This is a genomic window from Bacillus sp. ISL-35 (assembly GCF_018613355.1).
In the GTDB taxonomy this organism is placed as follows: Bacteria; Bacillota; Bacilli; order Bacillales; family Cytobacillaceae; genus Mesobacillus.
On the sequence record NZ_JAGGQK010000014.1, the window covers coordinates 1 to 57,671 of the forward strand.

Annotated in this window: 48 protein-coding genes and 1 pseudogene; 18 read left to right on the forward strand and 31 right to left on the reverse strand. The window is 41.6% G+C overall.

The window, feature by feature from the left end:
* The first annotated feature begins 643 nt into the window (after window positions 1-643).
* Window positions 644-1,399 carry a C39 family peptidase gene (locus J7E38_RS17695; protein ID WP_214708361.1) on the forward strand — a complete coding sequence of 252 codons (756 nt, stop codon included), beginning with the start codon at window positions 644-646 and terminating at the stop codon, window positions 1,397-1,399.
* 392 nt (window positions 1,400-1,791) lie between these two features.
* Here J7E38_RS17695 and J7E38_RS17700 read toward each other — a convergent pair whose 3' ends face one another.
* Window positions 1,792-3,300 carry a multicopper oxidase family protein gene (locus J7E38_RS17700; protein ID WP_251030383.1) on the reverse strand — a complete coding sequence of 503 codons (1,509 nt, stop codon included), beginning with the start codon at window positions 3,298-3,300 and terminating at the stop codon, window positions 1,792-1,794.
* Between the two features lie 206 nt (window positions 3,301-3,506).
* Between J7E38_RS17700 and J7E38_RS17705 the strand changes: the two genes are divergently transcribed.
* The 6 genes from J7E38_RS17705 (at window position 3,507) to xerS (ending at window position 10,695) form a co-directional block, all read left to right on the forward strand.
* Entirely contained in the window at window positions 3,507-4,025 is a 519-nt protein-coding gene (locus J7E38_RS17705) for a hypothetical protein (RefSeq protein WP_214708366.1), read from the forward strand.
* A gap of 21 nt (window positions 4,026-4,046) precedes the next feature.
* A complete protein-coding gene (locus J7E38_RS17710; RefSeq protein WP_214708368.1) occupies window positions 4,047-4,904 on the forward strand; it encodes a hypothetical protein in 858 nt (285 codons plus the stop codon).
* A gap of 99 nt (window positions 4,905-5,003) precedes the next feature.
* On the forward strand, window positions 5,004-6,410 hold the full coding sequence (locus tag J7E38_RS17715; RefSeq protein ID WP_215038799.1) for an MATE family efflux transporter: 1,407 nt from the start codon (window positions 5,004-5,006) through the stop codon (window positions 6,408-6,410).
* A 784-nt stretch (window positions 6,411-7,194) separates the two neighbouring features.
* Window positions 7,195-7,623 carry a YdhK family protein gene (locus J7E38_RS17720; RefSeq protein ID WP_483297185.1) on the forward strand — a complete coding sequence of 143 codons (429 nt, stop codon included), beginning with the start codon at window positions 7,195-7,197 and terminating at the stop codon, window positions 7,621-7,623.
* A 205-nt stretch (window positions 7,624-7,828) separates the two neighbouring features.
* Window positions 7,829-9,100: an ATP-binding protein gene (locus tag J7E38_RS17725; protein ID WP_214708374.1), complete on the forward strand. Its 1,272-nt coding sequence runs from the start codon at window positions 7,829-7,831 to the stop codon at window positions 9,098-9,100.
* Between the two features lie 512 nt (window positions 9,101-9,612).
* On the forward strand, window positions 9,613-10,695 hold the full coding sequence (gene xerS, locus J7E38_RS17730; RefSeq protein ID WP_214708376.1) for a tyrosine recombinase XerS: 1,083 nt from the start codon (window positions 9,613-9,615) through the stop codon (window positions 10,693-10,695).
* Between the two features lie 708 nt (window positions 10,696-11,403).
* Here the strand turns inward: xerS and J7E38_RS17735 are convergent.
* The 5 genes from J7E38_RS17735 to parE all read right to left on the reverse strand — a co-directional run bounded on the left by J7E38_RS17735 (window position 11,404) and on the right by parE (window position 18,856).
* Window positions 11,404-11,895, reverse strand: coding sequence for a staygreen family protein (locus J7E38_RS17735; protein ID WP_214708377.1), 492 nt, complete (start codon window positions 11,893-11,895; stop codon window positions 11,404-11,406).
* Between the two features lie 81 nt (window positions 11,896-11,976).
* Window positions 11,977-12,744 (reverse strand): hypothetical protein, encoded by a 768-nt coding sequence (locus tag J7E38_RS17740; RefSeq protein WP_214708379.1) that lies wholly within the window; start codon window positions 12,742-12,744, stop codon window positions 11,977-11,979.
* Window positions 12,745-12,833: 89 nt separating this feature from the next.
* A complete protein-coding gene (locus J7E38_RS17745; RefSeq protein ID WP_214708381.1) occupies window positions 12,834-14,258 on the reverse strand; it encodes an alanine/glycine:cation symporter family protein in 1,425 nt (474 codons plus the stop codon).
* 189 nt (window positions 14,259-14,447) lie between these two features.
* Entirely contained in the window at window positions 14,448-16,880 is a 2,433-nt protein-coding gene (gene parC / locus J7E38_RS17750; protein WP_214708383.1) for a DNA topoisomerase IV subunit A, read from the reverse strand.
* Window positions 16,877-18,856: a DNA topoisomerase IV subunit B gene (gene parE / locus J7E38_RS17755; protein ID WP_215038777.1), complete on the reverse strand. Its 1,980-nt coding sequence runs from the start codon at window positions 18,854-18,856 to the stop codon at window positions 16,877-16,879. Before parE ends, parC begins: the two co-directional genes overlap by 4 nt.
* A gap of 420 nt (window positions 18,857-19,276) precedes the next feature.
* Here parE and J7E38_RS17760 point away from each other — a divergent pair, with 420 nt between their 5' ends.
* Window positions 19,277-20,674, forward strand: a complete 1,398-nt coding sequence (locus tag J7E38_RS17760; RefSeq protein ID WP_214708387.1) for a S8 family peptidase — start codon at window positions 19,277-19,279, stop codon at window positions 20,672-20,674.
* A 42-nt stretch (window positions 20,675-20,716) separates the two neighbouring features.
* Here J7E38_RS17760 and helD read toward each other — a convergent pair whose 3' ends face one another.
* The 7 genes from helD to J7E38_RS17795 all read right to left on the reverse strand — a co-directional run bounded on the left by helD (window position 20,717) and on the right by J7E38_RS17795 (window position 31,067).
* Window positions 20,717-23,044: an RNA polymerase recycling motor HelD gene (gene helD / locus J7E38_RS17765; protein WP_214708389.1), complete on the reverse strand. Its 2,328-nt coding sequence runs from the start codon at window positions 23,042-23,044 to the stop codon at window positions 20,717-20,719.
* Window positions 23,045-23,322: 278 nt separating this feature from the next.
* Window positions 23,323-24,456, reverse strand: a complete 1,134-nt coding sequence (locus tag J7E38_RS17770; protein ID WP_214708391.1) for a glycerate kinase — start codon at window positions 24,454-24,456, stop codon at window positions 23,323-23,325.
* Window positions 24,457-24,578: 122 nt separating this feature from the next.
* Window positions 24,579-25,847: a GntP family permease gene (locus J7E38_RS17775; protein ID WP_214708393.1), complete on the reverse strand. Its 1,269-nt coding sequence runs from the start codon at window positions 25,845-25,847 to the stop codon at window positions 24,579-24,581.
* A gap of 120 nt (window positions 25,848-25,967) precedes the next feature.
* The gene (locus tag J7E38_RS17780; protein WP_214708395.1) at window positions 25,968-27,080 is read right to left on the reverse strand and encodes a sugar diacid recognition domain-containing protein; all 1,113 of its coding nucleotides are present in this window, start codon (window positions 27,078-27,080) and stop codon (window positions 25,968-25,970) included.
* A gap of 578 nt (window positions 27,081-27,658) precedes the next feature.
* The gene (locus J7E38_RS17785) at window positions 27,659-28,072 is read right to left on the reverse strand and encodes a CoA-binding protein (RefSeq protein WP_215038779.1); all 414 of its coding nucleotides are present in this window, start codon (window positions 28,070-28,072) and stop codon (window positions 27,659-27,661) included.
* Window positions 28,073-28,154: 82 nt separating this feature from the next.
* Window positions 28,155-29,462 carry a purine/pyrimidine permease gene (locus tag J7E38_RS17790; protein WP_214708399.1) on the reverse strand — a complete coding sequence of 436 codons (1,308 nt, stop codon included), beginning with the start codon at window positions 29,460-29,462 and terminating at the stop codon, window positions 28,155-28,157.
* A gap of 168 nt (window positions 29,463-29,630) precedes the next feature.
* Window positions 29,631-31,067 carry a phospholipase D family protein gene (locus J7E38_RS17795; RefSeq protein WP_214708401.1) on the reverse strand — a complete coding sequence of 479 codons (1,437 nt, stop codon included), beginning with the start codon at window positions 31,065-31,067 and terminating at the stop codon, window positions 29,631-29,633.
* Window positions 31,068-31,252: 185 nt separating this feature from the next.
* Between J7E38_RS17795 and plsY the strand changes: the two genes are divergently transcribed.
* Window positions 31,253-31,837 carry a glycerol-3-phosphate 1-O-acyltransferase PlsY gene (plsY, locus tag J7E38_RS17800; protein WP_214708403.1) on the forward strand — a complete coding sequence of 195 codons (585 nt, stop codon included), beginning with the start codon at window positions 31,253-31,255 and terminating at the stop codon, window positions 31,835-31,837.
* A 46-nt stretch (window positions 31,838-31,883) separates the two neighbouring features.
* Here plsY and J7E38_RS17805 read toward each other — a convergent pair whose 3' ends face one another.
* On the reverse strand, window positions 31,884-32,714 hold the full coding sequence (locus J7E38_RS17805; protein ID WP_214708405.1) for an STAS domain-containing protein: 831 nt from the start codon (window positions 32,712-32,714) through the stop codon (window positions 31,884-31,886).
* Window positions 32,715-32,943: 229 nt separating this feature from the next.
* On the opposite strand from J7E38_RS17805, the gene J7E38_RS17810 reads away from it, so the two are divergent.
* The 4 genes from J7E38_RS17810 to J7E38_RS17825 all read left to right on the forward strand — a co-directional run bounded on the left by J7E38_RS17810 (window position 32,944) and on the right by J7E38_RS17825 (window position 36,226).
* Window positions 32,944-33,912 carry a two-component system sensor histidine kinase NtrB gene (locus tag J7E38_RS17810; RefSeq protein ID WP_214708407.1) on the forward strand — a complete coding sequence of 323 codons (969 nt, stop codon included), beginning with the start codon at window positions 32,944-32,946 and terminating at the stop codon, window positions 33,910-33,912.
* 102 nt (window positions 33,913-34,014) lie between these two features.
* On the forward strand, window positions 34,015-34,200 hold the full coding sequence (locus J7E38_RS17815; RefSeq protein WP_214708409.1) for a hypothetical protein: 186 nt from the start codon (window positions 34,015-34,017) through the stop codon (window positions 34,198-34,200).
* A 490-nt stretch (window positions 34,201-34,690) separates the two neighbouring features.
* Window positions 34,691-35,854, forward strand: a complete 1,164-nt coding sequence (locus J7E38_RS17820; RefSeq protein ID WP_214708411.1) for a CapA family protein — start codon at window positions 34,691-34,693, stop codon at window positions 35,852-35,854.
* Between the two features lie 78 nt (window positions 35,855-35,932).
* The gene (locus tag J7E38_RS17825) at window positions 35,933-36,226 is read left to right on the forward strand and encodes a HesB/YadR/YfhF family protein (RefSeq protein ID WP_214708413.1); all 294 of its coding nucleotides are present in this window, start codon (window positions 35,933-35,935) and stop codon (window positions 36,224-36,226) included.
* 22 nt (window positions 36,227-36,248) lie between these two features.
* Here J7E38_RS17825 and J7E38_RS17830 read toward each other — a convergent pair whose 3' ends face one another.
* From J7E38_RS17830 to J7E38_RS17870, 9 genes are all read right to left on the reverse strand, one after another.
* On the reverse strand, window positions 36,249-36,545 hold the full coding sequence (locus tag J7E38_RS17830) for a hypothetical protein (protein WP_214708415.1): 297 nt from the start codon (window positions 36,543-36,545) through the stop codon (window positions 36,249-36,251).
* On the reverse strand, window positions 36,546-36,989 hold the full coding sequence (locus J7E38_RS17835; RefSeq protein WP_214708417.1) for an acyl-CoA thioesterase: 444 nt from the start codon (window positions 36,987-36,989) through the stop codon (window positions 36,546-36,548). It lies immediately after the preceding gene.
* A 55-nt stretch (window positions 36,990-37,044) separates the two neighbouring features.
* A complete protein-coding gene (locus tag J7E38_RS17840; protein WP_214708419.1) occupies window positions 37,045-39,369 on the reverse strand; it encodes an AAA family ATPase in 2,325 nt (774 codons plus the stop codon).
* Window positions 39,370-39,484: 115 nt separating this feature from the next.
* Window positions 39,485-39,706 carry a small acid-soluble spore protein Tlp gene (gene tlp / locus J7E38_RS17845; protein WP_214708421.1) on the reverse strand — a complete coding sequence of 74 codons (222 nt, stop codon included), beginning with the start codon at window positions 39,704-39,706 and terminating at the stop codon, window positions 39,485-39,487.
* 203 nt (window positions 39,707-39,909) lie between these two features.
* Window positions 39,910-40,053: an acid-soluble spore protein N gene (locus J7E38_RS17850; RefSeq protein WP_144480842.1), complete on the reverse strand. Its 144-nt coding sequence runs from the start codon at window positions 40,051-40,053 to the stop codon at window positions 39,910-39,912.
* A 67-nt stretch (window positions 40,054-40,120) separates the two neighbouring features.
* Complete coding sequence (locus J7E38_RS17855; RefSeq protein WP_214708423.1) at window positions 40,121-40,252, reverse strand: FbpB family small basic protein; 132 nt, start codon at window positions 40,250-40,252, stop codon at window positions 40,121-40,123.
* 168 nt (window positions 40,253-40,420) lie between these two features.
* Window positions 40,421-40,942: a peroxiredoxin family protein gene (locus J7E38_RS17860; protein WP_214708425.1), complete on the reverse strand. Its 522-nt coding sequence runs from the start codon at window positions 40,940-40,942 to the stop codon at window positions 40,421-40,423.
* 363 nt (window positions 40,943-41,305) lie between these two features.
* A complete protein-coding gene (gene mtnA / locus J7E38_RS17865) occupies window positions 41,306-42,355 on the reverse strand; it encodes an S-methyl-5-thioribose-1-phosphate isomerase (RefSeq protein WP_214708427.1) in 1,050 nt (349 codons plus the stop codon).
* 120 nt (window positions 42,356-42,475) lie between these two features.
* Complete coding sequence (locus J7E38_RS17870) at window positions 42,476-43,366, reverse strand: LysR family transcriptional regulator (protein WP_214708429.1); 891 nt, start codon at window positions 43,364-43,366, stop codon at window positions 42,476-42,478.
* A gap of 133 nt (window positions 43,367-43,499) precedes the next feature.
* Here J7E38_RS17870 and J7E38_RS17875 point away from each other — a divergent pair, with 133 nt between their 5' ends.
* Window positions 43,500-44,786, forward strand: coding sequence for an NCS2 family permease (locus J7E38_RS17875; RefSeq protein WP_214708431.1), 1,287 nt, complete (start codon window positions 43,500-43,502; stop codon window positions 44,784-44,786).
* 35 nt (window positions 44,787-44,821) lie between these two features.
* Here J7E38_RS17875 and J7E38_RS17880 read toward each other — a convergent pair whose 3' ends face one another.
* Both J7E38_RS17880 and acnA read right to left on the reverse strand, forming a co-directional pair.
* Window positions 44,822-45,370 (reverse strand): hypothetical protein, encoded by a 549-nt coding sequence (locus J7E38_RS17880; protein ID WP_214708433.1) that lies wholly within the window; start codon window positions 45,368-45,370, stop codon window positions 44,822-44,824.
* Between the two features lie 1,096 nt (window positions 45,371-46,466).
* Window positions 46,467-49,175, reverse strand: a complete 2,709-nt coding sequence (acnA, locus tag J7E38_RS17885; RefSeq protein ID WP_214708435.1) for an aconitate hydratase AcnA — start codon at window positions 49,173-49,175, stop codon at window positions 46,467-46,469.
* Window positions 49,176-49,507: 332 nt separating this feature from the next.
* Between acnA and sspO the strand changes: the two genes are divergently transcribed.
* Complete coding sequence (sspO, locus tag J7E38_RS17890; RefSeq protein ID WP_144480826.1) at window positions 49,508-49,657, forward strand: small acid-soluble spore protein O; 150 nt, start codon at window positions 49,508-49,510, stop codon at window positions 49,655-49,657.
* A gap of 69 nt (window positions 49,658-49,726) precedes the next feature.
* On the opposite strand, the gene J7E38_RS17895 is transcribed toward sspO, so the two are convergent.
* Window positions 49,727-49,984, reverse strand: coding sequence for a DUF2524 family protein (locus tag J7E38_RS17895; RefSeq protein ID WP_214708437.1), 258 nt, complete (start codon window positions 49,982-49,984; stop codon window positions 49,727-49,729).
* A 115-nt stretch (window positions 49,985-50,099) separates the two neighbouring features.
* On the opposite strand from J7E38_RS17895, the gene J7E38_RS17900 reads away from it, so the two are divergent.
* On the forward strand, window positions 50,100-50,243 hold the full coding sequence (locus J7E38_RS17900; RefSeq protein ID WP_079509097.1) for a small acid-soluble spore protein P: 144 nt from the start codon (window positions 50,100-50,102) through the stop codon (window positions 50,241-50,243).
* A gap of 38 nt (window positions 50,244-50,281) precedes the next feature.
* Here J7E38_RS17900 and selA read toward each other — a convergent pair whose 3' ends face one another.
* Window positions 50,282-51,688, reverse strand: a complete 1,407-nt coding sequence (gene selA / locus J7E38_RS17905) for an L-seryl-tRNA(Sec) selenium transferase (protein ID WP_214708439.1) — start codon at window positions 51,686-51,688, stop codon at window positions 50,282-50,284.
* 152 nt (window positions 51,689-51,840) lie between these two features.
* Window positions 51,841-52,023: pseudogene (locus J7E38_RS24365) on the reverse strand (Rdx family protein); the annotation flags it as partial.
* Window positions 52,024-52,165: 142 nt separating this feature from the next.
* On the opposite strand from J7E38_RS24365, the gene selD reads away from it, so the two are divergent.
* Complete coding sequence (gene selD, locus J7E38_RS17915) at window positions 52,166-53,266, forward strand: selenide, water dikinase SelD (RefSeq protein WP_251030385.1); 1,101 nt, start codon at window positions 52,166-52,168, stop codon at window positions 53,264-53,266.
* Window positions 53,267-53,485: 219 nt separating this feature from the next.
* On the opposite strand, the gene J7E38_RS17920 is transcribed toward selD, so the two are convergent.
* Both J7E38_RS17920 and J7E38_RS17925 read right to left on the reverse strand, forming a co-directional pair.
* The gene (locus tag J7E38_RS17920; RefSeq protein ID WP_214708443.1) at window positions 53,486-54,430 is read right to left on the reverse strand and encodes an L-threonine 3-dehydrogenase; all 945 of its coding nucleotides are present in this window, start codon (window positions 54,428-54,430) and stop codon (window positions 53,486-53,488) included.
* A gap of 66 nt (window positions 54,431-54,496) precedes the next feature.
* Window positions 54,497-55,687: a glycine C-acetyltransferase gene (locus J7E38_RS17925; RefSeq protein WP_214708445.1), complete on the reverse strand. Its 1,191-nt coding sequence runs from the start codon at window positions 55,685-55,687 to the stop codon at window positions 54,497-54,499.
* A 368-nt stretch (window positions 55,688-56,055) separates the two neighbouring features.
* Between J7E38_RS17925 and arcA the strand changes: the two genes are divergently transcribed.
* Window positions 56,056-57,288: an arginine deiminase gene (gene arcA / locus J7E38_RS17930; protein WP_214708447.1), complete on the forward strand. Its 1,233-nt coding sequence runs from the start codon at window positions 56,056-56,058 to the stop codon at window positions 57,286-57,288.
* Window positions 57,289-57,344: 56 nt separating this feature from the next.
* Here arcA and J7E38_RS17935 read toward each other — a convergent pair whose 3' ends face one another.
* Window positions 57,345-57,626 carry an AbrB/MazE/SpoVT family DNA-binding domain-containing protein gene (locus J7E38_RS17935; protein WP_214708449.1) on the reverse strand — a complete coding sequence of 94 codons (282 nt, stop codon included), beginning with the start codon at window positions 57,624-57,626 and terminating at the stop codon, window positions 57,345-57,347.
* Window positions 57,627-57,671: the final 45 nt, after the last annotated feature.

Genomic DNA, 57,671 nt, shown 5'->3' on the forward strand with positions numbered 1-57,671 from the left:
ACTCCTATTAGCTGGTTTAGCACAATAAGGTAATATGAAAAAAGGCTTAGAGATGAAAATTCCTCTAAGCCTTTTAGTATTGTGAATAGTGTTGTGAAATTGGCGTGAATTAATATGTGATTATGTCTGTGAAATACCGTTTTGCACCTCACAAGTAAACCCGTTTTTTTTTTATTTAGTGTGTTTTTGCATTGATTGTTACTTTTCATACATGCCATGCCAGATTATGAAATGATCAGGTCACTTTTTTTCAAAATGTGTGAGCAGTAATGAAAAATTAAAAACCTGATTTTTTCTTTTGGCTGAGAAAACAACAGAGTTTGAGAAGATTATATTAATGACCACTAACTTTATAGTTGGTCTTTTTTAATTGGAAATTTTTTCTGACTTAAATTTAGTGGTATAGATACTGCTTACCATCCGATACCGCTAGTTATTCTTAAGAACTATAAATATAAGAACACTAACACCTCAAAAAAGGGGGATAAATGTATATGACACCTGCATAATTTCTCCTAAATTAAATGATAACATGGTTAAAAAATTTACAGGCAGGGGGAGTACTAAGATTAAGACCGTTATATTGAGCCATGCAATCATTATGATAACTCTCATATCTGCTTTCCTAATAGGTGCGATTTTTATGTTTTATGACAGAGGTGAATCACTTGATAAGGTGTTGGCAATGGGGGGGAATGTTGTAGGCCAAGCAACTTTAATAAAGGAATCGGATGAAAACGAGGGACCAATAAAGGAAAACGTAATTGTAAGAATAAAGGACAAAGTGCTTCTTGACGCACCGGTGGTTAAACAATTTCCGGAACTTCCACGAGGATGTGAAGTAACTAGTCTTGCAATGTTGCTTCAATACAATGATATTGATGTGGATAAAATGGAATTAGCTTCAGGCATTAAGAAGAATCCAGTGTTGCTCAAAAAAAGAGAGGGTGTAACTTACTGGGGACATCCAAACGATGGCTATATTGGGGATATGTATACCTATAAGAAACCCGGATTTGGTGTTTACCACAGACCAATAACTGAGCTAGCAGAAAAATACTTACCTGGTAAAGTAAAGGATATAACGGGGGCTGACTTTTCCGAAATTAAAACCTATTTATCCTTGGACCTTCCGATATGGGTGATCATAAATACAACCTATAAGAAGTTGCCGGCCTCTTCTTTTGAGGAATGGATAACACCCTCTGGACCGGTATCAATCACATACAAAGAACATTCAGTGCTAATTACTGGTTACGACGATAAATATATATACTTTAACGATCCTATCACGGGATTAAAAAACAGGAAAGAACCATACAACAGTTTTGAAGAGGCCTGGGAGCAAATGGGCAAGCAAGCCATAATCATTTTACCTGATTCTCAGATTTCTGAATAAAGGTGTTAATTAGGTTAGCACGAATTTAATTAATACCTACTAGCTAACCATCCATACACATTTTGTGATTTTTGGATAATGTAAATCTTTCTTTCTAACAAATGTAAAAATGCGAACTTCTATGACAAGAAAGTTTTCATCAATTTTAATAAAGAGAAATGTAATGCATATGTAATATTAATTGCACACTAAATGCACGTTGATTCGTTATATTTAATTACTAGGACCCCCCTTTTTTAATATAATCTTTCCCATGCATGAAAGGCTGTCGTTTAAAATGCGACAGCCTTTCTGCTATAGTTGCGTTATTTGCATAGGTGCGAATCTGAGATGCATAAACCCTAAAACAGTGGTCAACCAAAAGGCTCCGGTAAATCACCGGAGCCTTCAGCCTATTCCACATTAAATTGCCCCATCATCCCTGCGTCTTCATGCTCGAGAATATGGCAATGGTACATGAATAACCCTTTATGATCAAATGTTGCAATTGCTCGGACTTTTTCACCAGGTGCAACCAAAATAGTATCCTTCCATCCGCGTTCATTTGGCGGCGGGGGATTCCCATCACGATCAAGGATCAGGAATTGGGTTCCATGGCCGTGGAACGGATGAGCCATGCCCATATTATTACCCATCATGCCCATTCCTTCATTCGAAATTTCCCAAATCTCGGTATCATGAAGCTTAAGCTGCTCGTCAATGCGATCCATGTCCATCTGTTTGCCGTTGATGCTGACATTACGGCCCATTCCTGACATGACGAATTTCCGAGTACGTGCAGCCATGGTTTCATCTGGATCTGGAATGTCAACCAATTTTGATGGAACATTATTTGGCCCTTTTTCCTCGCCAGTGACGATGAATTTCATAAATGAAGTTCCCTTATCGGTCAATTCCACGGTTTCTCCCTCTTCATATTCTGAAAAATCAACAATCAACTCAGCACGTTCTGCAGAACTTAAAATAAGCTTGTCCATTTCTACGGGTTTTTCCAGGAGTCCACCATCTGTCCCGATCTGGTAAAATTTCTGATTGTTGCTCAGTTGGAATTGATAAATCCGTGCATTAGAGCCATTCAGCAGCCGGAAACGGACCTTGCCTTTAGGAACTTCAACATAAGGATTAATGGCTCCATTCACCATAATCGTATCTCCCTGCAGTCCCATCATGACATCGTGCATGCTCAAATCATAGGTAAACTGACCGTTTTCATCGAGCTGTTTATCCTGGACAATTAATGGTATATCATTCACCCCATATTCGTTAGGCAGATCCAGGTTGTCACTGTCTTCATCATCAATTATAAACAGACCAGCAAGTCCTTTATATACGTGTTCGCCAGTTTCATGGAGTAGATGGGGATGGTACCATAAAGTAGCAGCGTTTTGTTCAATTTTGAATTGCGGATTCCACGTGGTTCCAGGCTGGATGCCGGAATGAGGGCCGCCATCCTGGTCGCCGTCAACTTCTAGTCCATGCCAATGGACCGTGGTTGCTTCATCAATCTCATTTTTTACTTTTATTGAAACATCATCTCCAGTTTTTACACGAATCACGGGTCCTAGGTAATCGCCATTATATCCAAACGTATCTGTTGGTTTGCCTTCTATAAACTCCATGGATCCTTTTTGGGCAACAAGAGTGAACTCTGCTTTTCCTGGGTCAGGATTCTCGTCTTTTAGGATGGGGGGAATGGGAAGAGAGGTTCCTCCATCAGCGAGTGAGTCATTCTTCATGTCTTCAACCTCTCCGTTATCGTTACCCATCATACCACCATCCATCATTCCTCCCCCTTGTCCAGGCATGTTACCGTTCATGCCGCCAAAACCTCTCATAAAAAACCAGCCGCCCACAATGAGCAGAATCAATAAGATAAGTGCGGCCATAACTATTTTTTTCATCATTTTTACCTCCTTTAGTACTTATCTAGCTTTTACATGACTTTATTTTTGAATACACAATACCTCGCTGTGTATTTTATAAGCGCCGGTTTATAATTGCAAACAATAATGCTAACTGTAGTCAAATATGCATTTTCTATGGAGTTTAATTCGAGAAACCTGTGGTAGAAACTATAAAGTAAATAAAATTAAGGAGGAATAAAAATATGCTATTACCTGCATCTGACTTAGGGTTAATTTCAACTCACCTACCTGCCCATGACGGCATGATCATGAAAGTAAAGCTTATGGCAAGAGAAGCAAAAGAGGAAAAATTACTTGAATTGCTAAATACTAAGGTAGGGATTTTACGAAGCCATGTGCGTATCATGATGGATATGCTTGATCCTGACAGTAGTGATTTTGAGAAGCTTCCGGATTTCAATGAGCTTCCGGAGGGTCAGCTCGAAACTACATCTAGAGGGTCACAGCTGATGGACAAGCACATCGCAATGGAAATTAAGGCTTCTACAGAGGCAATGGCGAAGGATAACTTCGTCTCAGCTCTTAAAATGAAGGACCCGCAGGTCAAACAGACTCATATTGAAATGGCACTTCAGCAAGTAAAGCTGCTTAATATGGTTACTGAATTCCTGAAGGAGATTGAAGCAGATGTAACGCCTATGGGTACGCCAGATGAACAAAAGAAAGTCATGAATCATTTCAGTCATATGATGGAAGAATAGATTTTGATTGGAGGTCGAGAGATGAATACTGAAAATGAACATAGTACTGTAAACAATCATGACCACAGTCAGACCAGCAGTATGACTAAAGATAGTAGCCAGTCCAGTCGAACACCACATGACAGTCATGAACATCATCAAGAACATAGCATGATGGACTCCCATCAGGGACACACCGACCATAAGGAGAACATAGCAAAAGTACAGGTTGATTGGACCTCAAACCCTCATACGGTCAAAGTGGATCAAGAAACAGAAATTTTTATTGACATAAAAGATTTCTCCGGGAAGGTTATCGAGACTTTTCAAGCTGTGCATGAAAAAGAAATGCACCTACTGGCAATTAAAAAGGATTTATCTGTATTCCAGCATCTTCATCCGCATTATCGTGGGAAAGGCAGATTTCAGGTGAAGACAACCTTCCCAAAGGCAGGGGAATATAAATTTTATGCAGATTTCCTGCCGGAGGGGGCAAATCAGCAGCTTGCTTCTCATGAGCTTGTCGTAAAGGGCTCAGAAACCAAGGAAGAGGTTGTTCCCGACAAGCTTTTGAAAAAGGAGATGGACGACCTGACAATCGAGCTCATTCTCCCAGAAGCGAAAGTGGATGAGCATATAAGTTTGATTTTCACCCTAAAGGATAAGAATGGAAACCCAATTACTGAACTTGAACCTTATCTTGGTTCTGCAGGACATGTCGTGATTGTCAGTGAGGATATGAATGAATTTCTCCATGTCCATCCAGTAGATGAAAACACAAAAGGACCAGATGTTGAGTATATGACCAGCTTTCCTCGTAGTGGATTGTATAAAATTTGGGGACAGTTCAAGTACAAACAAAAACTTTATACGGTGCCTTTTGTGATTGAAGTTAAGTAATAGGTAGCAGTACAGCAATGGCACACAGAATTGTGTGCTATTGTTCAATTTTCTAGTAAAGGAGGTGGAACTGTGAAGGATATTGAGGGGAAAATCGACATGCCGCAAACGAACAAAGGACGATTGAAAATTATCACGGTGCTTGCTATTCCCGCAGTCATTGAAAATTTTTTCCAGACGATCCTCGGCTTTGTCGATACATACTTTGTATCTAAAATCGGTCTGGCAGAAGTTTCGGCGGTAGGGGTCACCAATGCAGTCCTTGCGATATATTTTGCATTATTTATGGCAATTGGGGTAGCAGCCAATGTAAGGATTGCAAACTTCCTTGGTGCTAACCTTCCGGAAAAAGCAAGGCATATATCACAGCAATCAATCGTCCTTGCTGCCATATTTGGTATCTTAACAGGGATTATTACCTGGATTTTCGCTGAACCACTGCTGAAACTAATGGGAATAGAGGCAGAGGTCCTCGAGGCCGGTGCTCTGTATTTCCGGATTGTTGGAATCCCTTCGATTGTGATGAGCTTCATGTTTGTGTTAAGCGCTATCCTGCGGGGAGCAGGCGATACAAAATCGCCGATGAAGGTGAGTATTGTCATCAATATTGTCAATGCAGTTTTGGATTATGTCCTTATCTTCGGTTTTTTGTTCATACCCGAAATGGGCATCGTAGGAGCAGGGATTGCAACGGTAATTTCAAGATTGATTGGAAGCATTGCGTTGTTTTACTATGTCAATAAAACAGAAACTCTTACTTTCAGAAGAGATTACTGGAGTATTGACAGGACACATCTTATGGAACTGACTACTCTTGGAGCCCCAGCTGCAGGCGAGAGATTAGTCATGCGTGCTGGCCAAATCGTCTATTTCGGTTTCGTTGTTGCCCTTGGTACCAATGCATTTGCCGCTCATCAGATTGCCGGAAATGTCGAAGTATTTTCCTATATGATTGGATATGGATTTGCTACAGCCGCCACAATCTTGGTTGGCCAGCAAATCGGTGCGGGCAATCTTGAAGAAGCCAAGCATTATGCCAAACTATCCACCTACCTCACAGTAGGAGCGATGACCCTGCTCGGTGCCTTGCTCTTCTTCCTCGGTGATTGGGCTGGCAGCTTTTTTACCGACGAACAGCAAGTTATCGATGATATAGGAACCGCATTGAAAATATCCGGTATTTTCCAGCCGTTTCTCGCTGTATTAATGGTGCTTACAGGAGCTTTCCAGGGGGCAAATAACACGAAATTCCCGATGTACCTGACCGGATTCGGGATGTGGGCGGTACGAACCGTACTTGTCTATCTTCTTGGAATCAAGCTGGGCTGGGGACTCGCGGGAGTATGGATAGCAATCGGAGCCGATATCGCATTTCGTGCAATAGTATTGGTAATCCAATTCAAACGTGGAAAATGGATGGCACTTGAAAAAGCACCAGAGCCAGAATCTCACTGCCATCCGCAAACAACCAAAGAAAACATGTCAGCTTGCGCTAATAACTATTAATAAGGAGCATACAGTTATCAATCTGTATGCTTTTTTTTAGGTAACAATATTATTAAAGTGAATCTAACCTTATCATAAGGGGATTCCTACTTAAAAAGGTGTCTAGTAAAAATAATAAGTCGTTAGACCAAGTTGTATCAAACACATTAATAGCAAAAAAAACAGAATTATACCGTATAACTAGAGATGTCTTAGCAGTAATCTTCTTTCCGGCTACCAAATCAAACTCCCTGTTCTGTTAAAATTATGAAATTCACTCTTATTGGTTTTTTGGTGTTTTACCAAGTGTCCAAGAGGTAAAGGACATAAGAATCTTTTTTAAGGAGGAAAATTAATGACCAATAACAAACTGTTGAGAAATTCAGGCTTAGGCTTAGCGGCTTTAGGACTCGTTTTTTCAGCTGCAGGTGTATCGGCAGAAGCTCATAATCCCGGAGCTAAATTCCAACCCAATAATCAGATTGTAGTTGAATTGAACGATGAGAAAAAACTAGCTATTGTAGAAAAAAAAGTGATAGCTGTTGAAACTAAAATCGAGGATATCGAAACTTCACTGGGGGAAGCTCCTCTAACAGCTGCAGAGGTAGAAATGTATGAAAAGTACCTAGAGGATATAAATCCCTTACTTAATCGTTTAAACGCTGCAGAAAACCAGTTAGATGCCAAGGTGAAAAATCAAAGCAATCCTGAACCAATTGCTGAAGAGATTTATGGATGGATAAACGAGGTACGCTCTAAAATTATTGTGGTCAAGGAAACAATGGAATCTCAACTGGCTGAAACAATGTCCAGTTCAGGTGAAGTTCCTGAAGAACTTGCAACAGCAGAGAATCCGAAGTTTGAAATCGGAAGCCAGGCTATTATTGAAGCAGATCATATGCCAGGCATGAAAGGTGCTCTAGCAACCATCAAAGGAGCATATGACACCACTGCATACTCTATTACTTATTACCCTACAACTGGCGGAGAGCCTGTGAAAGATCATAAATGGGTAATTCATGAAGAGTTAGAAAACCCAGGGGAAGAACCTCTTGAACCTGGTACAGAAGTAACCCTTAACGCAGATCACATGGAAGGCATGGATGGTGCTACGGCTATCATCGAATCAGCTGTAGATACCACTGTCTATATGCTTGACTTTACAACAACATATGGAGAAAAAGTAGAGAATCATAAATGGATCACTGAAAGTGAATTAAAATCCATTGAGTAAAAAAACAGAATAATAAAGTATAACATCGAAAAAACAAAGTATACAGGTACTAATGTGCTTGTATACTTTGTTTTTTTTAATACTTAATGAAACTACCTAGAATTTTGTCCCCCGATTCTATAAAATGGTATATTTCATAGTCATTTCTATCCAATAAATAGTAAAATATCACTATTGATAATAAAATTTATTAGGAGCTGATTTAATGTTTGAAAAAATATTAGAATTATTAGAGGCTGGGGGAGAAACGAGGAATATCGAATTTAAGAAAACTTACGATTGGGGTAATCCACAACATAAAGCAAAAATCGTAAAATGTATTTTAGCTATGAGTAACACTAAAGATGGTGGAAATCTTATCCTTGGCATTGACGATGAAAAACAAGGCTTAGAGAAGTTAACGGGTATGGAACAGGAGCATTACGAAAAATTAAACTATGATCATGTAGTAGTTGAGGTTAATAAATTTGCAGATCCTCCTATATCGTTCCATATATATCCAATTAAAAAGGATAATAAGTACTTTATTTTAATGAGGATCCCTGAGTTTGATGAATTGCCCATAATTTGTAAAAGAAGTGGAGAACAAGGACTAAAAGAAGGAGCGGTATTTTCAAGATCAAAAAATAAACCCGAATCCGCTCTTATTAGGTCTCAATCCGAAATGAGAGAATTAATGGATCTTGCAATAAATAAGGGAATTAGACAATTCTATATGAGGGTAAGAGATTCTGGATTACACCTAGCTGACGACGATACATCCCAGGAGAGTTATACGAAAGAGTTAGTTGGAATTGAAGATGATGAAATAGTCAATCTGATTAAGAAAAAAGGCTATTGGAAAATTACAATAAGACCTACTTTTTATGAAGAAGATAGAATTGAAACGTTGGTAAATTGTAAAAAGATTTTACAAGACAACAAGTTGAGTTTGAGAGGGTGGGATTTTCCACACTTGAACGGTTTTGCGAATGGAAATAATTATGTCCAATCTAAAGAAAACTTTGGTCAATTCAAAGAGCTATTAAGATTTTATAAGAGTGGTCAATTCATTTATTATAATTCCATGTACGAAGAGTATATGGATGATAGATATCAAAAAAGAGTGAATGGGAAGGGATTAGAGATTATTAGTTCGCTCTATTTATTTACAGAAATATTTGAATTTGCAACTAGGTTAGCACAAAGAAAAATACTAGGCGATGAAATTACAATAAGAATAGAGTGTTATGGAATTAAAGGAAGACAACTTTTCTTCTATGAAGCTACAAGAGCGCTTTTCCGTGACTATATTTCAACTATAGAGGACGAAGCACACTTAGAAATAAACCTTGGGGTTGAAGAATTAATATCTAATGGTAGTACAATCGCAATTGAGGTATTAAATAATTTATTTGAAAAGTTTAATTGGGACATTCATGCAATTAAAGGCGTATTTATAGAAGAGCAACAAAAACTGTTAAAAGGATTATTATAATTGCAGATTTGGTGGCCAGCAGAATAGCTCTTTTCATAGGAAAAAGGCTTATTTTAAAGTAATAAGATTCAGGTAATAGTTAAAGATAAGGGTGGAAGTATTTCAATGGAGGTCCTTAAATCATTAGCGATAAAGTGTCGGAATCCCTTTTCCTAAACTAAACAATAATTTAGATAAATTTATTCATAGAATAATAATATTATATACCTATATAACTTGTGTAGCTAAGAACCAAGCAGAGAAATAAATGATAAGTGTCTATTGATGCACCGGAGGAGATCATTAGTTGGTTATTTAGCTAAATAGAATCAATCAGGTTTGGAGAAGTTCCTTAGAACAAAGTAATTTAAAAAATACGAAATATTTATGGTTGCCTAGTTTAGTCATATCAAAGAATAGGGGTATACATTTTTTTGCACAGTTACCCCAAGGATTTAAAAATATTATTACGTAAAATATGAATTTGATGTAATATTATAATGAATATTATTTTTTTCCTTAGGAGTAATTTGATGAAAAATAACTCGCAGTCACAAAATTACAAAAAACTTGATTTTATACTTAAAGATCTCCCGTGGTATGTAGAAGAATATATTGATAAGAAAAAAAGAAAACTATCACCAGGAACTTTGCTTAATTACTGTCATGATTTTAAGATCTTTTTTAATTGGTTGGTGTCTGAGGGTTTTTATAATGGAGAAATAAAAGAAATTCCGCTCTCACTGTTTGAGACTCTTACTACTCAACAAATTGAGGACTTTCTAAGCTTCTTAAAGTTCCAGTTAGACAACAGAGAAATAACCATTAATAGAAAGTTATCATCTTTAAAATCACTGTTCAATTATTTGCAAAATATAGCTGAAACCGAGAAATTAGAACCATATTTAATCCGCAATGTAATGGCGAAAATTGAATTTAATGATGTGTCCGAGGATCCTGAAACAATCGCAAACCGAATGGAAGGAAAAATTTTAATTGGAGACGAATATGAAGACTTTAGAGTATTTGTTGCTAAGAATTACGGTGAAATAAATAAATCAAATAAACGCATTACTACATTTCATGAAATGAATAAAGAACGTGATACAGCAATTGTATCATTATTCTTAGGATCAGGTTTAAGGTTATCTGAATTAGTATGGTTAAATATAGAGGATATCGATTTTAATAAAAACTGTGTGAGAGTAATAAGAAAAGGAAACAAAGAACAATACGTATACTTTAGTGAGCAAGCAATGACTGATTTAAAAGCATATCTGAGTATTAGGAGTAATAAATACAATATTCCGAGAGAAAATAAAGCTGTATTTGTTGCAGCTCCTATGGGTCCTAAAGGAACGACCAGAAGACTGTCAGGAAGAGCTATCGAGAAATTGATTGAAAAATATGCGATAGCGTTTGGGAAACCATCCTTATCAGTACACAAATTAAGACATTCTTTCGCAACCAGGTACCATTCTGAAATAAACGATGTACCCAAATTAAGAAGACAATTAGGCCATTCCTCAATTGAAACTACGATGATATATACACATTTAAAAAATGAGGATTTAAAAAATGCTATCAATAAACTTAATATGCCAAAAGAACAATAATGCTAATGTAGGTAAGTTCTCTTCAATAATTTTGTATGTAGGTGAATTCACTTCAAGATTTATCTATGTAGGCAAGTTCTTTTTAAAAAAAATTTACTGGTTTTGGAGCAGAAACTTAGGTTATTGCTCCAAAACACTAAAAAGGAAAGAATGTAGGCAGATTCTCTTCATTTATGTAGGTAGATTCTCTTCAACGGACAGGTGAGAGGAGAAGTGTTATTAATACTTCACTAAAAATTTATTATCTAGTTTACATAACATAAATTCTCGGAAGTTATACCAAAAATCAAGCATCTCATCTCAATATCTAAGTATACTCAAATCAGTGAGACAGAAACAGAAAATTCATTAAACTTTCTCTATAAAATCTCATTGTATTAAATTAACAATATTTTGTTTGCTAATAGATTTTATATTAGATTAACAATTCTCATATTTAATTTACAGATCAACAATTTACATGTAATTCATTATGTTTCACTTATCTTTCCGCAATTGCAGCTAAATTCATTTGTTTTGATATTTTAAGCTGATTCAATTGGATTCTGATTTGCAATCATTAGATTCTTAATTTATCAAACCTAATCCTTCTTTTAATCCAGCCCTCTTAAGAATCCCTAGATTACAAAAGTCATGTTTACATAATATTATTATGTTATTTAAAACGCACTTCTACTCCCTTTCGGAATAAAACATAAAAACACAGGCCTAAACCTGTGTTTCTGTTACTCTTTTGCTATTCACCTTGTTTAAATAGAATCTTGGTGTTCCGTAATAAGCGATTTCATTGAATTCGGGATAATTGGATGCAAACTGTACGTAGATTGGTGCATCCAGCAGCCATGGATGATAGGTAAAAAAGCTCTTGTCTCCATAAATCATCGCTGTCAATGCTAAATCCAATTCTCGTTTGAAAATCATATATCGGATCCGCGACATATTCAGGTCATATTCCCCATTGCTGACGTATACATTTGCATACAAAATATATTCACCGTTAATCGTTACCCAGTCTGCCAATACTTCATCCCGCATTTTATAGTTGATGGCCTGGTAATCATAAACATTCCCGATTGCTAAAAACAACTCACCGGTCAAATCTGAGTGCGTCAATGTATATTTCCTGCTGTCAATAGGCATGTAGGCTGTTGCTGGCGGAATAAAAGTGACGGTTAATTTCTCTGGCTTGAATTTGCTCATGGCAGAAGGCTCCTTCCTGAAAAAAGAATCCTTTTCCAATAGCGTATGCCAAATAGCATTCATTCGTGACATTTGCCTATTTTACTGTGCGGTAAGATTGATTACCTCTGCTTTCAGCAGTTTCCATTTTCCCTGTTCGTATAACCAGGTTGATTCCAGGTTTGCAATTCCGTCTGCGTTATAGGCTCCATTTATTCGCTGGCTGCCGATTAATCCGTATTGTCCAGCCTTGACTTTGATTGGCTTTAAAGTTCCAAATGGCAGAACCATCAATTCAGTCGGTTCATTTAGCTTCCCGTCATGATAAAGACCAAGCCTGTCATAATCCGCTTTCCTGTCACTTAAATCAAAGCTGTAAGACTGGCCTGTTTGCTCGATGCGGACAGACGCTTTATAGCCGTCTTCAAATTGACTGCTGACTGACAAAGGTTCCGGTACGGTCAGATTGACAACCTGAAAATCTTTTAATGTATATAAATAAAAATTCGACAGACCTCCACTTCCACCAGTTGGTACACTGATGAAAATATCTTTAACAGAATCGTCATTAAGGTCTTTATATTCAGTAGAGGGATCATATCCCCCTTCGAGATCAATCTTGTATGTTTTGCCATTAGACGCTTTGATTTTTAAATAAATCTCCTTAAGGAACTGTGTACCTTCTTCAAATGGCACACCTTTTACATAAATTATATCCTTCTTTCCATCACCTGTGATGTCGACCTTTTCTTCCGATACTGACACTGACACCGTCGCCTTCTCCCTGGAATCACCTGCATACGCGCCGGTCAGAGCAGTCAACGACATAAAAAAGAATGCGGTGAATGTAATCAATAGTTCCTTTTTCATTGTGCATCCCTCCAATATAGTTAATATCTCTAAATATGGAAAAAAGATACACAAAAAAACCCTCTGATCAATCCAGAGGGTTTAGAAGGTTAATTCTTATTCTGTGCTTTCTCTCGGTAATCCCATGATTCAATGCCACTCAGACCTTCAATAGAGTCAGCATAGAAAACAGGGTCCTTCCCTTGTTTCCGCTGTTCCCTGTAATCCTTTAGGGCTGCCATGGCAATTTTTGCGAGCAAGGTAATGGCTGCAAGGTTAATTAGTGCCATGATTCCCATGAATAAATCCGCAAGATTCCAGACAATCGCTAAATCGACAATTGAACCGAATAAGACCATTGCGATGACAGCAAGTCGATATACCAATAATGCTGTCTTGCTTTCTTTGATGAACTCAATATTCGTTTCACCATAATAATAGTTCCCGATGATCGAAGTGAATGCAAATAGGAAAATCGCTCCTCCAACAAACGCTGGTGCCCATGAACCGACGTGTGTTGTCAAGGCCGCCTGGGTTAACTGAATACCATCTAAATCAGCATTCATATACTCTCCAGACATAATGATGATGAAGGCAGTTGCTGAACAAATTAAAATTGTATCCGTAAAAACGCCAAGTGTTTGGATTAATCCTTGTTTTACAGGATGAGTCACTGCAGCCGTAGCGGCTGCATTTGGTGCACTGCCCATACCAGCTTCGTTTGAGAATAGCCCTCGTTTGATTCCCATCATGACAGCTGCTCCCATACCTCCGCCAACGGCTTCCTGAAGTCCAAAAGCGTTTTTGAAGATTAGTGAGAACATCGCGGGAACTTCGCTGAGATTTGTGAAAACGATATACAATGCCAAGATCAAATACAAAACTGCCATAATTGGGACAATGATCTGGGATACAAACGCTATTCTTTTGATCCCGCCAAAAATGATAGCGGCTGTCATAATGGACAGAATGATTCCCATCCAAAATCGATCAAATCCAAATGCCTGGTCAAATGCCAGAGAAATGGTGTTGGATTGAACAGAACTGAATACCAATCCAAAGGTAAAAACAATGATGACTGCAAATAGTATTCCTAGCCATCTTTTATTCAGCCCGCGTTCCATATAGTAAGCCGGACCGCCGCGGTATTCATCCTTGTCTTTTACTTTATAAATCTGGGCCAATGTACTTTCGATAAAGCTTGAAGCTGCTCCAATAAACGCAATAAGCCACATCCAGAAGACAGCCCCCGGACCACCGGCAGAAATAGCCGTCGCTACACCTGCAAGATTCCCTGTACCGACCCTTGAAGCAAGACTTACCGTGAACGCCTGAAACGAAGACCGGCCCCTTTTTCCTTCAGATGAGACAGTTGCTGGATCCTTTAGTACCCTTATCATTTCAGGAAAGTACTTAAACTGGACAAATCTTGTTCTAAAAGTGAAATATGTACCTAATATGACTAGAACAGCAATTAAGATATAGCTCCACATATAGTTGTTTAATTCCGATATGATATTGTTGAAAAGCTCCATATAAAACTCCTTATCTACAGTAAAGTTATTTTGATATAGTTCTAAATGTACCAAAAGGGCGCCCTCATTACAATGGTACATGACTACCATGTACCTTTAATGGGTACATGAACCTCTAAGCATTTACCCCTAAATTCGTAATTAAAAACAAAAAACACAGCTCAATTGCTGTGTTTTTTAAGTTATTTATTATTTTTCCTGTTCGGTTTCACTTTTCCAAATGGTTAAAAGCTTACCTGTTTCGCTTTCATCAACAATGAATGACCCATTTGTGTAGCGGTCACTATTCCTCAAATCTGCTGCTTTTAGCGAAACAATCTGCTGCTTTTCGGAAAGGAAGAAGATTTCATCCTCACCACGGACAGCTTCAACACCGATAATGCGATGTGGATTTGCTTTCAATTCACGAAGCATCACGACTCCGCGTTTTGCACGTGAAGTTTTTTCGAATTCAGAAAGCTTCATTTTCTTCACTGCACCGCGCTGGGTTGCAATGACAATGGATGGATTTTCGTTGGCATCAATGATTTTACCACCCACAACATAGTCTCCATCCTTAAGGTTCATTCCCTTAACTCCGGCTGCCCGGATTCCTATTGGACTGATGTCTTCTTCGCTAAACCACAAGCCATAGCCATAGTGAGAGGCAAGGAATAAATCCTTTTCTCCGTTTGATAGATGGACATCGATAACTCGATCATCACCTTTGACATTGATGGCGGTTAATGGCTTAGAATAGCGCTGAGCTTTATAGAGGCTCAATTCGGATTTTTTCACCATGCCATTCTTCGTGACAAACACAAAGAACAGTTTCTGTTCGAAATCGGTAACAGGTACTGCTCTGATGATTTCTTCATCACGGTCGAGCGGGACGATATTGGCCACATGCTGACCAAGGTCCTTCCAGCGGATGTCTGGGAGCTCATGGACAGGTAAATGAAGGTAGCTTCCCTTATTGGTGAACAACAGCAGGACATCCTTTGTGTTCATATTCAATTGGGATAATAGCCTGTCAGTATCCTTCATGGCAAAATCCTGTCCATTGGAAGCCGCAAAGGACCTTTGGCTAGTACGTTTTACATAGCCATCCTTCGTTACCGTGACAATCACATCTTCACTCGCGATCAGCACCTCAAGGTTGATTTTGATTTCCTCAATCTCTTCCTCGATTTTCGTCCGGCGTTCATCTGAGAAGCGCTTCTTGACATCCTTCAATTCCTTCTTGATGACTGCCAAAAGCTTTTTCTCGCTGCCAAGAATGGCGGTTAGTTCTTCTACCTTCTTGGCAAGCTCCTCTGCTTCGGCCTGGAGGGCAGTAATATCAGTATTCGTCAGGCGATAAAGCTGGAGGGAAACAATCGCTTCGGCCTGGACTTCAGTAAATTCGAACTTCTGGATCAAATTATCTTTTGCATTTCGTTTATCCTTTGAAGCACGGATCGTCGCAATCACCTGATCCAGGATGGACAATGCCTTCATTAAGCCTTCGACGATATGCTGGCGGTCACGGGCTTTTTGAAGGTCATACTGTGATCTTTTTGTAACGACATCCTTCTGATGGCCGATGTAGGCATCAAGAAGTTCAGCAAGCCCCATCAATACCGGACGTTTCTTGTTGATGGCAACCATATTGAAGTTATAGGTAATCTGCAAATCGCTGTTCTTGTAAAGATAGTGCAAAACACCGTTTGCATCGGCTTCCTTCTTCAGTTCGATCACAACACGAAGGCCTGTGCGGTCAGTTTCATCACGAACCTCTGAAATCCCTTCAACTTTCCGGTCTAAACGGAATTCATCAATTCTCTTGACGAGGTTGGCCTTATTGATTTCATATGGAACTTCCGTGATGACGATCTGCTGTTTGCCGCCACGGATATCCTCGATTTCAGCTTTGCCGCGAACAATAATCTTTCCCTTGCCAGTCTTGTAAGCTTTGGCGATTCCTTCAACACCCTGGATAATTCCTCCCGTTGGGAAGTCCGGTCCTTTGATCACATTCATCAAATCTTCGACCGTACAGGCAGGGTTGTCCATCCTCATGATAACCCCATCAATCACTTCCGCTAAATTATGAGGCGGAATATCTGTGGCGTATCCAGCTGATATCCCTGTCGAACCATTCACGAGCAGGTTTGGGAACATCGCCGGAAGCACAGTAGGCTCACTGGACGTGTCATCAAAGTTCGGGATGAACTCAACCGTCCTCTTTTCGATATCCCTTAACAGTTCACCGGCAATCGCTGATAATCGTGCTTCGGTATAACGCATTGCCGCCGGAGGGTCACCATCGATGCTTCCGTTATTCCCGTGCATGTCAACCAGGTAATTCCGCACTTTCCAGTCCTGGCTCATACGGACCATAGCTTCATATACAGAAGAATCACCGTGCGGGTGGTAGTTACCAATGACGTTACCGACTGTCTTGGCTGATTTTCGGAATCCTTTTTCACTTGTGTTGCCTTCAACATGCATAGCGTACAAAATTCTGCGCTGTACAGGCTTCAGTCCGTCACGGGCATCCGGGAGGGCACGTTCTTGGATTATATATTTACTATAGCGGCCAAATCGGTCGCCCAATACGTCTTCTAGTGGGAGGTCACGAAATTTTTCTACTGAACTCATTCGCCTGCAACCTCCTCTGCAACTGAGATGTTTTCATTTTCCAGAATATTGCCGTCTTCCTCAAGACCGAAAGCGACATTGGATTCAATCCATTTCCTGCGGGGTTCTACCTTATCACCCATAAGTGTAGTGACCCTCCGCTCCGCTCTTGCGGCATCATCTATCCGGACACGAATCAATGTCCTTGTTTCAGGGTCCATTGTTGTTTCCCAAAGCTGATCAGCATTCATCTCGCCAAGACCTTTGTAACGCTGGATGATGTAGCCTTTGCCAATCTTCTTGATTGCGCCTTTCAGTTCATCATCACTCCAGGCATATTCAATGATTTCCTTTTTGCCTGTCCCTTTGCTGACTTTATACAGCGGAGGAAGGGCAATGAATACCTTGCCAGCTTCGATAAGCGGCTTCATGTACCGGTAGAAGAATGTCAGCAACAGCACCTGGATATGGGCACCGTCAGTATCGGCATCTGTCATGATGACAATCTTGTCATAGTTGATGTCATCTATGTTGAAATCCGATCCCACTCCCGCACCAATGGCATGAATGATCGTATTGATTTCCTCGTTTTTAAAAATATCCTGGAGCTTGGCTTTTTCCGTGTTGATGACTTTACCGCGCAATGGCAGTACGGCCTGGAATTTTCTGTCCCGGCCCTGCTTGGCAGAACCGCCGGCAGAATCTCCCTCGACAAGGTATAATTCATTTTTTGCCGGATTCTTTGATTGAGCCGGAGTCAATTTGCCTGATAGCATTGCATCCGATTTTTTCCTCTTTTTCCCGCTGCGCGCATCTTCTCGTGCTTTACGGGCAGCTTCACGGGCCTGGTAAGCCTTGATCGATTTTCGGATCAGCAAGGTACTTACATCCGGATTCTCCTCAAGGAAATATGACAGATGTTCCGATACGACCGAATCAACCGCTGACCTGGCTTCACTTGTTCCGAGCTTACCCTTGGTCTGTCCCTCAAACTGAAGCAGTTCCTCTGGAATTCGGACAGATACGATCCCTGCCAGTCCTTCGCGGATATCCGCTCCATCCAGGTTTTTGTCCTTTTCCTTGAGCAGTCCAACCTTACGGGCGTACTCATTGAATACCCTGGTCATCGCAGTCTTTGCACCTGCTTCATGTGTTCCGCCATCTTTCGTCCTGACATTGTTGACGAATGAGAGAACGTTCTCCGAGTATCCATCATTGAATTGAAAGGCAAACTCAACTTCTATTTTGCTGTATTCTCCTTCAAAGCTGACCACTGGATGCAGAACATCTTTTTCTTCGTTCAAATATTCAACAAATGCCTGGATGCCTGTTTCGAAATGGAAGACATCTTTCTCGTTATTCCGGTCATCGATCAGCTCAATTTTCAAGCCTTTCAGCAAAAATGCTGACTCGCGAAGCCTTTCAGATAATGTGTCATAGTTATATGTCAAAGTAGAGAAAATTTCGGCATCTGGTTTGAAATGGATCGTTGTTCCTGTCTGGTTTGTCTTGCCGATTTTCTCAAGAGTTGTCACCGGCTTTCCGCCGTTTTCGAAACGCTGCTCATAAACAAAGCCATCGCGTTTTATGGTGACTACAAGCCATTCAGATAGCGCATTTACGACTGACGCGCCGACACCATGCAGACCGCCGCTTGTTTTATAACCGCCTTGTCCAAACTTACCGCCTGCGTGGAGGACAGTTAGGATGACTTCCGGTGTGGGCTTTCCTAGCTTATGCATCCCTGTAGGCATACCACGACCTTTATCCTGGACACTGATCGAATTATCTTTATGGATTTTGACGATGATGTGATTTCCGTAGCCGCCAAGTGCTTCGTCAACGGAGTTATCAACGATTTCATACACGAGGTGATGAAGTCCCCGGGTATCTGTGCTGCCAATATACATACCAGGCCTTTTACGGACCGCTTCAAGGCCTTCTAGTACTTGAATGGCATCATCATTATAATCAAAAGCTTGCTGATTTCTTGCCACGAACATACCCCTTTCATTTCTTGCAAACAACATTGACGGTTTTTATGTATAGTGTCAATGAATTCCTTAAGTATTCCTCTTTTTTGTCAAAATGATATTAAATAATATGCCTTTTATCAATATCAGAACAATTGTTCTCTTTGTTTATTTTACCATAATAATGGCGTCTATGCTTAATTGTAGCGATTAATTGGGATTTGGCAAACGGATTTAAAGAATTAATTTGGAAATTTGTCATAAAAAACAGGATTTTGGGTTACTTACGATCATGAAAAACAAAACTTTAAGCCTATAAAATTGCTCCATACACTTTACATGTTCCTATTTTGAATTGAAAGGAACTGCCATTGATTACCGCCGTTAATTTTACCGTTTGTTCTGCAATATAAGAACAAATCTTTTTTTTGGAGGGCTCATATCATGAAAAGCACGAAGGTTTTCATCCTGGGGGCATCATTAATTCTCGTTCTTGCCCTTACGGCGGCCGGTGTGTTCAGGAATGATCCTGTTCACAGCAATAAACTTGGTGCGAAAACTCATTCTACTGGCCAAAGAATCATGATGATACAATCGATGGCAAACGTAAACAATGTAGAAATGGGAGAGAAAATCAAGAGGCAGCTCAATACACAAGAAGAAATCACGCTTATTTTCCATAACAAGAAGGATACGAGTCATTATTATGATCATGAGGCTGCAGTTGATTTCGTAACAGAGCCAAGTGCTGATGAAATAGATGAAATTACCCGCGACATCAAGGGCTGGGTCATAAAGCACCTGAATTCGGTTTATATCTTCAGGTCCACATCCTTGGAAACACCGCAAATGATAGAATATTTTAACCAGAGGCAGAACATTGAGTATGCCGAGCCTAATTTTATCCTGATGCAAAACGAAGCAAACGGGCCAAATGATTTGCTTTACCAGGAGAATTATCAATGGAATTTGCCAGCAATCGGAACAGAGCAAGGCTGGAATATTACACGGGGAAAAGAACAAATTGAAATAGCCGTTGTCGATACAGGTGTTGACCTGGATCACCCCGAGTTAAAGAACCGGATTGTGTCAGGCTATAATGTGATAGACGAAAAACGGGAGCCGGATGATGACAATGGCCACGGAACACATGTGGCCGGGATCATTGCATCAGAAACAAATAATGGTGAAGGTGTTGCCGGCATGACATGGTTCAGTAAGATTATGCCTGTAAAAGCAATGGGTGCGAAAGGTTATGGTACTACATTCGATATCGCCAAAGGTATCATCTGGGCTGTCGACCATGGCGCGGATGTCATCAATATGAGCCTTGGCAATTACCAGCCATCCAAGGTCTTAGAAGAAGCTGTCCGTTATGCCTATGACAAAAATGTCGTCATGGTATCTGCAGCCGGTAATGACGGATCCAATCAGCCTACTTACCCTTCGGCATATCCCGAGGTTCTGAGCGTGGCTGCAGTTGATTATAACGGCAATAGAGCGAACTTTTCTAATTATGGGGATTATATAGACATCGCTGCTCCTGGGGTGAATATACCGAGCACCTTTTTCAATGCACAGTATGCAGCTCTGTCTGGAACATCCATGGCTGCTCCCCATGTCGCAGGTTTGGCTGCATTAATTAAATCAGCTAACCCGGACTTAAAAAGCTCCCAGGTCATCAACATCATAAAGACCTCTGCGATAGATCTTGGTGAGCAGGGAAAAGACACAGATTACGGAAATGGCTTGATCGACGTGAATTCAGCCTTGCAGGAGGCGAACAAAGAACAGCCTGCCAGAGGCAATACACAAAAGTCTTTATTAAAATGGCTAAAATGAATCAAAAAAAACAAGCCGCCAGAAATTTTGGCGGCTTGTTTTTTAAATGACTTGATATAGTTTCTCATCGACATTCTCTAAAAGCGGACTGAGTTCACTTCTGGAAAGAATATAAAGCTCATGCATTGCCCTCGTACAAGCCGTATATAATAATTTCCTTTCCTCATCTCTTGTGTAGGAAGATGAATCGAAAATGATGACCGCATCAAACTCTATACCTTTTGCCAGGTATGTTGGTACGACATTGACGCCGTTTTCAAAGGTCAAAGTGCCTTTTTCAATCAATCTTGCATCATGTGCTTTCTTAATGGACTCGAAAGCCTCTTTGCTTTCCGCTGCTGTTTTGCAGATGATGGCGATGTTTTTATGACCCTTGTTCTCAAGATCTGAAATGAGCTCATTTGTCCTTCCAATATGGTCAGCATGGTCTCTGTGATTCACGATTACCGGCTTGGGACCTATACGGTTGAAGGGTTCAATCAGATTTCCGCCTTCAATCAGCTGCCTGGTGAATTCCACAATCTGCTTTGTCGACCTGTAGGTTTTTGAAAGCTTGTAGGTTTCTTTTTGCCCGAAATCAAGCGTTGCCTCGGCAAAGATGGTCGGAGCCCCGGTCGGACCAGAGTAGATTGCCTGGTTGATATCGCCGAGCAGTGTCATTTTACTGTACGGGAACAGATTTTTAATATAGGCAAATTGGAAAGGCGTATAGTCCTGCGCTTCATCAATGAAGACATGGCGAATCGATGTGTTCGACTTCCTTCCTTCAATCAGATCCTGAAGATAGAGCAAGGGCGTTGCATCCTCATAACGGATAGCCTTTCTTTCGAGAGACTGAATTGTCTGGTCACAAATGGAAGACCAATTAGCAGGAGTCGCCTCTGACTGAAGACTTTCATCCTTGAAAAAGTTCAAAAAAATGACTCTGTTATTTATGAATTTCAGTTTTTTCACTGCATTGAACAATGGTTTGAAACGTCTTTTTACGACTAGCTCAGATAACCACTTTTCTTCACGGTCATAATCGTGGAATGTATCTTCTGCTTCGCCTTGCTTTTTCTGGCTCTGTTTAAAAGCCTCGAGATAATCTTCTTTTTCAAGGAATTGAATTTCTTTTTCAACCCACTCCTGGGATTTTTCTGTCCTGGCTTTTTTCTTCAGTTCCTTGATCAGCCATTCCTTTACCAACTGAATCCTGTTCGGGATTGAAATAGCCTTGTCGAGTGAATCATAAAATTGGGAAATCTCCTGCCTTGAAATAATCGTTGTTTTCTTTAACCTCAAGCTTTTAAAGACGAGTGTTTCCATTGATAACTTCTCTGCATACTGGTCCAGTAATTCTTTAAATTCAAGACTGGCTTTGAAACGGATGCCTTCAACCCTTTCCCGGTGGCTCTCATCCCTTTTTGCTGCAAGCAGGTACTCCATCTGTTCAAATGGATCCTCCAACTCATATTCAGCACCAAAACGTGACAGTAGATACTCCTGGAATGTGGCCTGCTGCATGTTTTCTTCCCCAAGTTCAGGCAGGACGGTCGCCACATAGCTATTGAATAGCGGATTCGGAGAGAACAGCATGATATTCTCTGAAGAAATGATATTCCTGTACCTGTAGAGTAAATATGCTACACGCTGCATCGCAGCAGACGTTTTACCGCTCCCTGCTACCCCTTGGACAACAACAAGACTGCTTGAGCCATTGCGGATGATCTGGTTTTGTTCCTTCTGAATGGTCGCAACAATGGTTTTCATCTGAGTGTCTGCATTATTGCCGAGAACTTCCTGAAGCATCTCATCACCGATTGTAACACCGGTCTCGAACATCGCCTTGATCTTTCCCGATTTGATGACAAATTGGCGCTTGAGCTCCATATCTCCTTGAATGGTCTCTGTTTCTGTTTCATATTGGGCAGGGCCCGGGGAGTAGTCATAATAAAGGCCTGAAATCGGCGCTCTCCAATCATAGATCAGAAAGTTTTCTTCCTGCTCGTCCATTAACGAGGCGATACCCAGGTAGATTTCCTCTGCTTCGTTTTCGCCTTCTTCTTTAAAATCAACTCTGCCAAAATAAGGGGAGAACCTTAGCTGGGAAAGCGTCTTCAGCTGTTTGACCATTTGAGTTTGTGTACGCTCGCGCTCTGATAAAAGCGCAGCCTGCTGTTTGATGCTTGTGAAGGTTTCCGCTACATCATCTGCTTCATCAAAGTTGACGGTTACATCCTCCCAAAACGTCTTCCTGATCTGAAGGGCATCTGAGCCGACATCACTTGAACTCGCTTTCCATTTTGCGGCCTTCCTATCAATTTCCTCAATGATGGAATGTACACGATCCTGTTCCAGTTTTAAGGCTTTTAGCTGCTTTTCTTCCATGAATTTCACTCCCCAAATCAATCCTCTTTTACTTGACAGCGCCTTGTATTTGTGTTATTGTTATAATAGATTTATTGTGCATGCTAAAATATAATTTACTGCATCAACTTTCATTTTACTATTTGCATATTTCGAATTCAAATACATTCTCAGCAAAATCACCTTTAATGGTGTTTTTTTATTTTTTACACGTTCCTTTTTTATATTTATTCGATTTCCACCTATTTTAAACATCAAAAAACCGCGAGCTGCAGACTTCAGCATCGCGGTTTTTCTTTTCACTTGCTTAATTTGATCAGAGAAGCTATATTCGCAGCAGTATTACTGACATACGTACTGGCATTTTCAAATGCATCTTCAAGAGATATCGCTCCTGGTACCACACTGAATAAAACATCAATACCGTGTTCGTGGACAATCTCACTATCCTGTGCTACATGGCCAGCGATTGCGATTACCGGGACGCTGTGCCGTTTTGCCGTCTTTGCTACCCCGATTGGTGTTTTGCCAAAAATCGTTTGTCCGTCAATTTTTCCTTCTCCGGTAATGACAAAATCAGCATCCAACAGCTGCTCTTCTAGTTTTGTTGCCTCAAGAACGATATCAACGCCTCTTTTCAATTCTGCAGACAGGAATGCCAGCAGTCCTCCGCCAAGTCCACCTGCGGCTCCTGCACCAGCAATATGTTCGATATCTTTACCAAGATCCTTGCGAATAATTTCTGCGTAATGATGAAGGTTATTATCCAGTATTTCAATCATTTCTGCAGTTGCGCCTTTTTGCGGACCAAAAATATGGGAAGCGCCTTTAAGACCGGTTAATGGGTTATCCACATCACAGGCCACTTCGATATTCACCGCTGCCAAACGGCTATCTGCTTGGGTCATATCGATGGAAGCCAATTCACCAAGAGATCCTCCGCCTTCGCCGATCTCCTTTCCATCAGCATTGAGGAACTTGATTCCAAGGGCTCTCGCCATTCCTGCTCCCCCATCATTCGTGGCACTGCCGCCAATCCCGATGATAATCTGTTCCACACCAGAATCAAGAGCTGCAGCAATCAATTCTCCAGTGCCGCGCGTTGTAGTGACAAGTGGATTGCGTTTTTCCCTGGGAACCAGATGAAGTCCTGAAGCTGCAGCCATCTCGATGATCGCGGTCTTTTCATCACCTGATAAACCGAAAAATGCCTCAACTGGCTCGCCAAGCGGACCTGTCACTGTTTTTGAAATGATCTTTCCCTGAGTTGCATCAACAAGAGATTGAACAGTGCCTTCACCGCCATCCGCCATTGGAACTTTTACAAAGCTTGCTTCTGGCAAAATCTTTTTCATGCCTGCCTCAATTGCAGTCGCTGCTTCAAGTGCCGTCAGACTTTCCTTAAAGGAATCTGGAGCAATTACGATTTTCATACTCTGTTTCTCCTCTCATTAACTAACGGAGTAATGTGGAAAGAAGGGTCTGGATTTACTAATAATCCAGACCGTATATTGTTCTTTGTAGTTTTATAGAAAGCTTTTAAAGAGATTTAAATCTATCCAAAGAACTTAAAGATTCCAAAAATCAGGGTTGAAACGATGGCAAGTGTCAAACCTATAGCTGTTTCATACGGAATCAATTTCAAGCGCTCTTTGATCTCCATATTGACACTTCCGCCAGTTGCGTGGAAGAAGCTTCCGTGCGGGAGGTGGTCAAGCACAGTTGCACCAGCATGTACCATCGCCGCACCCGCCAATGCAGTTACGCCCATTTCCAAAATGGTTGTTCCAAATACCTGTGAAGCAACAGCTGTACCAGCAGTAGTCGAAGCCGTAGCAGCAGACATGAAGATACCCGATACAGGTGCTAGAACGAAGGCCGGAAGTCCAAGGGCATCCAGACTGTTGATAAGAACATCCTTTAAGCCCGAATTTGCGATGATTCCCGCCAAAGTACCTGTACCAAGCAACATGATCGCTACACCGGACATTTTCCCAAGTCCTGATACAGCATAGTCATTGATATGCCTGATCCGTCCCATTGCTAGTGCTCCTGCAATCCCGCCAACTGGCAGGGCGATCATCGGATCGATGTTAATGTCAAACAATGGTCGAAGGGCTAGCAGAATAATCGTCACTAATGGTGCGACAATCGCAGGTACCACAAGTGGGAGCTCCCCATTAACTTTCGTTTCGCTCTCCTCAGCTGAAACGCTTGAACCTTTACGAACCAATTTTTTAGCTAAAATATATGTTACTGTAAGTCCAAATGCAGCTGGGATAATTCCTGCTGCCATGATAGAAGTCAATGGAACACCGAATGCATCGGCTGCCGCAATCGCATTGGGATTTGGTGACATGATGTTGCCGGCTTTACCTCCGCCAATCATCGCAAGCAAAATCGCTGTTTTCGAGATGCCTGCTCTGCTGGCGATAGCCAGTGCGATTGGAGCGACCGTGATAACAGCCACATCAATGAATACACCAACTGTCGTAAGGATCATCGTCGCAATCGCCAAAGCAAGAAGCGCCCGCGTTTCCCCGACTTTTTTAACAATCGTTTCCGCAATGACTGCTGCAGCGCCTGATTCAATCAAGACCCCAGCCAGCACACCTGCAGCCAGGATGCGCAATACTGCAGGAATAATTCCTTTGGCTCCCTCCATCATCAAGGTAACCGTATTTGTAACATCAACGCCGCCAACGAGACCGCCAATCAATGCCCCAGCGATCATTCCGTAAGCAGGTGAGACTTTCTTCAGAATTAAGAATATAGCTACGATAAGGGCTACTAATGCGCCGAAAGCGCTTACTTGAATATCCATGATGTATTCCTCCTACAATCTTTGATTACCTTAATTGTAAGCGCTGTCTTATATTATTTCATTGGTCAAACCATCAAAAAAAGACCTGTATTAATACAGATCTTTCGTGCATTTGCACAATCATTCAAGTTCATTATTGAGAAAAGACAAGTAAAGATGGAGCAAATCCGTGGTTTTGCGAGGATCTTTACCGGTTATTTCTGTTATTTTGTCTAATCTGTACCTCAGTGTGTTCCGATGAATAAAAAGCATTTTAGCTGCACTGTTCATATCACCATTCGTATCAATCAGCGCTTTTAAAGACTCAGTCAATTCCCCTTTAGGATCCCTGGATTTTAACCTTGTATAGTAAGGCTCTAAACCAACAGTCAATCCCACATTCGAAGCAGTTAACAGGAATACAGGCAGATAATAATCTTCATACACGAAGATATCTTTGTCAGCCGCTAATTTCAAGCCTGCTTTCAAGGTGTGATCAGCCTGTTGATAGGATTTTGACAATCCTGTCAAACCAGGGTGATGTTGTCCAATGCCTATTTTTATGTACAGAGCATTGCTTGATTTATAACCGCTAATCCACCCTTCTGCAAGTTTTCGAATCTGATTGGCATTTTGGGCAGAAGGCCTACTTTTTAAAATAACAATCCTGTCATGCTGCATTAACAAAAGGTCATCCTTTTCCAGTCGGCTTTTAAGAAAGGTGTAGGTTTTCTTCCTGTCACGGGTCAAAATAACCATTGCTGTCCGAGGCAGATCAAGATTAATGCCCAAGCGCATGGCCCTTTCAAGGAAAAGCGGATCCATCTTCCCTTCAGAATGGATGATTTGACTGACAAGCTCTTCCTTCAGCCTATCGTCCCACTGGATTTCATTCATTAGCACTGCCTGCTGCAGACTTAGTTCAGCCGCCATCCGTACAAGTTCCCCAAAACTTCTGATTTCCTCAGGAGCACCCGTGATCCCGATAACACCAACAATTTGTCCATCAAAGTGAATGGGAAGATTGATGCCTGCCTTCACCCCATGTAGATTCTTTGCCTCTTTTTCGGTTATTTCGTAGCCTGATCCCTGTTTGATGACATTGACTGCACCTTCATGTATATCATCGATGCGATTCAGGTCGCCTGATCCAATGATGACACCCCGGTTATCCATCACATTGATATTTTTCCCGATGATGCCCATCGTTCTGTCAACAATCTCCTGGGCCAGCTGCTTGTCTAAAAAATCCATCCTATTATCCCGCCTTGCAAAACATATGTATCTACTTTATCACCATTATATAAGAAATATAATAAAACAAAGATGAACTATTGAGATTTTATCAGAGGTCGACACTAGGCAGCGGCGATTCTACCAGGTTTTGTCCGAAGTTGACCTTAGTTCAGACAAAAAGACCGATTTCTCCAGCATTTGTCCGAAGGCGACCATGGTTCAGACAAATCAGTGGCGCTTCGGCCTGATTTTGTCCGAAGTTGACCATGCTTCAGACAAATCAGCGACGTTTTCTCCTGATTTTGTCCGAAGTTAACCCTGGTTCAGACAAATCAACGGCGATATCACCAGCTTTTGTCCGAAGGTGACCATGCTTCAGACAAATCAACGGCGATATCACCAGCTTTTGTCCGAAGTTGATCTTAGTTCAGACAAAACGACTACGATTTCTCCAGCTTTTGTCCGAAGTTCGCCCTGGTTCAGACAAAACAACGACGATTTCTCCTGGTTTTTTCTGAAGGCGACCCTAACCGAACTCATAAGATAACTATTAAAAAATAAAACGTGAGGAGGCTGTTCCCCCTCACGAAATGATATTATCTTGTTAAAGCATGCTCTACCTTTATACAACGATCCATAATCACTGTGTACCCTTTTTCTTTCAAGAAGCGGTAAGCTTCTTCATTTTCGAGACCCAGCTGTGCCCAGAAAATATCAGCATCAATCTCTGCAAATTCCTGTGCGACTTCCATCAAGTATTCCGATCTGCGGAAGACATTCACGATATCAACATGACCGTCTATCTCCTTAAGTGAATTAACCGCTTTTACGCCAAGCACTTCATCCACTGTAGGATTCACGGGGATGATTTCATATCCTGCATTCTGCATGGCTTCAGATACCATGTATGAAGTTCGCTGCGGATTATCGCTCAAGCCCACCACCGCGATCCTTTTTGACTTTTTTAAAATCTTGCCGATTTCCTCTCGACTTGGATACTTCATTTCCATCCTCCATCACTCCAATGTTTAGTATCTTTATTTTTATCCTACCCTCAAAAAGAATGTATTTAACTTACTAATGAACTGTATACTAGGAAGCCTCTTTAAAAGTCTGTATTTTCCTTTTCCTGGCTTTGGTGAATTGATCAGTTATAACCGATATTAACGTCCCCAGAATCAAGCAGTTATTCAAGATTGAAACCAGGATAGGCGGAACATGTGTGAAAGCTTCTGCTGGTACAAACATGGCCCCTACGCCAGCAAACAGAGAGGTTCCAATAACCATCCGGGTTCTATGTTTGTCATTTTCCCGATCGAATTCAGTGAAAGCAATTCCAATCATATTGGCAAAAATTACAAATGTGACAGAATACCCGACAGGTGCTGGCAATGCGGCAAATACAGACATGACATGTGGCAGGAAGCTCGCCCCGATTATGAATAAAGAACTAATGATGAACGGAAGCAGTTTTGTGATGCCTGTCGTAGCAATAAACCCGGCTGCTCCTGAAATCGGCACAGAACCAATGGCAGAAAATACCCCTCCAAGAATCTGATTGATTCCCGCAGTATATCCGCTGGCACGGTAACGATATTCACGATGATCAGCGCCCAGGTTATTCAGCACTTGTCCTGTTACCCTGATGCTGGCGAGCATATTGGTTATGAGCAAGAAGGTTATGAAAACAGAGGTTACCATCAGACCTGAATCAAAAACAGGCAACCCGAAAGCGAAAACATCCGGAAAAGCAAATACATGTCCTTCATATTGATGAAAAACCTCTCCCAGGTCAAGCAGTGAAAAAAGCAGCCAACCTGCAGCCAAACTAATCAATATCGCATACTGGCTGATTAGTTTTAAACGGTGACGGGTTAAGTAAAATGTCAAAGCAACCAGAAACAAGCTGAATAGAGCGACTGGAAGATTCACTTCGCTATTGCCCCTCCCAATCCCCATCATCCCCTTAAGAAATGAACCGCTTAATTGGATGACCAGAAGCAGCAGGTAAATGCCACTGACGACAGGCGTGAACAATTTTGCCAGTTTGTCAATCAGCTTAAAAAAGCTTAGCAGGAAAAAGACCAATCCACTCACGATCATGGCGCCCTCAAGTGCCTGAAGAGTCTCAATATTGGAAGTGAACAAGGCCGTACTTAACCCGGCATAGATCGTGAAGACACCCCACCATAAACCCGCAGGTCCCTCGTTAATCGGCAGCCGGTGGCCGATCAATGCCTGCAGAAGACTTGAGATTCCCAATACAAACATCGTTCTTTGAACCAGTCCGGTTGTCTGTAATTCATTAAGATGAAAAACATCTGCAATCGCAATCGGTGCGACAATTGATCCGGCAATAATAAAAGCCACCCACTGTATGGCTGAAAGAAAAGTTTTCATGTAAAGATCTCCGTTCTAAACAATTCTAAATGTATTACCCAGGTGCAGAGCACTGATGTATTTAGTCTATAATAATATTTTAATTAAAGATATATGTTAGTAGGAATAGTTTTTTGCCAGTGCAAGCCTTCAAACAAGAAAGGACACCTAATGGAGGTGTCCTTTTGATTAATAACTAGTAAACCATAATATTCTTTGAATCCAGTAGACAATATATTTAAATGGTGTCATCTTGTCCTTGTTTTCTTCATACTCATGTGTGTAGACCGCAGATTCGTTATACCATATTCTCTTGAAATATTGGTCAACATCCTTGGTGAGCTTGCTGTCGGAGGGAGCGGATACTTTCATATTGGTTTCAAGATTAAGGTCAACCAAATTCCTTCTGGTAAAATTGGCTGATCCTCCTAAAATGACATCCTTATCCTTACGGTCAAAATAAATCATTTTCGTATGATACTGCTCTTCTCCCGTGTTGTACCATTTAACCTCTATATTATCACTGCCCAGGTTTTTTATCTCTGCTGAAACCGGTATGTTTGGAAGACCGGTTTTCTGATTTCCGAACGCATTTTTATTGGGGTCGAGAATGATTTTTATTTTCGCCCCTCGATCTGCCGCCTTATCGATTTCGTCAATCACTGTTCTTTCAGCAAGATAGAACATTCCGATCCAAATTTGGTCACCTTCTTCACTTTTCCTTAACTCTTTCAGAATATGTTTGAGAATCTTGCTTTCTGTCAGTACCTGGACTTTAAAAGGACCATTTTCTTTTTCAGGCTTGTATTCAGGCAGCTGAGGACCTCCAGAAAAGTCAGACACAGCCTGTTCTGATTCCAGGATATCTCCAATAATAGTTCCACTTGTTTCAATGGCGATATTGGAGTGGAAACCACTTGCGTCATGAGGATTCGCGGATGCAATAATGGCCGTTTTTTCGGTCACGAACACTTTCCGATGATTCGCCTTGAGGTTCATTAATTCGAGATAAGAACGGAGCGTTACATCAGGAGCATTCTTTGCCATGGGATTCGGAATCCAGCCTTCACCGGATTGACCAAACCACTGGAAAATCATTCTCCAGACTGCTGAATAGAGCGGGTTGGAATCCCGCAAAGGATCCAGGTCAGTAAAGACGACCTCGATATCATTTTGCCTTAATTCTTTTAAAAACTTGGCTTTATGGGATCCATATGTCAGGTTGATTTCATCGGTAATGAAAACAATTCTGAGATTAGGGTGTTTCTTCTTTTGGGTGATCAGTTTATCGGTGATGTTCCGGCTTATTTCTGGAAATCCAAGATCCTCGTTATAATAACCATTGAACAGGAACATATCGAGGACGATGAAATCTTCTGCTTCTTCGATCCTTTTCAAAACAGTATCAAAAATTTCCTGTTCAGTTCTTCTTTTGCCATCTTTTCCTTCGTAGGTGAGATCATATAAGAAGCTTACATTCTCCGCCTTATGAACTTTTCCTTCGTAGGAAAGGCCAGGCGGAAGGTCTTTATGTGTATGATAGTATGCTGTCAGGAAAACCAATAACCCGATGACCAGCAAGAATATAATCTTTTTACTTTTCAGCATATTTTTCAACTTCACCATCGGGCAGGGCTCCTTAGAATTTGATAGTATACTTATTCACTTCTTAAGCAAGTTATAAACTTAGCAGGCATACCCCTGCGAGATATACTAAGCCGTCCGACACCATTGTTTCAAGAATTGCATGGAGTTTTCAGGAGAACGTGGTAAAATAAAAGAACCGTAAAATCTTTAAAGGAGAATATTTCATGGCATTAAACGCAATTATCATTTTTCTAGCTTATTTGCTCGGATCGATTCCTTCTGGATTGATCGTGGGAAAAGTATTCTATGGCAAAGATATCCGTGAACATGGAAGCGGGAATTTAGGCGGCACAAACACATTCCGGACACTAGGTGTCAAAGCAGGAATGGCCGTGAGTATCGCTGATGTGCTTAAAGGTACTCTTGCTGCAAGCCTGCCTTTACTTCTCGATGCAGACATCCACACGCTGCTGGTTGGTATTTTTGCAGTAATCGGCCATATGTACCCTATATTCGCGGGCTTTCGCGGCGGAAAAGCGGTCGCTACTTCAGGCGGCGTTTTGCTGGCCTATGCACCGGTTTTATTCTTGTTCATGCTGATCTTCTTTTTCATAAGCTTGTACATAACAAAATATGTTTCTCTTTCTTCCATTCTGACAGGGATCGCTGCCTTCATTTACTCACTTTTCACCCGGGATCTTCCTCTCATTCTGGTCGTTGCGGTCCTGGCAACCTTCGTTATATACAGGCATAGGGCAAATATAAAGAGAATCCGCAATAAAACAGAACCGAAAATCAAGTGGCTGTAAAAAGTCAAAAAAATACCGGCAAACCAGAAGATGGTTTGCCGGTATTTTATTTTCGGACGACTCCAAAGGCCTTTAATGCCTGTTCCAGATTGTTGTACATTTTTACATTATCAAAGCTGATGCCAAGACTCACAACCGAATGGGCAAGTTCAGGCCGCATTCCTGTAAGGTTCACGTCCACTCCAGTGAGCTTCAGACTGTTGATGATTTTGAATAGTTCCTGGGCCACCATTGTATCGACGATAAATACACCCGAAAGATCCAGGATCAGGCAATCAACTTTCTGGCGGTTTGTTTCACGCAAGGTATGCTCCCGAAGAACCCTTGCTCTATGGGTATCAATGTCGCCTATAATCGGGAGCACTGCCACTCCATCAACAATTGAAATAACAGGAGTACTGATCTCATCGATCATTGCTTGTTGAGCTTTTAATCTTTTATTCGCCATTCCCGTATAGGAGGTTGAGAAAATAAGAATCAAATCATCTATGAATCCGTTGATGACTTTTCCTATCTTCAATTCTTCTTCCCTGGTCATCTGACCATTATTTTCTGCTATGCTAATAATCTCATCCCACAGCACATCGCGAATGACAAGAAAATGCTTAATCGATTGACTAAGTGAAAGTCCTTGCCTTACCTTGTCCTCACTTACCCTTGTTCCCCAATCAAGTATGTCCTGATCGACCGATTCCCCTGCCAGAAAACTTTCTAATAGATGAATTAACTTTCCCAGCTGTCCTTTATACATTTCCGTATGTGGTTTTCCTGCAAGCTTCAGGAACGTATCTGGCTGGTTGTCATTAATCGAATCATATAACTTATCAACTAAATCTTTTTCTCTTTCTTTAAGTAAATCATAGAATACCTTTGACATGTTGGCTCCCCTTTGTAGTAATCTTGGTGTTCTTTATACAAATATTTTTTGTTCTATATAATGAATATTGCGTTTTTAATGGTATAATTTATATAAAAATGTCATATATATCCGAAAGGAATCGAATTTGGCTGTCTAATTTAATATTGCGAATTCTTGATGAAATTACCCAAATCCTGATGCAATCAAACAAACAGATGTATTGAATTTTTTAAAAGAAGGGATCCCGATGAAAATGAATAATCCTTCCTCCGCCTATAGTTTTCAATCAAAGATTGAACAGAAATCTTCATATAAAACTGACTTTACTTCCCAGACCGGTTCACATATTTTCTCTTTTGGCACAGTTCTCTCCTCTGAAAACAGATCAATTGCTTTACGCAAATTAATGGTAAAGGATGAGTTAGCCATTATGATAGACAAGAAGAAGGCCGAGCTGGAAAGTGAACTTCAAAATTTGAACCAGGAGATTCTAGAAAAACAACAAACCTTAAAAGCATTGAAAGAGGCTATGAACGATGTGTCCAAGGACTATCAATCTATTTCTTCAAGCGTGCTGGCTGCCGGGTTAGCCCATGAAATAAGGAACCCACTGACAACAATCAAAGGTTTTATCCAATTATTGAAGCCTGATCTTCATTCCGCTGGCAAGCAAGAACTGGCAGATGTAGCACTAGAGGAAATCAATCGGGCAAACAGCTTATTAACTGAATTCCTCTCTGTGTTAAAACCAGCTCCTGCAGTGAAAAAAAAGCTTCCAATCAACTGCCTGATTAAAAACATGAAGGATTTATATACAAGCGAGGCAATCCTGAAGGGAGTCGACATAAGTGTTGAACTCGCGGAAGAGGAACTTTATGTAATGGCCGAGGAAAATTCGATAAAACAAGTTCTAATCAATTTATTGAAAAATGCAATGGAGGCTGTTGAAGGAAGCGGGAGAAATGATGGAGCCGTTAAAATGATTGCTGGAAAGGATGCGGATTTTGCAACGATCAGTGTAATAGATAATGGCAGCGGAATTGATGAATGGAGCCTTAAGAAGATATTCACCCCTTTTTATACAACAAAGACAGAGGGAACAGGAATTGGATTGGCAATCAGCAAACAATTAATTGAAAATCATGGCGGTGAAATGAGTGTCTTTAGTGAGCCTACGCGAACTATATTCAAGATCGCACTACCCGCCCTTAAATAATCAGCTTTTCGATTAGTCAAAAAATTGTCAAATTGAACTCGGTCTAATCGTATTATAGTTGATAAAATAAAGATAAGAACACAGGAAAGAAGGCGGACTGGCATGGAAGAAGTTATGAAGCTGACAGACCAATTTGTATATTCAACCACAACAGCTGATGTAACGACTCCAGATGACTTTATAGTAGAATTCCTGGCTGATTTACATGAACAAACGGACCCAAAGATTATCAAGATCAAGAACCTAGATGAATTAATGGATTTTATAGAAACAATGGATAACGAATAAAATGCGGCTCCTGATGGAGTCGCATTTTCATATTTTCAGCAATTTAAACTTCCCCATTCCAAACACATCCCTAATATAATCGAGCTTGATTCCATTAAAATAAACCAAATCACGCTCATGGATCAGGATGTCGACATCATCGAAGGTGAAGATTTGATCCTTGTCTAATGGCCGCTCTTCCAGAGCAACTCTGAGCTGGGGTCCTCCTCAGCCAAGTCCCATCGTAAGGCGGATGAAAAGTTTTTCTCCTTCGCTGCTTTCTTTTCGGATTGCATGTTCCAGTATTTTTTGGGCGCTCGACGTGATCTTGAACATCTTTCCCCATCCTCTCTTTCTGCATTTTTCTCGCATTTTCGTGGCATGAAAGGATCGAATTTTGACAAAACTTTGAATATCATCATGAAACATATATATTTAACATCAATCTTATACTATATTATCTTTAGGGGCAAAAAATAGATAAGCCTCATCATATACTGGGGAGATTTATATGAGAAAAAAGAAGAAAACCTTTTTAAGCATGACCTTGGTTACGGGGTTAAGCATTTTAGCAGGAACATTAACATTTCAGATGTATCATGAAGCACAGGCAAAAGAACCAAATTTGACTGTCATACAAAAAGATCATTCAGCGAGAAGTATGGACGTATCCGGTAAAAATTTTGAGGAAACCGTGAAATTAGGGTCAATCGGCGACATCTTGATTCATGACACGGTTTATGAAGACGCTCTCACTAAATCAGGGTATGATTTTAAACCGATGCTAACGAATGTAAAACAGCAATTAACGGAGCCTGATCTTCTGCTGGCCAATCAGGAAACCATTCTCGGCGGAGTCGAGATCGGTTTGTCCAGCTACCCGGCGTTCAATAGTCCTGTCGAAATTGGGGACGCACTGATCGACGCAGGTGTCGATATTGTTTCAAATGCGAATAATCATTCGCTGGATCGTTCTGAAAAAGGGGTTATGACCTCAATACGAAATATGGAAGCTGCCGGGCTGCCTTATGTAGGTTCTTTCAAAGATGATGCCGACCAGCATAAATTAAGGATATTAAATAAAAACGGGGTACAGGTTTCTTATTTGTCTTACACTTATGGAACAAATGGAATTCCGGTTCCATTCGGGAAAGACCATCTCGTCAATTTGATTGACCGCGAAGCAATGAAGGCTGAGATCCGCCGGGCAAGAGCGGAGTCGGATGTTGTAGTCATGAGCATTCACTGGGGAAATGAATACCAGCGCTTTCCGACAGATGATCAAAAGGAACTTGCCCAATTTCTGATCGACGAAGGTGTAGATATCATTTTTGGACATCATCCACACGTCCTGCAGCCAATGGAATGGCTGACCGCCGCTGATGGCAGGAAGGGTCTTGTAGTGTATTCCCTCGGCAATTTCCTGTCAGGTCAAATGTGGGATTACAAGGATATCGGAGGCCTCGCAACGGTGGAGGTTACAAAGCGCATCACTCCCGGTGGTACGGATATCGCTTTGCATAATCCAGAATTCCTTCCTACCTTCGTCTCCAGCAGCAGACAAAGCCATTACAGGGTGGTCCCACTGAGGGAAGCAGGAAGATTCGGTCTTGCAGACGCAGAAAATAAATATAACGAAATCATGCATCATATGACACAATACATTAAAAAATAATCCTGTCAGTGCCCGGCAAATGATGACCGGGCATTGCTTATGTTATAATCGGGGCATCTGGTATGGAAGGAGAACGATATGGAAATTACAATCAATGACGATGCGGCAGCCTGGTATGAAAACGAAATGGACCTTTCCACCGGAAGCTATTTACGCTTTTTTGTACGGTATGGAGGCTTCAGTTCGATCCAAAAAGGTTTTTCACTTGGCGTTTCGAAAGAGGAACCTGATCATATCGGCGTGAAAACAGAAAAAAACGGAATCACTTATTATATTGAAGAAAAAGACATTTGGTATTTTGACGGCCACGATATGATTGTGGATCTTCACCCTGTAGGCCAGGAACCTGAGTTTAAGTTTGAAAAAAAATAGGGCAGGCGCCATTGCGCCTGCCTTATTTTTTGCCAAGATAATTCTTAATCCCTTCCTCTTTCAATACCTCTTCCTGTTTCATGCCAAATAGGTCGAAATGCGGGTAATCAGGTTTTCTATTGTCTATCCATTCAGGGCTAAGACCGTATTTTCTTCCCCACTCTGCCAGCTTCTCAATATCCCTGCACCCTGCTTTTGTTACTGTGTTGCAGCCAGGGAAACGGTCATCGATCCAGTAGTGAGTGAGAAAAGCAATCTCTCCTTTGCGGATTTTCTCTTTCCACTCTGCTAATTCGTGCCTTTTGATCCCGAATGCCAATCAGACCTGCTCCTTTTCAACCTCAGGCTTTTTCACGGCCCTAAGATAAGCTTCATGCCAGTCCGGATATGTCCTTTTTAATGAAATGGGCCGGAAACTGTCCTTTTTAACACAGACGTGCTTTGAGCTGCCAGTGAGCGCAAGTTCTCCTTCGCCATTAAAAATTTCATATTTATAGACAGAACGGAGACCATCATATTCTTCCACCCATGTCTTGATTGTTGCAATATCTCCATACCGCAAAGGTTTTTTATAAGAAGCCTGGATATCAAGGACCGGAGAGATAATGCCGTCCTTCTCCATCTCAGCATAATTAAAACCGAGCTCTTTGATCAATTGCGTCCTGCCCAGCTCCATCCAAACCAGATAATTTGCGTGGTATACGACACCCATCTGGTCTGTTTCTGCATATCTAACCTCTATTTCTCTTGTTGAAATCTGCATCCTCATTCCCCTTCTGCTACTTGATTGTCTTGTTCAATAAAAATCTTCGATACATTTATAATGACAGTATTTTTGATAGCACCGCTTCAAAATCCTGTTTTTTCAAGTATATAACATCCTGATCCAGGTTCTCTACCGATCCGCCGCCCATCAAGCGATAGGCTTGGGACTGTATCGTTTCATCCACTAGATTTGTCGCAAATCGTCCGTTTCCCTTGATTTCTGTTTCCGAAAGTTTTTCGGATAAAAATTCAATGGCCTGGTCATTGATTTTATACTGATATTTTCCCGCATAGTTCCTGATAATGATCAATAATTCATCCACACTATAATCAGGAAAATGAAAAAACTTCTTGAATCGTGATCGAAGGCCAGGGTTACTTTCCAACAGCATATCCATCTCGGCAGGATAGCCTGCCAGGATGACGACAAGATTTTCATTATGCCTGGTCATCTCATCCACAAGCGTATCAATTACCTCCTTGCCAAAGTCACCAGAGCTTTGCCCAAGCAGTGAATAGGCCTCATCTATAAAGAGAACCCCACCTAGTGCCTCACGGATCTTCTTCTTTGTCTTGATGGCAGTCTGCCCCACATAACCAGCGACGAAATCCGCCCGGCTGCTGGTGATCAGGTGTCCGCGCTTTAACATCCCGCATTCCTTCAACAGTTCAGCGTAAATCTTTGCAACAGTCGTTTTACCAGTCCCGGGGTTCCCGGTGAAGACAGAATGCAGCTGGATTGGAACAGCCGGCAGCCCTTTTTCCTTTCTAAGCTGCTGCATCCTTACAAAAGAAATAAGCGAGGTGACTTCCGATTTTACTGTATCCAAACCTACTAACGCCTGGAGGCGATCAAGCGGCTTTTCTGCTGAAGGCTTTGAAGAAGATTCAAAATCTGCTTTTTCCAGCAGCGTATAGGTTGAAAAATCATCCTCTTCAGTCTTCCTTGAGCCTTTTTTAAATATTGCTTCCAATACTAGGTTACGAACTGTCCGGGCATTGCCAAATGTATCATCGACTCTTTCCTTTTCGATTCGTTCCCTAAGCTCAAGCTTTGCAGGTTCGGTCATGGCATAATCATTATCACGCGCTGCCTGCTCGGCAATCTCCATCAGTTCATCTTCCGTATAATCAGGCAAATGGATGAAATTCGATTGAGGAAAACGAGACCTTAATCCGGGATTACCATCAAGGAATTGGCGCATTTCTTCGGGATATCCAGCAAGGATGACCGCAAATTTGCCTCCATATTCATTTCCGGTCATTAGAGAAACCAATGTATCGATTGCAGTCTGGCCATAGTCATTCCCTGTCTGGCCTTCACGCTTAAGACTATAAGCTTCATCGATGAATAACACGCCGCCAAGAGCCTGTTCGATTATCTTGCGGACATTTTCCTCGGTCTGGCCCACATAAGCGCCGACTAATTGTGAACGGTCAGCCTCGAAGATTTCTTCTCGCGGCAAAACACCAAGTTGATGATAAATTTTTGCCAGCAATCGTGCCAGCGATGTTTTTCCAGTTCCGGGATTCCCTGTGAGCACCATATTCAGGCTTTGGTCATCCTTTGTTTGCAGACCAAGTTCTTTCCGTTTTTGCTGATATTTTAGGAAACGATAAAAATCATTCACTCTCTCTTTGACAGACTCAAGGCCAACCATCTGATTGAGTTCAGACAAAGGATCCTTTTCAGATTGGTTTTGAGTGTCTATTTCCTCGGCGAATTCTTCTTGCCATTGATGCTTAATCTCATCCAGGATAAGAAGTCTTTTTTTCATTTCTTCATAGTGGATTGCCGTATGGAAAACGCCAGTCACTGACTCTTCGTACAGCTCTGTTGCTTTCAGGAGTGCGGCTGTTTCTTCGATTGCTCTTTCCAGTAATTCTGTCAGCCTGCCAAATTTTCCGCTTACATCGGAACCATCTCCTGGCGTCTGGTCTTTTAGCTCATCCAGCACCTCTTCGGCATGTCCAAGGAATTGCTGGGAAATATCAATATATTGTTCTGCGGTTTTCTTTTTCAGAGCCCGATTGTCTGTTTCCCTGATTCGCGGGTAGACCAGGTCCTCGAAAAGATTTCCTTTGTTCTTCCATTGGTTTGACGCCAGCAAAGATTTAGCTTTTTTGTTTGCAGCATCTTGTTCAACCGCTGATTTCAGCCACTCAAGGACAAGCGAATCAAAGCCATTCCTTTTGGCTCTTGATTGAGCTGCCAGCGTTAAAACATGTGACAGTTTTTTTGGTTCCTCACTTTTTGTCAGTAGCTTAATGGCCGTGATCAAACCAGCTTCATCATGAATGAACCCCTTAGAATGAATTTCTTCCTCCCAAAGTAACAGCTGTTCATCTAAAGGAATTTGCTTTTTGTGTTGTTCCATCCGAATCACTTCTTTATCTATAATTTAACTTTTACCTTTTCAACTTTACATTCCGTATATTATCACATTTTCCCCCAAACGAAAAAAGACCCGCCTTCACGACGGGTCTCTCCCATTACTGCTGTCTGTGCGCTTCATCCTTAATTTCTGCCCTGAAGGCATCAATGCTCTCGCGGCGGCGCTCATTTTTCTGCTGAATCCGCTGCTGGTCTTCAGGACTCGAATTGACCATTGCAGCCTCAGCATCTTCCATGTTTGCAATGGTGTGATGAATCATGGACTGCAGCTTTTCTACATTATCACTGCGATCGTCTGGCTTTGGTGTATGGTTTGCCATTGTCATGTACCTCCTTTTAAAAAGTACAACAATAGTATGTGATGAATGAAAGTGATTATAAGCGGAAAACAGTGGATACTTTTTAAGCATTCAGATCAAGGTCAAGGCTGCACCAGGGCATTGCATATAAGAATTTTAAATAATAATCTAGCCAATTGGAAAATAAAAGCCTGCCATCTAATTGGCAGGCATTCTTCCATGATCTATTCACCTTTAGTCTGGATTACCTGTGCATGTTCTCCAGATTTATCGTTCATCTTCTTGCCCTTGTTCCCGCTGAAACCGCGCGGCTGGGTTCCAAGGTGGCTCGGAACATGGTGCTTGCTGTCCCTTTTAGGATTACTCATGACCATCCCTCCTCTAGATTAAGTTTTACCAGAAGAAGAGTAAATCATGAATGGTAATGTATGAAAATTACTCAGCTTTACCTAAGTGTTTTTGCTCTAATTTTGCCTCGATTCTTTCGAGTGCATCACGGTCATTCAGAAGTTGACGTTTATTTTCCATAACAAGCTCTTGAAAAGAACGTTTTCTAGGTTTCCTCATCGTGTTCACCATCCTTTATCATCATTCTAACAGTTATTATGTCCGGAAACGGTTGCAATTATTACAACTTTTTGAAAATTTAATCGTATTTTATTCATACCCGTATTTGCCGTGTACTCTCCATGCAATTTTTCCCATAAAAAAACACCAGGATGGGTACCTGATGTGTTATTTTAACAGTTCTTCCATTTGCTCATAACTCATGGAACCAATATGTCTTTTTAGAATCACTCCCTTTTCGTCAATAATAAAGGTAGTCGGAATCGATATAATCTGGTATGACTTCTGTGTCGTGCCAGATTCGTCAAGCAGGATCTGAAATGACAGGTCATTTTTCTCAGCAAATCCTTTCACATCATTTTGGGGATCCAGATTGATGGCAAGAATTTCGATCTGACCAGAGTGATTTTTGTAAAACTTCTCCATTGCAGGCATTTCCTCTTTACATGGCGGGCACCATGTCGCCCAGAAGTTGAGCATGATCTTCCTGCCCTTATATTTCTTAAGGTCAATTTCTTCCCCTGCAAAGTTTTTTAATGTAAAAGATGGCGCCATCAAGCCAATGTCAATTCCTGCAGATGTTGTTGAAGCTTGAATGGCGGCAGGATCATCTGCCTTGTAGAAATGCTGAAAAACAGCAAATAACAGCAATCCAGCAAGAATTCCAGCTCCAATCGCCTTTTTAATCATGAAGAACCCTCCTTTGTCTTAGTTACAAGTAGGTTATCCCAAGTATACTAAGATAATGAAAGTGGATATGTCAGAATATATGATGATTGTGTGAATTCTATCGGGCTGCAAGAACAAAAAGCGCAAGCGCCTCGTTCAGCCCCGACAAGCGCTAGAGGGCCTGTCTGTGAAGTCGTTCTTTGACTTCATTGGCAGGACCGAAACGTCTCGAGGAGTTAGGAGCCGCAGCTAGCCAAGCGTCTCGAGGGGCTAGGCGCTGAAGCTGGATTAAGACACCCATATGTAGTTAGCCAAAGAAAAATACTTTTATAATCTTGTATGCAAATAAAAAACCGGAGCTCATATCTCCGGCGGTCTTCCTCATTATTTTTCAAATAGTCGCGGCAATTCCTCGCTGTAATTCCCGCGCATAATTCCTTTTTCGGTGATGATCGCTGTAATTAAATGATGAGGTGTGACATCGAAGGCTGGATTGAAAACTTTGACTCCCTCAGGAGCAGTTGATTTTCCGAATCCGGCCGTGATTTCTTCTGCAGCACGCTCTTCAATTGGAATGTCATCGCCTGTTTTGGTTTCAAGATCGATTGTTGATAATGGTGCCGCCACGTAAAACGGAATATTGTGGGCTTTTGCCAGTAAGGCAACACCATAAGTGCCAATTTTATTTGCTACATCGCCGTTAGCTGCAACACGGTCGCAGCCAACAATGACTGCCTGTACCTTGCCTTGTTGCATCACCATGGCGGCCATGCTATCCGTAATAAGAGTCACATCGATTCCTGCCTGCATCAACTCCCAGGCAGTCAGTCGGGCTCCCTGCAGCAATGGACGCGTTTCGTCGGCAAATACCTTGATGTCCATGCCTCTTTCCTTCGCCAAATAAATCGGAGCCAGAGCCGTTCCATACTTTGCTGTCGCAATCCCGCCTGCATTACAGTGAGTCAGGACCGTCATCCCATCTTGAAATAAACTTAACGCATTTTCACCGATGGAGCTGCAGACATTTTCATCCTCCTGGCGAATTGTGTGAGATTCTTCAATCAGCATTTTCTTAATACTTGAAACTGGTTGCCCGTTTTCAGCCTTCGCGCGTGCATCCATTCGATTTAAAGCCCAGAACAAATTGACTGCAGTCGGCCTGGAGGTAGCTAGATAATCTGCCTTTTCCTTGAAATACTTATAAAATGTCTCGAAGTCTGACTCCGGCGCGTCTTTGATCCCGAGGGCCAATCCATAGGCAGCTGCAATGCCAATGGCTGGAGCCCCTCTGACTTTTAACTGTTTAATTGCGTCCCATACATCCTCTATATCTGTTATTTCCAGGAATTCTGTCACCTGTGGAAGTTTTGTTTGGTCCAATATATAAAGCTTTTCACCGTCAAATTTTACCGACTGTAAAAATATCTCTTCCATGCTGCTCCTCCTTCTGCCTTTTACGACAATTCTGAAACTAAATATCATTTTACCAATTTACAGGTTTTGAGCAAGTGAAATTTATGAGTTAGAAGCTGTTTTCTTTTATAAAAGGTGCATTCATTGAATGCTTGATTCATTAATACCAAGCCGTTGCTTCACCAGTTCAATGAAATTGCGTGCTGGCCTGGATAGATGATGCTGTTTCAACCAGATTAACCCCATCGATGAAGTAAGGTTCGAACCTGTTATTTCTCTGGCATACAAATTGCTTTGCCCATATGACCGGAATACCGATTCAGGAACAATGGTCGCGCCAATCCCCGAAGAAACCAGCTTCATCAGGACATTCATATCAGAACATTCACAGATGATCTGTACGGGCAGCTGTGCCTTGGTTATTGCCTCGTTGATGATATTATAGCTTCCAAGTCCCTCTGTCGAAGGAAGAATGAGCGGGAAACGGCTGATTGTTTCTAATGATATACTGTCACCGATCTTCTCCCTGCAAACAAATACAAATGGCTCATTATATAAATGTAGATAACTTAAATCCTGATTGGATAAGGGCAACCTGACAAGCCCCAATTCAATAGATCGATTTTTAACAAGTTCAGCCAGGTAGGTAGAATCGTTTTGAACAATACGCAAATATACAAGAGGATATAAAGAATGGAATTCGTCAAGCCATTCCGGAAACTGCGGAACGGAGAGTGTATTGATTCCCACTGATAAATTCCCTTTCCTTCCTTCATCCATTTCTTGAAGTTCATTTTTTACTTCCTCAAATGAATGGACAATATTCAGTGCATGCCTGTAAAGCAATTTTCCTTTATCAGTTAGCTCCAGTTTCTTTCCATGCCGTTCAACGAGCATTACTCCTAATTCTTCCTCCATTTGTTTTAATTGAAGGCTTAACGGCGGTTGTGACATATGAAGACGATTTGCAGCCGCTGTGATGTTTTTTTCCTCCGCAATTGCAATGAAATAACGCATTTGTCTAATATCCATAAAATCCCTCTATTTAAAAAAGATATGATTAATATATAAATTATATATTTTCAATATACCAATTGTCTATGTTACGATATTTTCATTCGCTTCAAAGCGAAAAATTTATCTATATAAAGAGAGAGGAGAAAAAATGGATAAATTATTTCAATTAAAAGCACATGAAACAACAATCGGAAGAGAGTTTTCAGCTGGCCTGATCTCTTATATAACTGTTGTGTATATCATCATTGTTAATGCTACCATTCTGTCAGCAGCTGGAATCCCGTTGGAAGCTGGGATTATAGCAACCATTTTGACCGTATTCGCAGGCTGCCTACTCATGGGTTTCTGGAGCAATACACCTATTCTGGTAATTCCGGGTATGGGATTGAATGCGATGTTTACATACACAATCGTACAGTCAGGCGGTTTCGCATGGCAGGAAGCACTTGCCATGGTGTTTGTTTCTGGAGTCATTTTCATGCTATTAGCTTTCACTCCACTAGCAAAAACGATTGTTTCATCCATTCCTGATTCCCTGAAGGAAGCCATCACTGTTGGTATTGGCATCCTTTTAATCCTGATCGGTTTCGATAATAGCGGAATCATTACAAGCTCCGATCACACTTTACTTGCAATTGGAGACCTAAGCAGTTCAACAGCACTTATCACTTTGATTGGCCTGGTTGTCACTGTCGTATTATTCATTAAAAATGTGCCCGGCAACCTTTTGCTTAGTATCGCATTTACTGCGGCACTTGCCTTGATTTTTGGTGATTTTAAGAGTGATGGAGCATCATGGAGTATGCCATCATTTGGAGGGTATATGGAAGTGTTCAGCCAAATGTCATTTGCCAAAGCGGGGGATTTTGTCTTCTGGCTTACTGCTTTTTCATTGGCAATGGTTGTTATCTTTGAAAATATCGGCTTAATCCATGGACATACAAAGATGTTAAACCAGACTCATAAATCCAAGAAAGCTTTACAGGCAAACGCAATTTCAGTAGCAACAGCCGGAATATTCGGCACTAGCCCGACCGTTGCATCTGTCGAAAGTGCAGCGGGAATTGCTGCTGGAGGACGGACAGGTTTAACGAGCATCGTAACTGGTTTGCTATTCCTTGCGTCCATTGTATTAATCCCTGTTATTAAAATGATACCGGAAAGCGCAGTCTCTCCTGTCTTAATTTTAATCGGCGTCCTAATGCTGCAGAATATCACGAATATCAAACTAGATGATTTACTGGAAAGCTTCCCTGCTTTGCTGATCATTGTGCTGATTCCTTTGACGTACAGTATTGCAGACGGAATGGCGATTGGTTTCATACTTTATCCCTTAATGAAGCTGTTAATGGGTAAAGGTAGGGAGATTCAGCCTGCACTCTATATGATTGCCTTGCTGTTCCTGGGTAACTTTGTCCTGCAATATGCTCTATAACCAGATAAAAAACAGCCCTGGGTCCCAGGGCTGTTTTAGTTTGCTCTTTTTAGAATATAAGAAGATGGGTTTGTTTGAACATTCGGGATAAACTTTGAAGCCTCTTGCAGCAGATGAATTTGAGCTGCCTGGGCCTGGTCAACTGTACCCATTCCATACATCTTTAATGATCGCTCAAGGACAAGCATCGGTTCGTGGCCATTTACATAGTAAAGACTCTCACCGCTGCCCGGATAATATGATTCAAGTGTCTTTATGTTGGAAATGACATGATACTGAGCTTCACCTTTTTGAGAATACCCAGCCACAACCGCCTCAAAAGGACGGCCATCTCTTGAAAGCATCGGATTATTGATTGATGACTGGATCGATTCAGCCAGTTCTTTGAGACTGAATCCTTGTTTAATCAGGGTTTCAGCGGCATCTGCCGCCATCACTGCATATTCCAAATCTCCTGAAAAAGCAATGAACGCTGTATCCGGGATCAATTCTTTGAAATGGATGTCATCGGTCATCTGCTGTATCCGCAAATCAGTAACCAACGAAATAAAATCTTCTCTTGCTACAATCGATACAAGGCCCATAGTAATCACTCCTTATGTTCCACCTACCTTAAACATACCTCTTTATCAGCAAATTTCAATAGGAGAGTTTGTCGATTTATCAGAAGTTTTCGTGAATTATGTAGGATATTTTAATAATGAAAGTGAACAAGGGTAAAAAATGAAAGACTATGAGAATTGAGACGTATTATGCTGGCATTTCCTCACTTATGTGGGAATCTTTCACTCAGAAAGATACCCTTATGCAGGTCCTTTCTCTCTCATAAGGGTACCTTTCGGGCAGAAAGATGCCCTTATACAGACGCTTCCTCCTTCATAAGGGTACCTTTCAGGCAGAGAGATGCCCTTATACAGACGCTTCCTCTTTCATAAGGGTACCTTTCAGGCAGAGAGATGACCTTATACAGGCGCTTCCTTCCTCATAAGGGTACCTTTCAGGCAGAAAGATGCCCTTATACAGACGCTTCCTCTTTCATAAGGGTACCTTTCGGGCAGAAAGATGCCCTTATGCAGGCGCTTTCTCTCTCATAAGGGTATCTTTCAGGCAGAGAGATGCCCTTATACAGACGCTTCCTCTTTCATAAGGGTACCTTTCAGGCAGAGAGATGCTCTTATGCAGGCGCTTCCTTCCTCATAAGGGTACCTTTCGGGCAGAAAGATGACCTTATACAGACGCTTCCTTCCTCATAAGGGTACCTTTCAGGCAAAAAGATGCCCTTATACAGACGCTTCCTTCCTCATAAGGGTACCTTTCGGGCAGAAAGATGCCCTTATACAGACGCTTCCTCCTTCATAAGGGTACCTTTCAGGCAAAGAGATGCCCTTATGCAGGCGCTTTCTCTCTCATAAGGGTATCTTTCAGGCAGAAAGATGACCTTATACAGGCGCTTCCTCTCTTCCTCTTTCATAAGGGTACCTTTCAGACAGAGAGATGCCCTTATACAGACGCTTCCTCTTTCATAAGGGTACCTTTCAGGCAAAAAAATGCCCTGTTCAGGCGCTTCCTAACAAAAAAACCGAAGTACTGTTAAATCAAACTGGGATACTCACAGATTTTACACCCAAAAAAAGAACCCCCCTGGTCGGAAAAATAACCAGGGGGGGTCTGTGTATTTAATTAAGCTTTTAATTTATCGCGAAGAACCATTTGCAGGATTCCTCCGTGACGGTAGTAGTCGATTTCTACTTCTGAGTCGAAACGTACAAGAGCTTCGAAAGTTTTCTTGTTGCCTTCTTCGTCAGTAGCTGTCACAGTGATGATGTCGCGTGGGCGGACATTTTCATCGATCTGGACATCGAATGATTCTCTGCCTGTCAGGCCAAGAGTCTCAGCGTTTTCACCAGCTTTGAATTGAAGTGGCAGTACGCCCATCAATACAAGGTTTGAACGGTGGATACGCTCGAAGCTTTCAGCGATAACAGTCTTGATACCTAATAGGTTAGTACCTTTTGCAGCCCAGTCACGGGATGATCCCATTCCGTAATCTTTACCTGCGATAACCATTAGGCCTGTGCCCTGCTCTTTGTACTTCATGCAAGCATCAAAGATGGACATGACTTCGTTCGTTGGCCAGTAAGTCGTGAAGCCGCCTTCTGTGCCAGGAGCGATCTGGTTGCGGATACGGATGTTCGCGAATGTTCCGCGCATCATGACTTCGTGGTTACCGCGGCGTGAACCGTAAGAGTTGAAGTCACGTGGCTCTACACCCTTTTCACGCAGGTATTTTCCAGCTGGTGTGTCTTTTCCGATCGCACCTGCAGGAGAAATATGGTCAGTTGTGACAGAATCACCGAACTTACCAACAATACGCAAGTTGTTCAATGGAGCAACTTCCCCAGCCTCTGGAGTCAAACCTTCAAAGAATGGTGGGTTTGCGATATATGTTGAATCCTCATCGAAAGTGTAAAGCGGATCGCTGTTTGTTTGGATCTCGTTCCACTTTTCGTTGTCAGTGAATACAGTTTCGTACTCTCTGCGGAATAGCTCTGGAGTTACTACGCGGTGAACGACTTCGTTCACTTCTGCTGTTGATGGCCAGATATCCTTGAAGAATACATCATTGCCATCTTTGTCTTTTCCGATTGGGTCATTCTGAAGATCGATGTCCACTGTACCAGCAAGTGCATATGCAACAACTAGCGGCGGTGAAGCCAGGTAGTTTGCTTTTACAAGCGGGTGGATACGTCCTTCGAAGTTACGGTTACCGGAAAGAACAGAAGTAACTAGAAGATCGCTTTCAGCAACAGACTTTTCAATTTCAGGCTTCAATGGACCGGAGTTACCGATACATGTTGTACAACCATAACCAACCAGGTTGAAACCAAGAGTTTCAAGGTAAGGAAGCAATTCTGAATCGCGAAGGTATCCAGTTACAACCTTTGAACCAGGTGCTAATGAAGTCTTAACGAACTTAGGAACTTCCATTCCCAGCTCAACAGCTTTCTTGGCAACAAGGCCTGCACCTACTAGTACGTATGGGTTAGATGTATTTGTACAGCTAGTGATCGCCGCGATCGCGATAGCACCAGTTTTCATAGTAGTTTTATCGCCATTAGCGAACTCAACAACTGCTTCTTTATTGATTTCCTTCTTACCAAGGCCGAATCCCTGGTTTCCTGCAGGAGCAGTCAATGCTTCCTGGAATGATTTCTGCATTGCAGAAAGCGGAATCAAATCCTGCGGACGCTTAGGACCAGAAAGGTTTGCTTCGATTTCAGAAAGATTGATTTCTACTACATCAGTATAAACTGGCTCTAATGAAGGATCGAAGAATAATCCGTTTTCCTTGCAGTATGCCTCAACCACTTTAATGTGGTCTTCAGAGCGGCCAGTTAAACGCATGTAATCCAATGCTTCTCCATCAACTGGGAAGAATCCGCAAGTAGCGCCATATTCTGGTGCCATATTGGCAACAGTCGCACGGTCAGCAAGCGGAAGTGTCACTACGCCAGGTCCGAAGAACTCAACGAATTTACCAACAACGCCTTTGCTGCGAAGAACCTGAGTCACTTTAAGTGCAAGGTCAGTTGCAGTAGAGCCGTTAGGCATATCGCCTACTAATTTAACACCTACTACTTCTGGTACTGGGAAGTATGATGGCTGGCCAAGCATTCCAGCTTCTGCTTCGATACCGCCTACGCCCCATCCAAGAACGCCAATACCGTTGATCATTGTAGTATGAGAGTCAGTACCTACTAATGAATCTGGGAATGTTTCGAATTCACCATCTGCATTTTCTACAGCGTGGACAACGCTTGCAAGGTACTCAAGGTTCACCTGGTGAACGATACCTGTTGCCGGCGGAACAGCGCGGTAGTTGTCGAATGATTTCTGTGCCCAGCTCAAGAACTGGTAACGTTCAGCATTACGTTCGAATTCAAGTTCCATGTTCACATTAAGTGAGTCTGGAGTTCCGTATTTATCAACCTGTACAGAGTGGTCAATAACTAGATCAACCGGCTTTTCAGGATTGATTTTGTCTGGGTCTCCACCCATGTCAGCCATTGCTTTCCTTAGAGAAGCAAGGTCAACGACTGCTGGTACACCAGTAAAGTCCTGAAGAATGACACGTGAAGGCTTGAACGGCACATCCACTTCTTTCACTTCGCTGGTTCCCCATTTTGCTAGATTTTCAACATGCTCTTTTGTGATTACAAAGCCATCATGCTGGCGAAGCACGGATTCAAGCAATACCTTAACAGAGTAAGGCAGTTTTGATACATTGCCGATTCCAGCCTTTTCTAATGCTGCCAGGCTATAGTAATGATAGCGTTTCCCGTCAACTTCAAATGAACTGCGGGCGTTAAAAACATCTTGGTTTGACATATGTTTACCCCCTTCTTCTACGTAAACATCATAAACTAAATAAAAGTAATTGTCGAAAAGTTTGAATCTTGTATTCCATCCTAACTTTTCTCACAATTTCATATTAATATAACCTTGTATATAAGTAAATAACAAGAAAGTTATTGCGATTGATAAGTTTTTCTTATTATAAAAACTGTATTCATGATAAAAACAAGCTGAATGGGATTTTATCAAAGAGGAAATCAATTCCTTCTTTAATCAAAGTTAATCTGAAACTATTTTACAAAAGTGAAAAAACGGGATTGTGAAGTGTATAATGGGAAAAAATATGACAGATGGAGGTGAATCATGTGGTAAAAAGAAAAGCAAATCATGTCATCCCCGGTGCAAATGCGGCGAAAGCCCAGGGAAATGGTGCTGGCTTTAACGAAGAAATGGCCAATGAACCAATGACTGAACTAGAAAAACAAAATAATAAGAAGCGCAAAAAGAATCAATAAATATTAACGCTTGTTAAAAACATGCCTGGTATATGAAAAAGCGGAAGGATTGCCTTCCGCTTTCACTTTTTATTCCATATTTACTTCGTTCACAATGCTCCGCAGATCCTGCTGGAACCTTTCTAATTGTCCCCTTTGATGTTCAGAAGCGTTTTCAAGCGCATTTTCAATTTGCTGAAATGCTTCATTCACTTCGTTTTTAAGATGCTTTAACTGGTGACCATAGCTTGCTGAATCCCGCACAATTTCCGAATAAAGACCCTGTGCGTCTTCAAACCCTTGCTGAGCTGCCTGGAAAGCTTGTTGTTTATCTTTATTGTAAGGCATGTGTGATTTCCTCCTGATGTAGTAAAATCTATACCGTTAAATTGCACATTTAAAAGTTATTTATTCAGTATAAATTCACGTGAAAATCTAATCCTAAAATCAGGAGGGATGAGCAATGAACAAAAACGATTCCAAGGATATGCGCAAAAATGCTCCCAAGGGTGACCAAGACAGCCAGCCTGCTCCACTAAGCGGATCCAAAAAGGTTAAAAACCGCAACCATACTCGCCAAAAGCACAATTCTGGCCACGATATGTAAAAAACTAATGGCTGCCAATTAGTCTGGCAGCCATTATGCTATATTAATTTCAGTGCCTCCAAAAGCTGCGATTCTTCTCCCGCTGTAACGGTACGGAGATCGACGTGCACCTCTTCTTTATGAATTCTCACTATGATGGCTAGTGAATATTCGGTCCTAAGCTTTCTGGCAATATGTTCAGCACTGACTTCAGGGTGGCTGATGGTGGCTAGGTAAGCAGGCAGCTCAACATCCGGCATTGTTCCCCCGCCCACCTGGCTAGTCCCTTCAGTGATCTTTACACTTAATTTTCCGCCAAAAGATTGAATAGACTGGACGAATTTTTCAGTCCTTGCCTTCAGTTCAGGTAAAGGCACAAGTAAATCCCGAAGAGTCGGAATATGGCCCAATCCCTTTTCTCCCTTTAGATAATCCATCAATGTTGCTTCTAGTGCTGCAAGAGTCATCTTATCAACTCTTACGACCCTGGCCAGCTGATGCTTCTTCAACTGATCGATCAGCTCTTTTTTACCAGCGATAATTCCAGCCTGCGGACCGCCCAGCAATTTATCTCCACTGAAAGATACAATATCCGCTCCCATTCTGAGCACTTCACTCACAACAGGTTCTTCTCCAATACCATGCTTTTGAAAATCATACAAAACACCACTGCCGAGATCCTCATAAAAAATAACATGATCATGCTTATTTGACAGTTGTGCTAACTCTTCAGTTTCTACAGTTTTTGAAAAACCATATATCTTAAAATTGCTTGTATGAACCTTGAGGATCATGGAGGTATCTTCTGAAATGGCATTCTCATAATCGTATAAGTGGGTTTTATTCGTTGTACCCACTTCAACTAATCTTGCTCCGCTTTCTTCCATAATCGAGGAAATTCGGAAGGAACCGCCTATTTCCACCAGTTGCCCGCGAGAAACGATTACCTCTTTCCCCCTGGCAAGTGCACTAAGAATGATAAAAACAGCCGCAGCGTTATTGTTGACGACCATAGCCGCTTCTGCTCCTGTAATTTCCTTGACCAACGCTTCCACATGACTGTGCCGAGAGCCGCGTTTGCCTTCGTCAAGCTTATATTCGAGATTGGAATAATTCATAGCTGTTTCGACTACATGCTTTATGGCATTTTCGCTCAACCGCGCCCTGCCCAAATTTGTATGCAAAATGGTACCGGTAGCATTGATGACAGTTTTAAGCGTATAATCCGATCGTTTCGCTGCAGAATGGCCAACAGCTTCAAATAATTGATCAATAAATGCCTCCGTCCCTGGTTCGGCCCCTTTCCAGTTCCCTTTGAGCAGTTCTGTCCTGATCCTATCTATTTCTGATTTCAACACATCAGTCAGATAGACTTCATCTAGATCATACTGCTCAATTAAACCCGTAAACCTTTTATCTTTCTGCAATTCATGAACTGCAGGCAAGGCTCTCAATAATTCCTTCATGCTCGCATGCCCCCACAAACAAATCTACATTGTTTCATTATATCATTAATATCCAACCGAAGTTATTTCAATCAGGTGAATTAATTACAGAGACGTTCCAGCAGCCATCCATCTTGAAGATAAAAAAATGCCTGGCAACTGCCAGGCATTGATTACGCTTCTATTTGCTTGATGATTTCGTCGGCATCCGGAAATACGCCTGTATCAAGTTTGGAGTATAGAAGTTTCCCGTTTACCGTAACTTCAAAAGCTCCTTTGGACCCTGGTATCAATTCCATTTTTTCAATTTGGCTTCTAAAATGAGTGAATAAATCTTCCGCGAGACTCGCAGCTTTTGGTGCGTAGTTTCACATCATGCAAAATTCGACGGCGACTTGATACTTTTCCATTAAAAATCCCCCTTGATTAACCTTATATATATATTTACTGTCATTTTAGTGTAAAGTCTGACTCTGTGCAAATAATAGTAGCTTAAGGATGATTTTAAAAACAAGAAGGAGTATACTTGCTGTTGAGGTGATAAGGTTGAGTGAACATGAAAAAATCCGATTGACTTCATTGTCAACAAAAGCTGGCTGAGGCTGTAAAATCAGTCCCGAGGACTTGACGCAGGTTCTGCGTCTATTACCTGAACAGGAACCTGTTCCTGAACTGCTCGTCGGACATGAAACATCCGATGATGCAGGTGTATATAAACTGACAGATGATATTGCCCTGATTCAGACCATTGACTACTTCACCCCTATTGTGGATGACCCATATATGTTTGGCCAAATCGCTGCAGCCAATGCACTTAGCGATGTGTATGCAATGGGTGGGGAGCCAAAAACCGTCCTGAATATAGTAGGATATCCAGTCAAAAAGCTAGGCCCGGATATATTGGCCGAAATATTAAGAGGTTCAAGCGACAAAGTGAAGGAAGCTGGCGCCGTTACAGTTGGCGGACATTCAGTCGATGACCAGGAACCTAAATTCGGCTTATCCGTAACAGGTCTTGCACACCCTGAATCCATTTGGAAAAATGTCGGCGCTAAACCAGGTGATGCGCTGGTCATTTCGAAACCAATCGGGGTTGGAATCTTAACGACCGGAATCAAGCGAAATGCAGTCACATCCGAACAAGAACAGGCCGTGACCGAAACAATGGCCTTATTGAATAAAACCGCTGCGGAAGCACTCAAAAGCTTCAATCCTCATGCAGTAACGGATGTAACAGGATTCGGCCTCCTGGGTCATGGAAGTGAAATTGCACGTGGCAGCAATGTCAGCTTTGAGATTGAATTATCAAGTGTTCCCGTCCTGGAAGGTACATATGAATTGGCAGCTAAAGGCGTTGTGCCTGGCGGTTCAAAATCAAATCATAAGTGGCTGGAGAACGATGTTGAATATGGAGACATTTCTCCTGAAGAACAACTGGTCCTGTGTGATGCCATCACGTCAGGCGGCCTTCTCGTATCACTGCCTGAGAATGAGGCCAATCAATATGTAAAAGCACTCAAAGACAAAGGTTTGAATCATGCCGCCATCATAGGAAAAGTCACAGAAAAGCAGGATAAACTGATTTATGTAAAAAGGTGAAATCAAATTCGATTTCACCTTTTTTCTTCATTATAGTTAGCTGTTTTCGTTATGATTGTTGTTAAAATCCTAAGGCCGATTTTTACGTATGATAAGGTATTTTGCTGGTCGGTATCTAGTTTGCAAGCTCTTTTATTGCCTAAATCTTCCATACTGAAATTACATAGGTCATTTAATGCAACCTTGCAGCAAATAGCAACAAAGTATTAGAAAAGAGCATTATAATTTGACTTTCAATTTTTCCAGCATATCGGCAGTCATACTCCCAATGTCATACTTTGCCTTGAATCCCCATTCTTCAGCAGCTGCAGATGCATCAATCGAATTCGGCCAGCTATCAGCAATTGCCTGTCTGACAGGATCGACTTCGTAAGACAGTTCAAATCCAGGGATGTGCTTCCTGATTTCAGCAGCCAGTTGCTCTGGATCAAAACTCATCGCGGTTACATTAAAAGCATTACGGTGGATGAGCTTAGAAGGGTCTGCTTCCATTAAATCAATGATCGCCCCAAGCGCGTCAGGCATATACATCATGTCCATGTAAGTCCCTTTGTTGATATAGGAGCTGTATTGGCCCTTTTTGATTGCCTCATAATAAATCTCAACCGCATAATCAGTTGTTCCGCCTCCTGGAGGTGTAACGTAGGAAATCAATCCCGGGAATCTCACTCCCCTGGTGTCAACTCCAAAACGGTGGAAATAATAATCCGCAAGCAGTTCTCCTGCAACCTTGTTCACTCCATACATCGTAGTAGGACGTTGAATTGTATCCTGAGGTGTATTGTCTTTAGGCGTGTTCGGTCCAAAAGCGCCGATCGAGCTTGGCGTGAAAAATTGCAGGTTCAGTTCCCTTGCTGTTTCAAGCGCGTTCATCAAACCGCCCATATTCAGGTTCCATGCAAAAACAGGCTTCGTCTCCGCTGTAGCAGAAAGCAGTGCGGCCATGTGCATGATCGTATCAACATTGTATTCTTTGGCCAATTCGACCATCCTGTTGGCATCCATGACATCGAGAATCTCGAATGGGCCGTTGACTGCAGCTTCTGAATTAGTCTGTCTGATGTCTGTCGCTATGACATTGTCCTGGCCGTATATGTCACGAAGTTTAACTGTTAATTCTGAACCTATCTGGCCAAGTGCACCAGTAATCAAAATCTTTTTCATTCTATGTACTCCTCCTGCTTTTCCTTAAAAATATGCCGGTTTGTCAGGCAAACCGGCATATGCAAATTAAATAATGCTCAGTTCTTTTCCGACTTTTTCATAAATAGATAATGCCTGATCCAGCATTTCTTTCGTATGCGCAGCAGAAGGCATATTCCTCACCCGTCCTGTTCCCCTAGGGACTGTCGGGAATACGATTGATTTCGCGTATACCCCTTCTTCATATAAACGCTTGCTGAATTCCTGTGTTTTTACTTCGTCTCCAATGATGCATGGAGTAATTGGCGTTTCGGAATGTCCGATGTCAAAACCGAGCTTTTGCAGTCCAGCCTTCAAATAGTTTGCATTTTCCCATAAACGCTGGTTCAATTCTGTGCTTTCCATCAGGATTTCAATTGCTTTCATGCTGGCAGCAACATCAGCAGGAGTGAGTGAAGTCGAGAACAGGAATGGACGGCTTCTCACTTTCAGCCAGTCGATCAGGTTTTGCTTTCCAGCGACATATCCCCCGACTACACCAATCGCTTTTGACAAAGTCCCAATTTGGAAATCGACTTTATCTGAAAGTCCGAAATGCTTGACCGTCCCTGCGCCTTCCCCCAGAACTCCTGAACCGTGTGCATCATCGACATATGTAAATAAATCGAATTCTTCGGCTATCTCAACGATTTCTGGCAATTTTGCAATGTCTCCATCCATGGAGAATACGCCATCTGTGATGACCATGATTTTATTGTATTGCCCGGATTCCTTGGCTTCTTTTGCTTTTGCACGCAGATCTTCCATGTCAGAATGGTTGAAACGGATGATTTTCGCGCGTGACAGACGGCAGCCGTCAATAATCGATGCATGGTTCAATTCATCAGAAAGGATCGCATCATTTTTATCCATTACAGCGGAAATCGCGGCCATATTGCACATGAAGCCGGATTGATAAGCAATGGCTGCTTCTGTCTTCTTGAACTTGGCAAGCTTTTCTTCAAGTTCAATATGAAGTTTGAGTGTGCCATTAATCGTCCTTACAGCACCTGCTCCAACCCCAAACCGGGAGATCGCTTCATCGGCAGCTTTTTTCAATCTTTCATCTGTAGCAAGTCCCAGATAGTTATTAGAAGATAAATTGATCATATCTTTGCCATTGATCGTGATCACTGGTCCATTAGGGCTTTCAAGCGGGTCAATTACATTGTAAAGCCCCTTCCCCTTCAATTCCTCCAGGTTCTCATTTAAAAATTGATCCAATGTTTTGCTAGACATCGAAATCCCCTTTCTGCCGAAGACCGGCATGTCATTATTACGGAAACAACTGTCTTTTTGGAGAGGACAATATGTTAGTCCGCCAACCACATATAATCTGTATTTATAAAATATACTTTATCACATTTCTTTTATATGTACATCTATGAAGGACAGAAAACGCTTACTTTTTATTATTTTTCCCTATTGTTCTTTAAAAAACATGATTTTATTGAAACGAGGTTTGAATAATTTTTAAAGGGTAAATAGAAGAGGGCCAGTCTGTAACCAGGCAGGCATAACGAGGGCAGTGAGTAACCTTACATCTACATCATCACTCCCTCATAGTTCATATAGAAATAGAAACTGAGCTCCGGAGGTTAATTTTAATGAAATATCCACTTAATATAACTTCAGAGATTGGAGAATTGAAGTCAGTCGTCCTGCATAGGCCAGGCAAGGAAGTCGAAAACCTGACACCAAAATATTTGGAACGGCTCCTTTTTGACGACATCCCGTATCTTCCTGCAGTCCAAAAAGAACATGATTATTTCGCTGATGTATTAAGAAACCGAGGCGTAGAGGTTCTTTATCTGGAAAAATTAATGGAAGAGGCATTACATACAGAAGAATTAAGACAAGAATTCATTGATCAGGTACTCAATGAGAGTAAAAGCAACTTGAACGGTTCAAGAAGCACAGTGGAAGATTATCTTCATTCCTCTTCCACTGATGAAATGATTCAAAAAGTGATGTCTGGCGTGTTGAAATCAGAAATCGAACCGGAGAAGAAGGTGCATTTGCATGAACTCCTTGACGACTATTATCCTTTCTTCCTTGATCCAATGCCAAACCTCTATTTTACAAGGGATCCAGCAGCCGTGATTGGGAATGGAATTTCCATAAACAAAATGTGTGAAGGAGCAAGGAAAAGGGAGTCACTATTCATGGATTTCATTATGAAGCATCATCCGAGGTTCGCCTCCCATGATATCCCTTTTTGGTACGACCGGGTGCAGGACTATCCTCTTGAAGGCGGTGATGAACTCGTGCTCAGTCCCGAAGTTATTGCCATCGGGGTAAGTGCGCGGACTTCTGCCCAGGCAATTGAAAAATTGGCAAAACAAATTTTCTCCAAAAATGATCGAATAAAAAAGGTCGTTGCTGTTGAAATCCCTAAATTAAGGGCGTATATGCACCTTGATACAGTTTTTACAATGGTGGACCATGAAAAATTCACCATCCATCATGGAATCGAGGGGCCTAACGGTGTTATGAAAATATATATTCTCGAAAAAGGGACAGATCCAGACAGACTCACTATCTCTGAACGGTCCAACTTAACTGAAACATTGAAGGAAGTCCTGCGCCTTCAGGATTTAATCTTAATACCTTGCGGAGGCGGTCATGAAATCGCTGCTGCCCGTGAGCAGTGGAACGATGGCTCTAATACACTGGCCATTGCACCTGGAGTCGTGGTCACCTATGATCGAAATTATGTGTCCAATGATTTGTTAAGGCAAAACGGCGTTGAGGTAATTGAAATCCCAAGTTCTGAACTTTCACGTGGGCGCGGAGGCCCTCGATGCATGAGCATGCCGATCTATCGGGAAGATTTGTAAATAAAAACAAAAAAGCAGTCCCGGATTCAATTCAGGACTGCTTTAACTTGTATATTCTAGTAGGCAGCAAGGTAGCTTTGCAATTCTTTAACCAATTGTTCAGCACCTTTTTTACTTAACACAATTTTTCCGTCTGCAAGCGACATGTTGTCATTGCTGATAATGCCGGTTATAAGGCAAGTCTGGTCCGGCTGGTATTTTTTCAGGATGATCATATCCTCATCAACGAATATCTCCAACGGATCATTTTCACCAATACTCAGCTTCTTCCTTAACTCCATCGGAATGACCACCCTGCCTAGCTGATCCGTCTTCCTCACGATTCCAGTAGCCTTCATATTGCATCCTCCCCTTCCAAACTATGTGGGATTTGGATGTCTGTA

What these genes read in the sequence shown, in the direction of transcription:
- J7E38_RS17775 (WP_214708393.1), bottom strand. Translation starts at nt 25,847, where the DNA reads ATGGATATTCAAGTAAGCGCTTTCGGCGCATTAGTAGCCCTTATCGTA.
- J7E38_RS17705 (WP_214708366.1), top strand. Translation starts at nt 3,507, where the DNA reads ATGCTATTACCTGCATCTGACTTAGGGTTAATTTCAACTCACCTACCT.
- J7E38_RS17875 (WP_214708431.1), top strand. Translation starts at nt 43,500, where the DNA reads ATGGATAAATTATTTCAATTAAAAGCACATGAAACAACAATCGGAAGA.
- J7E38_RS17700 (WP_251030383.1), bottom strand. Translation starts at nt 3,300, where the DNA reads ATGAAAAAAATAGTTATGGCCGCACTTATCTTATTGATTCTGCTCATT.
- J7E38_RS17900 (WP_079509097.1), top strand. Translation starts at nt 50,100, where the DNA reads ATGAACAAAAACGATTCCAAGGATATGCGCAAAAATGCTCCCAAGGGT.
- tlp (WP_214708421.1), bottom strand. Translation starts at nt 39,706, where the DNA reads ATGGCAAACCATACACCAAAGCCAGACGATCGCAGTGATAATGTAGAA.
- J7E38_RS17920 (WP_214708443.1), bottom strand. Translation starts at nt 54,430, where the DNA reads ATGAAAAAGATTTTGATTACTGGTGCACTTGGCCAGATAGGTTCAGAA.
- mtnA (WP_214708427.1), bottom strand. Translation starts at nt 42,355, where the DNA reads ATGGAAGAGATATTTTTACAGTCGGTAAAATTTGACGGTGAAAAGCTT.
- J7E38_RS17825 (WP_214708413.1), top strand. Translation starts at nt 35,933, where the DNA reads ATGGAAATTACAATCAATGACGATGCGGCAGCCTGGTATGAAAACGAA.
- J7E38_RS17760 (WP_214708387.1), top strand. Translation starts at nt 19,277, where the DNA reads ATGAAAAGCACGAAGGTTTTCATCCTGGGGGCATCATTAATTCTCGTT.
- J7E38_RS17810 (WP_214708407.1), top strand. Translation starts at nt 32,944, where the DNA reads ATGAAAATGAATAATCCTTCCTCCGCCTATAGTTTTCAATCAAAGATT.
- J7E38_RS17725 (WP_214708374.1), top strand. Translation starts at nt 7,829, where the DNA reads ATGTTTGAAAAAATATTAGAATTATTAGAGGCTGGGGGAGAAACGAGG.
- J7E38_RS17925 (WP_214708445.1), bottom strand. Translation starts at nt 55,687, where the DNA reads ATGTCTAGCAAAACATTGGATCAATTTTTAAATGAGAACCTGGAGGAA.
- J7E38_RS17805 (WP_214708405.1), bottom strand. Translation starts at nt 32,714, where the DNA reads ATGTCAAAGGTATTCTATGATTTACTTAAAGAAAGAGAAAAAGATTTA.
- J7E38_RS17815 (WP_214708409.1), top strand. Translation starts at nt 34,015, where the DNA reads ATGGAAGAAGTTATGAAGCTGACAGACCAATTTGTATATTCAACCACA.
- J7E38_RS17745 (WP_214708381.1), bottom strand. Translation starts at nt 14,258, where the DNA reads ATGGAGCTTTTCAACAATATCATATCGGAATTAAACAACTATATGTGG.
- helD (WP_214708389.1), bottom strand. Translation starts at nt 23,044, where the DNA reads ATGGAAGAAAAGCAGCTAAAAGCCTTAAAACTGGAACAGGATCGTGTA.
- J7E38_RS17895 (WP_214708437.1), bottom strand. Translation starts at nt 49,984, where the DNA reads ATGCCTTACAATAAAGATAAACAACAAGCTTTCCAGGCAGCTCAGCAA.
- J7E38_RS17790 (WP_214708399.1), bottom strand. Translation starts at nt 29,462, where the DNA reads ATGAAAACTTTTCTTTCAGCCATACAGTGGGTGGCTTTTATTATTGCC.
- parC (WP_214708383.1), bottom strand. Translation starts at nt 16,880, where the DNA reads ATGAGTTCAGTAGAAAAATTTCGTGACCTCCCACTAGAAGACGTATTG.
- J7E38_RS17740 (WP_214708379.1), bottom strand. Translation starts at nt 12,744, where the DNA reads ATGAAAAAGGAACTATTGATTACATTCACCGCATTCTTTTTTATGTCG.
- J7E38_RS17710 (WP_214708368.1), top strand. Translation starts at nt 4,047, where the DNA reads ATGAATACTGAAAATGAACATAGTACTGTAAACAATCATGACCACAGT.
- J7E38_RS17820 (WP_214708411.1), top strand. Translation starts at nt 34,691, where the DNA reads ATGAGAAAAAAGAAGAAAACCTTTTTAAGCATGACCTTGGTTACGGGG.
- J7E38_RS17770 (WP_214708391.1), bottom strand. Translation starts at nt 24,456, where the DNA reads ATGAAAATCGTAATTGCTCCAGATTCCTTTAAGGAAAGTCTGACGGCA.
- plsY (WP_214708403.1), top strand. Translation starts at nt 31,253, where the DNA reads ATGGCATTAAACGCAATTATCATTTTTCTAGCTTATTTGCTCGGATCG.
- arcA (WP_214708447.1), top strand. Translation starts at nt 56,056, where the DNA reads ATGAAATATCCACTTAATATAACTTCAGAGATTGGAGAATTGAAGTCA.
- acnA (WP_214708435.1), bottom strand. Translation starts at nt 49,175, where the DNA reads ATGTCAAACCAAGATGTTTTTAACGCCCGCAGTTCATTTGAAGTTGAC.
- J7E38_RS17880 (WP_214708433.1), bottom strand. Translation starts at nt 45,370, where the DNA reads ATGGGCCTTGTATCGATTGTAGCAAGAGAAGATTTTATTTCGTTGGTT.
- J7E38_RS17860 (WP_214708425.1), bottom strand. Translation starts at nt 40,942, where the DNA reads ATGATTAAAAAGGCGATTGGAGCTGGAATTCTTGCTGGATTGCTGTTA.
- J7E38_RS17840 (WP_214708419.1), bottom strand. Translation starts at nt 39,369, where the DNA reads ATGGAACAACACAAAAAGCAAATTCCTTTAGATGAACAGCTGTTACTT.
- J7E38_RS17785 (WP_215038779.1), bottom strand. Translation starts at nt 28,072, where the DNA reads ATGGAAATGAAGTATCCAAGTCGAGAGGAAATCGGCAAGATTTTAAAA.
- J7E38_RS17715 (WP_215038799.1), top strand. Translation starts at nt 5,004, where the DNA reads ATGCCGCAAACGAACAAAGGACGATTGAAAATTATCACGGTGCTTGCT.
- J7E38_RS17850 (WP_144480842.1), bottom strand. Translation starts at nt 40,053, where the DNA reads ATGAGTAATCCTAAAAGGGACAGCAAGCACCATGTTCCGAGCCACCTT.
- J7E38_RS17935 (WP_214708449.1), bottom strand. Translation starts at nt 57,626, where the DNA reads ATGAAGGCTACTGGAATCGTGAGGAAGACGGATCAGCTAGGCAGGGTG.
- J7E38_RS17870 (WP_214708429.1), bottom strand. Translation starts at nt 43,366, where the DNA reads ATGGATATTAGACAAATGCGTTATTTCATTGCAATTGCGGAGGAAAAA.
- selA (WP_214708439.1), bottom strand. Translation starts at nt 51,688, where the DNA reads ATGAAGGAATTATTGAGAGCCTTGCCTGCAGTTCATGAATTGCAGAAA.
- J7E38_RS17780 (WP_214708395.1), bottom strand. Translation starts at nt 27,080, where the DNA reads ATGGATTTTTTAGACAAGCAGCTGGCCCAGGAGATTGTTGACAGAACG.
- J7E38_RS17720 (WP_483297185.1), top strand. Translation starts at nt 7,195, where the DNA reads ATGTCCAGTTCAGGTGAAGTTCCTGAAGAACTTGCAACAGCAGAGAAT.
- J7E38_RS17835 (WP_214708417.1), bottom strand. Translation starts at nt 36,989, where the DNA reads ATGCAGATTTCAACAAGAGAAATAGAGGTTAGATATGCAGAAACAGAC.
- J7E38_RS17695 (WP_214708361.1), top strand. Translation starts at nt 644, where the DNA reads ATGTTTTATGACAGAGGTGAATCACTTGATAAGGTGTTGGCAATGGGG.
- J7E38_RS17795 (WP_214708401.1), bottom strand. Translation starts at nt 31,067, where the DNA reads ATGGTGAAGTTGAAAAATATGCTGAAAAGTAAAAAGATTATATTCTTG.
- xerS (WP_214708376.1), top strand. Translation starts at nt 9,613, where the DNA reads ATGAAAAATAACTCGCAGTCACAAAATTACAAAAAACTTGATTTTATA.
- J7E38_RS17735 (WP_214708377.1), bottom strand. Translation starts at nt 11,895, where the DNA reads ATGAGCAAATTCAAGCCAGAGAAATTAACCGTCACTTTTATTCCGCCA.
- J7E38_RS17855 (WP_214708423.1), bottom strand. Translation starts at nt 40,252, where the DNA reads ATGAGGAAACCTAGAAAACGTTCTTTTCAAGAGCTTGTTATGGAAAAT.